The organism is Streptomyces sp. NPDC002577, assembly GCF_053594815.1.
Genome location: NZ_JBSFWK010000060.1, coordinates 1 through 48556 on the forward strand (window position 1 = coordinate 1; position 48556 = coordinate 48556).

The 48556-nt window shown below is 70.4% G+C and carries 36 protein-coding genes, 1 tRNA gene, 1 rRNA gene and 1 pseudogene; 16 read left to right on the forward strand and 23 right to left on the reverse strand.

What is annotated here, in order from left to right:
* The 3 genes and pseudogenes from ACWD4J_RS39805 to ACWD4J_RS39815 form a co-directional block, all read left to right on the forward strand.
* A pseudogene (locus tag ACWD4J_RS39805) lies at window positions 1–498 on the forward strand (hypothetical protein); the annotation flags it as partial.
* 21 nt (window positions 499–519) lie between these two features.
* A complete protein-coding gene (locus tag ACWD4J_RS39810; RefSeq protein WP_451400441.1) occupies window positions 520–1575 on the forward strand; it encodes a maleylacetate reductase in 1056 nt (351 codons plus the stop codon).
* A gap of 162 nt (window positions 1576–1737) precedes the next feature.
* Window positions 1738–2739 (forward strand): TAXI family TRAP transporter solute-binding subunit, encoded by a 1002-nt coding sequence (locus tag ACWD4J_RS39815; RefSeq protein WP_451400442.1) that lies wholly within the window; start codon window positions 1738–1740, stop codon window positions 2737–2739.
* 36 nt (window positions 2740–2775) lie between these two features.
* Here ACWD4J_RS39815 and ACWD4J_RS39820 read toward each other — a convergent pair whose 3' ends face one another.
* Both ACWD4J_RS39820 and ACWD4J_RS39825 read right to left on the reverse strand, forming a co-directional pair.
* Window positions 2776–4185, reverse strand: coding sequence for an ATP-binding protein (locus ACWD4J_RS39820; protein ID WP_451400443.1), 1410 nt, complete (start codon window positions 4183–4185; stop codon window positions 2776–2778).
* A gap of 9 nt (window positions 4186–4194) precedes the next feature.
* Window positions 4195–4884 (reverse strand): response regulator transcription factor, encoded by a 690-nt coding sequence (locus ACWD4J_RS39825; RefSeq protein ID WP_451400444.1) that lies wholly within the window; start codon window positions 4882–4884, stop codon window positions 4195–4197.
* Window positions 4885–5159: 275 nt separating this feature from the next.
* Here ACWD4J_RS39825 and ACWD4J_RS39830 point away from each other — a divergent pair, with 275 nt between their 5' ends.
* The 8 genes from ACWD4J_RS39830 to ACWD4J_RS39865 all read left to right on the forward strand — a co-directional run bounded on the left by ACWD4J_RS39830 (window position 5160) and on the right by ACWD4J_RS39865 (window position 11926).
* Window positions 5160–5936: an amino acid ABC transporter ATP-binding protein gene (locus ACWD4J_RS39830; protein ID WP_451400445.1), complete on the forward strand. Its 777-nt coding sequence runs from the start codon at window positions 5160–5162 to the stop codon at window positions 5934–5936.
* Window positions 5937–6003: 67 nt separating this feature from the next.
* A complete protein-coding gene (locus ACWD4J_RS39835) occupies window positions 6004–6918 on the forward strand; it encodes a glutamate ABC transporter substrate-binding protein (protein WP_451400446.1) in 915 nt (304 codons plus the stop codon).
* Between the two features lie 212 nt (window positions 6919–7130).
* The gene (locus ACWD4J_RS39840) at window positions 7131–7778 is read left to right on the forward strand and encodes an amino acid ABC transporter permease (RefSeq protein ID WP_451400447.1); all 648 of its coding nucleotides are present in this window, start codon (window positions 7131–7133) and stop codon (window positions 7776–7778) included.
* On the forward strand, window positions 7775–8809 hold the full coding sequence (locus tag ACWD4J_RS39845) for an amino acid ABC transporter permease (RefSeq protein WP_451400448.1): 1035 nt from the start codon (window positions 7775–7777) through the stop codon (window positions 8807–8809). Before ACWD4J_RS39840 ends, ACWD4J_RS39845 begins: the two co-directional genes overlap by 4 nt.
* Window positions 8810–9034: 225 nt before the next feature.
* Entirely contained in the window at window positions 9035–10639 is a 1605-nt protein-coding gene (locus tag ACWD4J_RS39850; RefSeq protein ID WP_451400449.1) for an FAD-dependent monooxygenase, read from the forward strand.
* A gap of 88 nt (window positions 10640–10727) precedes the next feature.
* A complete protein-coding gene (locus ACWD4J_RS39855) occupies window positions 10728–10799 on the forward strand; it encodes a putative leader peptide (protein ID WP_309544753.1) in 72 nt (23 codons plus the stop codon).
* A 162-nt stretch (window positions 10800–10961) separates the two neighbouring features.
* Entirely contained in the window at window positions 10962–11519 is a 558-nt protein-coding gene (locus ACWD4J_RS39860) for a cysteine dioxygenase (protein ID WP_451400450.1), read from the forward strand.
* Window positions 11516–11926, forward strand: a complete 411-nt coding sequence (locus ACWD4J_RS39865) for a rhodanese-like domain-containing protein (RefSeq protein ID WP_451400451.1) — start codon at window positions 11516–11518, stop codon at window positions 11924–11926. The genes ACWD4J_RS39860 and ACWD4J_RS39865 overlap by 4 nt, the downstream gene beginning before the upstream one ends.
* Before the next feature lie 86 nt (window positions 11927–12012).
* On the opposite strand, the gene ACWD4J_RS39870 is transcribed toward ACWD4J_RS39865, so the two are convergent.
* The 6 genes from ACWD4J_RS39870 to ACWD4J_RS39895 form a co-directional block, all read right to left on the reverse strand.
* Window positions 12013–14553, reverse strand: coding sequence for an FtsX-like permease family protein (locus ACWD4J_RS39870; protein WP_451400452.1), 2541 nt, complete (start codon window positions 14551–14553; stop codon window positions 12013–12015).
* A complete protein-coding gene (locus ACWD4J_RS39875) occupies window positions 14550–15266 on the reverse strand; it encodes an ArsR/SmtB family transcription factor (RefSeq protein ID WP_451400453.1) in 717 nt (238 codons plus the stop codon). The genes ACWD4J_RS39870 and ACWD4J_RS39875 overlap by 4 nt, the downstream gene beginning before the upstream one ends.
* Window positions 15267–15674: 408 nt before the next feature.
* A complete protein-coding gene (gene recX / locus ACWD4J_RS39880; protein ID WP_451400454.1) occupies window positions 15675–16496 on the reverse strand; it encodes a recombination regulator RecX in 822 nt (273 codons plus the stop codon).
* Between the two features lie 4 nt (window positions 16497–16500).
* Window positions 16501–17625: a recombinase RecA gene (recA, locus tag ACWD4J_RS39885; protein ID WP_451400455.1), complete on the reverse strand. Its 1125-nt coding sequence runs from the start codon at window positions 17623–17625 to the stop codon at window positions 16501–16503.
* Window positions 17626–17983: 358 nt separating this feature from the next.
* Window positions 17984–19306 carry an AI-2E family transporter gene (locus ACWD4J_RS39890; RefSeq protein ID WP_451400456.1) on the reverse strand — a complete coding sequence of 441 codons (1323 nt, stop codon included), beginning with the start codon at window positions 19304–19306 and terminating at the stop codon, window positions 17984–17986.
* 101 nt (window positions 19307–19407) lie between these two features.
* Window positions 19408–19602, reverse strand: coding sequence for a DUF3046 domain-containing protein (locus ACWD4J_RS39895; protein WP_451400457.1), 195 nt, complete (start codon window positions 19600–19602; stop codon window positions 19408–19410).
* A gap of 79 nt (window positions 19603–19681) precedes the next feature.
* On the opposite strand from ACWD4J_RS39895, the gene ACWD4J_RS39900 reads away from it, so the two are divergent.
* On the forward strand, window positions 19682–20644 hold the full coding sequence (locus ACWD4J_RS39900; RefSeq protein WP_451400458.1) for a hypothetical protein: 963 nt from the start codon (window positions 19682–19684) through the stop codon (window positions 20642–20644).
* A gap of 159 nt (window positions 20645–20803) precedes the next feature.
* On the opposite strand, the gene ACWD4J_RS39905 is transcribed toward ACWD4J_RS39900, so the two are convergent.
* From ACWD4J_RS39905 to ACWD4J_RS39915, 3 genes are read right to left on the reverse strand one after another with little or no spacing between them, the layout of a single operon-like run.
* Window positions 20804–21112 (reverse strand): AzlD domain-containing protein, encoded by a 309-nt coding sequence (locus tag ACWD4J_RS39905; RefSeq protein WP_451400459.1) that lies wholly within the window; start codon window positions 21110–21112, stop codon window positions 20804–20806.
* Entirely contained in the window at window positions 21109–21900 is a 792-nt protein-coding gene (locus ACWD4J_RS39910) for an AzlC family ABC transporter permease (protein WP_451400460.1), read from the reverse strand. The genes ACWD4J_RS39905 and ACWD4J_RS39910 overlap by 4 nt, the downstream gene beginning before the upstream one ends.
* Complete coding sequence (locus ACWD4J_RS39915; RefSeq protein WP_451400461.1) at window positions 21897–22796, reverse strand: AraC family transcriptional regulator; 900 nt, start codon at window positions 22794–22796, stop codon at window positions 21897–21899. The genes ACWD4J_RS39910 and ACWD4J_RS39915 overlap by 4 nt, the downstream gene beginning before the upstream one ends.
* Before the next feature lie 145 nt (window positions 22797–22941).
* Between ACWD4J_RS39915 and ACWD4J_RS39920 the strand changes: the two genes are divergently transcribed.
* The 3 genes from ACWD4J_RS39920 (at window position 22942) to ACWD4J_RS39930 (ending at window position 29542) form a co-directional block, all read left to right on the forward strand.
* Window positions 22942–27693: an ATP-dependent helicase gene (locus ACWD4J_RS39920; RefSeq protein ID WP_451400462.1), complete on the forward strand. Its 4752-nt coding sequence runs from the start codon at window positions 22942–22944 to the stop codon at window positions 27691–27693.
* Between the two features lie 180 nt (window positions 27694–27873).
* Window positions 27874–28671 (forward strand): DNA-formamidopyrimidine glycosylase family protein, encoded by a 798-nt coding sequence (locus ACWD4J_RS39925; RefSeq protein ID WP_451400463.1) that lies wholly within the window; start codon window positions 27874–27876, stop codon window positions 28669–28671.
* Window positions 28672–28777: 106 nt separating this feature from the next.
* Window positions 28778–29542: an SDR family NAD(P)-dependent oxidoreductase gene (locus ACWD4J_RS39930; protein ID WP_451400474.1), complete on the forward strand. Its 765-nt coding sequence runs from the start codon at window positions 28778–28780 to the stop codon at window positions 29540–29542.
* Between the two features lie 457 nt (window positions 29543–29999).
* Here the strand turns inward: ACWD4J_RS39930 and ACWD4J_RS39935 are convergent, their stop codons facing one another.
* The 9 genes from ACWD4J_RS39935 to ACWD4J_RS39975 form a co-directional block, all read right to left on the reverse strand.
* Window positions 30000–30488, reverse strand: coding sequence for a Dps family protein (locus ACWD4J_RS39935; protein WP_451400475.1), 489 nt, complete (start codon window positions 30486–30488; stop codon window positions 30000–30002).
* Between the two features lie 195 nt (window positions 30489–30683).
* Window positions 30684–31058, reverse strand: coding sequence for a helix-turn-helix domain-containing protein (locus tag ACWD4J_RS39940; protein WP_451400464.1), 375 nt, complete (start codon window positions 31056–31058; stop codon window positions 30684–30686).
* Between the two features lie 109 nt (window positions 31059–31167).
* The gene (locus ACWD4J_RS39945) at window positions 31168–31692 is read right to left on the reverse strand and encodes a CinA family protein (protein ID WP_451400465.1); all 525 of its coding nucleotides are present in this window, start codon (window positions 31690–31692) and stop codon (window positions 31168–31170) included.
* Window positions 31689–32531, reverse strand: a complete 843-nt coding sequence (gene pgsA / locus ACWD4J_RS39950) for a CDP-diacylglycerol--glycerol-3-phosphate 3-phosphatidyltransferase (protein ID WP_451400466.1) — start codon at window positions 32529–32531, stop codon at window positions 31689–31691. The genes ACWD4J_RS39945 and pgsA overlap by 4 nt, the downstream gene beginning before the upstream one ends.
* A complete protein-coding gene (gene rimO / locus ACWD4J_RS39955; RefSeq protein WP_451400467.1) occupies window positions 32528–34012 on the reverse strand; it encodes a 30S ribosomal protein S12 methylthiotransferase RimO in 1485 nt (494 codons plus the stop codon). The genes pgsA and rimO overlap by 4 nt, the downstream gene beginning before the upstream one ends.
* An 89-nt stretch (window positions 34013–34101) precedes the next feature.
* Window positions 34102–34944, reverse strand: a complete 843-nt coding sequence (locus ACWD4J_RS39960; protein ID WP_451400468.1) for a helix-turn-helix domain-containing protein — start codon at window positions 34942–34944, stop codon at window positions 34102–34104.
* Between the two features lie 212 nt (window positions 34945–35156).
* Window positions 35157–37940: a DNA translocase FtsK gene (locus ACWD4J_RS39965; protein ID WP_451400469.1), complete on the reverse strand. Its 2784-nt coding sequence runs from the start codon at window positions 37938–37940 to the stop codon at window positions 35157–35159.
* Between the two features lie 125 nt (window positions 37941–38065).
* The gene (locus ACWD4J_RS39970; protein ID WP_451400470.1) at window positions 38066–38749 is read right to left on the reverse strand and encodes a response regulator; all 684 of its coding nucleotides are present in this window, start codon (window positions 38747–38749) and stop codon (window positions 38066–38068) included.
* Between the two features lie 244 nt (window positions 38750–38993).
* Window positions 38994–44477 carry a HAMP domain-containing protein gene (locus ACWD4J_RS39975; protein WP_451400471.1) on the reverse strand — a complete coding sequence of 1828 codons (5484 nt, stop codon included), beginning with the start codon at window positions 44475–44477 and terminating at the stop codon, window positions 38994–38996.
* A gap of 272 nt (window positions 44478–44749) precedes the next feature.
* On the opposite strand from ACWD4J_RS39975, the gene ACWD4J_RS39980 reads away from it, so the two are divergent.
* Entirely contained in the window at window positions 44750–47422 is a 2673-nt protein-coding gene (locus ACWD4J_RS39980) for a SpoIIE family protein phosphatase (RefSeq protein WP_451400472.1), read from the forward strand.
* 78 nt (window positions 47423–47500) lie between these two features.
* Here the strand turns inward: ACWD4J_RS39980 and ACWD4J_RS39985 are convergent.
* The 3 genes from ACWD4J_RS39985 to rrf form a co-directional block, all read right to left on the reverse strand.
* Window positions 47501–47576, reverse strand: a tRNA-Thr gene (locus tag ACWD4J_RS39985).
* Window positions 47577–47684: 108 nt separating this feature from the next.
* Window positions 47685–48365, reverse strand: a complete 681-nt coding sequence (locus ACWD4J_RS39990) for a DegT/DnrJ/EryC1/StrS family aminotransferase (protein ID WP_451400473.1) — start codon at window positions 48363–48365, stop codon at window positions 47685–47687.
* Between the two features lie 98 nt (window positions 48366–48463).
* Window positions 48464–48556 (reverse strand): 5S ribosomal RNA (gene rrf / locus ACWD4J_RS39995); the annotation flags it as partial.

Below are 48556 nucleotides of genomic sequence, written 5' to 3' on the forward strand. Positions count from 1 at the left end.
AGTTGCACTCGCGTCACGCAAGAAGATCTACCGGCCCAGGCCCCTCCGCGAGGGCGGATCGCGCAGATTGATCACGACTCGATACGCGCCCTAGTCGCCGTCGGCGTCCCGGTCCGCGGCGCGGACGCCGTCGCGCTGGCGGGCGTGTCGGTGTCCATGCCCGGGGTGCGCTACGACCCGGGCCGCCTGCAGTCGCTGGTCGCGACCCTCAACTCCGCGGCGCGCGCGATGGAGGCCGACCTGGCGGCCCGAGCGCTCCGCTGGGCATCCGGTGCGTCACCTGCGGGTCCGTCGTGGCTGGTCGCACCCGTGAACGCCTTGGACCGCCTCGGCCGGGAATGGGCGTACGAGGCGGTCGGGTTCTCCTACGGTGGTGTCCCGGCCGGCCTGCGCGCCGCCCAACAACTCGAGCAGGTCGTGACCATGCGCCGCATGAGTCCGGTCACCGACGCCATGTCCATCCCGTTCGTCGCAGTCGCCCCGAACCCGGCCAACTGAGAACCACCGGAGGTACCGACCATGTCCGAGCGCGCCACCGGGCACGTGACCGTCCACGAGACACTGCCCTCCCGGGTGCTCGTGGGTCCAGGCGCACGCCACGCCGTGCCGGAGGAGACCGCACGGCTCGACTCCGGCCGGGTGCTGCTCATCGCGACCGGCTCTGCCAAGACGGCCGCCGACGAGCTCGCCCGTGCTCTCGGCCCCCGCCTGGCGGCGCGCTTCGACCGGCCGGTCGTCCACACCCCGGTCGCGGTCACCGAGGAGGCGCTCCAGCTGCTGCGCGAGCACGACGCCGACAGTGTGGTGGCGATCGGCGGCGGCTCCGCCATCGGCCTCGCCAAGGCGCTGTCCGTGCGCACCGGGCTGCCGCAGATCGCCGTCCCGACCACGTACGCAGGCTCCGAGGTGACGCCCGTCCTCGGCGAGACCGAGAACGGCGTGAAGACGACCCGCCGCGACGCGTCCATCGCGCCCGGCACGGTCGTCTACGACCCGGAGCTCACCCTCACCATGCCGCCGGGCCTCACCCTGACGAGCGCCCTCAACGCCCTGGCCCATGCGGTCGAGGCGCTGTGGGCGCCGAACGCGACCGCGGCGAGCGACGCGCTGGCGACCGAGTCGGCCGCCGGCATCCTCACCGCCCTCCCCGACGTCCTCGCCGACCCGTCGGGGCTGCCCGGCCGCGAACGCCTCCAGGCGGCCGCCTGGCTCGCCGGCCTCTGCCTGGCCCAGACCCGGATGGGCCTGCACCATCAGCTGGCGCACGCCCTCGGCGGCACCTTCGACCTGCCGCACGCCGAACTCCACACCCTGCTGCTCCCCCACGTCATGGCCTTCAACCTGCCGGCGGCGCCGAAGGCCGCCGCCCGGCTGGAGCGGATCACGGGCGGCGACCCGGTGGCGGTCGTCGGCGACCTGGCCCGCAGCTACCAGGGCCCCACCACGCTCAGCGCCCTGGGAGTGCCGCGCGACGGTCTGCGGGCCGTCGCCGAGCGCGTCGCGGCCCAGCCCTACCCGAACCCGCGTGCACCGGAGGCGGACGCGGTGACGCGACTGCTGGAGGGTGCCTGGTGACCGTGCCTGTGAGGTCGAACAGCGCGCGGCCGTCCTGCAGCAGCACGCTCGGTGGCGGCGCTCCCGGCCAGGTGCTGGGCGTGTACTCGTCCATCGTCTGTGGAAGTCCGTCACCGAACCCGGCCTGGTCATCACGGCGAGTGACCTGGCAGGATCGCTCGCATGGTCCAGCCACTCCCGCACATCGGCAGGCGCCGCGCACTGTTGGGCGCTGCCGCCGCCGTCGTCTCCTCCGGGCTGCTGTGGTGGCTGCTGCCGCTGGACAAGGATTCGCCGGGCGGCCGTGTGACCTTCAGTACGGGCGCGAAGTCCGGGGTCTACCAGACGTACGGCGAGCTCCTGAAGCAGGCTCTCGCCCGTGATCTTCCGGATCTGCACGTGACGCTGCGCAGCAGTGAGGGTTCGCAGGAGAACCTGGAGCGGGTGGCTGCCGGTGAGGCGGACTTCACCATCGCGGCCGCCGACGCCGTCCGGGCGTACCAGCTGGCGGAGAAGCCTGGCGCCGCGCACCTGCGTGGCTGCGCCCGGCTCTACGACGACTACGTCCAGCTCGTGGTCCCGCGGGGCTCCGACGTGCACTCCGTCACGGACCTGAAGAACAAGCGGGTGGCCGTAGGGCAGAGCGGCTCGGGCGTACAGCTGATCGCCGACCGGGTCCTCGAGGCCGCGGGCCTCGACGCCACGAAGGACATCGAGCGGTACGAAATCGGAATCGACAAGATGCCCACGGCACTCGAGAACCGCGACATCGACGCCTTCTTCTGGTCGGGCGGTCTGCCGACGACGGCCGTGGGGAGCCTGTCACAGCATTTCGCCATCCGTTTCGTGGAGCTCGGAGACCTCGTAGACGAGCTGCACAAGCAGGGAGGAGCGTCCCGCTTCTACCGGGCTTCCGTGATGCCCGCCGACGCATATGACGCATACAGCAAGGCCCAGAACGGCAAGGCGGTGTCGACCCTGGCCGTGGCCAACCTGCTGGTCACCACGGACCGTACGGACCCGGAGCTGACCGAGGCACTGACCCGCACGGTGATAGACAGCCGTGACCGCATCGGCGGGCAGGTACACGCGGCCCAGCTGGTGGACCTGCGGACGGCCCTGTACACGGACCCGCTGACACTGCACAAGGGCGCCATTCGCTACTACCGCTCGGTCAAGCCGTAAGCCCTGCCGGCCCAGCGGACAGGGGCCCGAAAGGCGTCAGACCCCAGGCGGATCCGACCGCGGCACCGTCACCGTCACCCGCAGCCCGTGCGGTTCACGGTGGGCGTACGCGATCGTTCCGCCGCACGCGGCGAGCAAGGCGTGGGAGATCGACAGGCCCAGGCCCGAGCCCTTGACGTTCTGGTGGAGGTTGCTGCGCCAGAAGCGGTCGCCGATGCGGGCGAGTTCCTCCTCGGTGAGGCCGGGGCCGCCGTCCGCTATCGCGATGGTCGAGTGCCGGCCGTTCGAGGAGACCGTGACGGCGACCTCCTCGCCTTCGGGCGTGAACTTCAGGGCGTTGTCGATCACTGCGTCCAGGGCGCTGGACAGGGCGACCGGATCGGTCCATGCCGTGACGGGCGGGCACTCCTCGCGCAGCCGTACGCCCTTGTCGTCGGCGACGGGGCGCCAGGCCTCGACGCGCTCGGCGGCCAGCGCGCCGATGTCGGTGAGCTGCAGATCGGCCGGGGCGTGCTCGGCGAGCGCCAGGTCGAGCAGGTCGTCGAGGACCTGGGCGAGGCGCTTGCCCTCGGTGCGGACCGAGGCGATCTCCTCGTTGTCCTCGGGCAGTTCGAGGGCGAGCAGCTCGATGCGCAGCAGCAGCGCGGCGAGGGGGTTGCGCAGTTGGTGGGAGGCGTCGGCGACGAAGGCGCGCTGCTGTTCGAGTACGTCCTCGACGTTGTCGGCCATCTCGTTGAACGAGCGGGCCAGCCGCCTCAGTTCCGGCGGTCCGCCAGCCACGGCCACGCGGGACTTGAGGCTGCCCGTGGCTATGTCGTGCGTGGTGGCGTCGAGGATGCGTACCGGGCGCAGCACCCAGCCGGTGAGGCGCAGCGCCGCGCCCACGGCCAGGAGCATCGCGGCGGCCTCGCCGAAGACGATCGGCAGCCAGCCGCGCAAGGTCTCCGAACGCATATTGCCGGTGGGCGAGTCGGTGACGACGACGGCGACGACGTCGCCGTCCCGGATGACCGGCGAGGCCACGACCAGGCGGCCGTCCTGCCAGGGCCACACCTGCTTGGGGTCATGGCCGGGCCTGGAGAGCAGCGCCTCCGCGAATGCCGTGCGGTCGTCGCCCGTCTTGGGCAGGTACCAGTCGGCGGGGGCGTGGGCCATGGGGTCGTCGTCGCGGTAGAAGACGCCCGCCTTGATCCTGTACACATCCCAGTAGCGCTGGAGTTCGCTCTGAAGGGTCTCCTGCCGTTCGTCCTTGATCTTCCGCCGTGAGCCGCTGGGGCGTTCCGTGACGAACTGGGCGAGTGCGGCGAAGCGCGCGGTGTCGTCGATCCGGTCGACCACCACTTTCTGCTGCTGCGCGGCCGCCACGCTCACCGCGAGCGGGAACCCGAGCGCCAGCAGTACGCCCGCCATGAGAACGATGAGCAGCGGGAGGAGTCGGGCACGCACCCGGACCCGCTACGACGCCGGGGCGACGAGCCGGTAGCCCACGCCGCGCACGGTCTCGATGAGGGCCGGCATCTGCAGTTTGGAGCGGAGCGAGGCCACATGCACCTCCAGCGTGCGACCCGTCCCCTCCCAACTGGTGCGCCACACCTCGCTGATGATCTGCTCCCGGCGGAAGACGACACCCGGCCGCTGCGCGAGCAGCGCCAGCAGGTCGAACTCCTTGCGGGTCAGCTGTACGACGACACCGCTCACGCTGACCCGGCGGGTCGACAGCTCGATGTGCAGGGACCCGAGCCGCACCTCGGTCTCGGCCGGTGCGGTGCCGTCGCCGGGCAGGCTGCGCCGGGCGACCGCGTGGATACGGGCGAGGAGTTCCCGGGTGTCGTACGGCTTCACGACGTAGTCGTCGGCGCCGAGGTTCAGGCCGTGTATGCGCGACCGGACGTCGGAGCGGGCCGTGACCATGATCACGGGGGTGCTGGTCAGCTTGCGGATCCTGCCGCACACCTCGTAGCCGTCCTGGTCGGGAAGGCCGAGGTCGAGGAGGACGACGCCGAAGGGTTCGGCGTTGTCCGGCAGCAGCGCCCGGAGGGCCTCCTCGCCGCTGCGCGCGTGCACCACCTGGAACCCGTGCCGGGCGAGAACCGCCGACAGGGCCGCAGCGACGTGGTTGTCGTCCTCGACGAGCAGCAGTCTCATACCGGCCCCCTCCGGTTCATCGGTCGTTCGGTCATGGCCTCTACACACGGGCGTGCGTACCCATGCATCCATCCGGATGGCCAAGGATCACGTCAAGCCGGATCGGGCCGCGCACGGGTTCTGTTATCCAGCCGGTACGAGCCCCCCGAACACCTTCACGCAGAGTATCCGGCCGACATCGGATCGTGATGCTCAATTCTCGCTCAGATGTGATGACTCTGCATTTACGACGTCATTACTGTCCTCCCAACCGACGAGGACGGAGCAAGAAGCCGATGACCGAAGTATCGGTGGCCAAGGACGCCGCACCGGCGACCGACGGACTGGTCGTGCTGAAGAGCGTGAACAAGCACTTCGGCGCGCTGCATGTGCTCCAGGACATCGACCTGACCATCGCCCGCGGCGAGGTCGTCGTGGTGATCGGGCCCTCCGGATCCGGAAAGTCGACCCTGTGCCGCACCATCAACCGCCTGGAGACGATCGACTCGGGTGAGATCACGATCGACGGACGGCCGCTGCCCCAGGAGGGCAGAGAGCTGGCGAGGCTGCGGGCCGACGTCGGCATGGTCTTCCAGTCCTTCAATCTCTTCGCGCACAAGACGGTCCTCGAGAACGTGATGCTGGGCCAGGTCAAGGTGCGCAAGGCCGACAAGAAGGCCGCCGAGGAGAAGGCGCGGGCCCTGCTCGACCGGGTCGGCGTGGGCACCCAGGCCGACAAGTACCCCGCACAGCTCTCCGGCGGTCAGCAGCAGCGCGTGGCGATCGCGCGGGCACTGGCGATGGACCCGAAGGTCATGCTCTTCGACGAGCCGACCTCGGCCCTCGACCCGGAGATGATCAACGAGGTGCTCGACGTCATGCAGCAGCTCGCCCGGGAAGGGATGACGATGGTCGTCGTCACCCACGAGATGGGCTTCGCCCGGTCCGCGGCCAACCGCGTGGTCTTCATGGCCGACGGCCGGATCGTCGAAGAGGCCGCCCCGGAGCAGTTCTTCAGCAACCCGCGCAGCGACCGGGCCAAGGACTTCCTGTCGAAGATCCTTCACCACTGACGCACGGCCGACCCCCGCGTCCCATTTCTTTCCTGCCGACTTCCTGCCGACTCAAAGGATGTTCACCATGAAGCTCCGCAAGTCCGCCGCCGCCGCGGCGATCGCCGTACTCGCGCTCACCGCCACCGCATGCGGCGGCGAGTCCGGTACGGCGGGTGACCAGCCCAGCGGGTCCGGCGGCAAGGACCAGCCGAAGCTCCCCACGTACACCGTGGCCAAGGACGTGAAGATCGACTCGCCGACCCTCGAGCGCGCCCAGAAGGCGGGCAAGATCGTCTTCGGTGCCAAGAACGACCAGCCGTACCTCGGCTTCGAGGACACCGACGGCACCCGCTCGGGCTTCGACATCGAGATCGCCAAGATGGTCGCGGCCGACCTCGGCTTCTCGGCCTCCCAGATCGAATTCAAGACGGTCGACTCCGGCGTCCGCGAGACCACCATCTCGAAGGGCGACGTCGACCTGTACGTCGGCACGTACACCATCAACGACGAGCGCAAGAAGCAGGTCGGCTTCGCGGGCCCGTACTTCATGGCCGGCGCCGACCTGCTCGTCCGCAAGGACGAGACGGCGATCACGGGCCCGGACTCCCTCAAGGGCAAGACGGTCTGCTCGATCGTCGGCTCGACGCCGCTGCAGGAGATCAAGAAGCCGAAGTACGGCGCCAAGACCGTCGAGCTCGCCAAGTACTCGGAGTGCGTCCAGCAGCTGCTGAACAACGAGGTCGACGCGGTCACCACGGACGACGCGATCCTCAAGGGCTACGCGGCGCAGCGCCCGACCAAGCTGAAGGTCGTCGGCAAGCCGTTCACCCAGGAGCCGTACGGCGTCGGCATGAACAAAGACGACAAGGCCCTGCGCGACGCGGTCAACGACGCGCTCGAGGCGCACGAGAAGAACGGCGACTACAAGAAGGCGTACGACGCGACGCTCGGCCTGTCCGGCTCCGCGTACACCGAGCCGCCGGCCGTCGAGCGCTACTGAGCCACCGGCTGACGAAGCCCTGGGGCGCCCTGGAGTGGGCTGCGGGCCACAAGCCCGCGGCTCCCCCAGTGCCCTGAGGGCCTGGGAGGCGCCCCCGCCTCGCGCCTGTCCGATCCATCGGCAGTGAACCGCCCGTCCCGTACGCACCACCGCGTGTGCGTACGGGGCGCGGTCCCCTCTGCCCGTCCGCTGCCGCCCACGAGGACTTTCCCGTGAACGTACTGCTCGACCATCTCCCGGATTTCCGGGAGGGGTTCATAGGCACCGTCCTGCTGACCCTGGCCAGCGGGCTCCTGGCGATGGTGCTGGGTGTCGTCATCGCCGGCTTCCGGGTCTCGCCCGTGCCCCCGCTCCGCTTCTTCGGCACCGCCTGGGTCACGCTGTTCCGCAACACTCCCCTGACTCTGCTGTTCCTGGTCGCCTGGTTCGTCGTCCCGGTGATCTTCGCCCCGGGCCTCAACCCGTGGACGAAGGCGCTCCTGGCGCTCAGCTTCTACACCTCGGCCTTCGTCTGCGAGGCCGTGCGCTCCGGCATCAGCACGGTGCCGCTCGGCCAGGCCGAGGCCGCCCGGTCCATCGGCATGACCTTCTTCCAGACGCTGCGGCTGATCGTCCTGCCGCAGGCCACCCGCACCGTGATCCCGCCGCTCAGCTCGATCTTCATCGCGCTCACCAAGAACTCGGCGATCGCGGGCGCGTTCAGTGTCACCGAGCTGTTCGGGGTCCAGAAGCTGCTCAGCGACAAGGGCTTCCCGATCGCCTGGATCTTCCTGTGGGTGGCCCTCGGCTACCTGGTCATCACCTTCACCATCAGCGGTCTCTTCCGGCTGCTCGAGCGGCGCATGGGGGTCGCACGATGAGTTCGAGCGTCCTGTACGACGCCCCGGGCCCGAGGGCCCGCGTCCGCAACATCGTCTACACCGTCGTGGGTTCGGCAGCCGTCCTCGGCCTGATCGTCTTCGCGATCTACCGGCTGAACGTCAAGGGCGTGCTCGAGCCCGAGGTGTGGAACATCTTCAACAACGCCGGTGTGCGGACGAACATCCGCGACGGTGTGCTGAGCACGCTGAAGGTCTTCGCGCTGGCCGGTGTGCTGTCGCTCGTGCTCGGCCTGCTCCTGGCAGTCGCCCGGTTCTCCGACCACAAGCCCGTCAGCTGGCTGGCGACCGGGTTCATCGAGCTCTTCCGCGCCGTCCCGCTGCTGATCACGATCTACGCCCTGTGGGTGCTGTTCCTCAGCTACAAGAACGAACTGGGCCTCGGCGAGAACAGCGCCTTCTGGGCCCTCGTCATCGGCCTCAGCGTCTACAACGGTTGTGTGCAGGCGGAGGTCCTGAGGGCCGGCATCAACGCCGTCCCGCGCGGACAGGTCGAGGCCGCGTACGCCCTGGGTCTGCGCAAGACCCAGGTGATGACCATGCTGCTGGTGCCGCAGGCCGTCCGGTCGATGCTTCCGACGATGATCAGCCAGCTCGTGGTGACCCTCAAGGACACCTCGCTCGGCTACATCATCACGTACGCGGAGCTGCTCTACGCCGCCCGGATGATGGCCAACAACATCATCGTCAACGGGAACAACCCGATCACCGCGGTCGTCATCGTCGTCGGCGCCATCTACATCGCACTCTGCCTGGCCCTGTCCTCGCTGGCGACGTGGATCGAGCGGCGCGGGCGCCGCGCCAAGACGGGTATCGCGGTGGCCGCGGCCGCCGAGCCGGCCGCGGCGCCCGGTGTGCTGGACGCCTCGGAAGGCCCGCTGGCACCCGTGGCCGCCGCGCCGGAGGCGCCCGGTGGCCAGGTGGCACCGGCCGACGAGGTCCCTGGTTCCGCTGGAGCGGAGGGGTCCGGGGGCACCGGAGACGGTGACGGACCGAGCCCCGGCAAGAGCTGAGCCGCCCGGCATCGGAGCGCGTCGGAACCCAGCGGCTCGGAACAGGACCTGACGAGTCGTGGGCAAACGGAGGCAGTGGCATGATCGCCACTGCCTCCGTCGCTTGACGCAAGCACCGGCAATGGGTTGCATACGTTCTGTGACCGCGCACCCCGCTCCAACTGCCAGTTTTCCTACGACGCCCAGGACAACCCACCAGGCTGCAGGGGCAGGGGGCGCCGCGTCGTGGACCCGGTGATCGTCGTCGGAGCGGGGCCCGTCGGGTTGACGCTCGCCCTCGCCCTCGCGCGTCACGAGGTGCCCTCGGTCGTACTCGACGAGGGGCCCGGCAAGGACGAACCGAGGGCCGCGCGGACGGTCGTGCTGCGCGAGGACACCGCCGATCTCGTGGAGCGGCTCGCCGGTGTCCCGTTCGCGGAGACCGGCGTCCGCTGGACCGGCTGGCGGTCGCTGCGGCGCAGGCAGGTGCTGCGGCAGATCACCTTCGGTGCCGAGGATCCCGCGCCGCTCCACCTGCCACAGCATGTGCTGACCTCCGCCCTGCGTACCGCCATCGCCCGCGAGCCGTTCGTCAAGCTGTCGGTGGAAAGCCGGCTCGACTCGATGGAGCAGGAGACCGCGGGAGTGACGGCGCACACCAAGGGGCCCAAGGGCACGTGGTGGCGCGGCAGTTATCTGGTCGGCTGCGACGGGCCGCGGTCGACGGTGCGCAAGCTCGTCGACATCCGCTTCGCCGGGCGTACGGCCGTCGAGCGGCATGCGGTCGCCGCGCTGCGTACGGAACTTCCCTGGCCGGGCGAGGCGGTGCTGCACCGGATGCCGCCGTGGCGCCTGGCGGGCAGCGAGGTGACCGCCCGCCCTCTTGCCGCCGGCGCCTGGCGGCTGGACTGGCTGCTCCCCCAGCGGGACGAACTGGTGACCCCGGAGGCCCTCGTGGCACGCATCCGGGAGACACTCGCCGGCTGGAACGGCGGAAGCACTCCGCCGTACGAACTGCTCGACACCGGCGTCCACACGGTCCACCACCGCCTCGCGCGGCGGTGGCGCAGCGGGCGCGTCTTCCTCGCGGGGGATGCCGCACATCTGCTCGGTGCGCTGGGCACCCAGGGTGTGGACGAGGGACTGCGGGACGCGGACAACCTCGCCTGGAAGCTGGCACTGGCCTGGCACCACGGGCCGCACGAGGCGCTGCTCGACAGCTACCAGACCGAGCGGCGGGCGGTCGTCGCAGCCCGGCTGCGCGCCTCCGACCAGTCGCTGCCGATACTGCGCGGCGGCGGGGGTCTGCGCGCCCACCTGCCGGGGACGGCGCGCGGCCACGACATACTGCTCACGGACGGTCACCTGGGCCGTGGCCCGCTGGGCGCGCAGGGATCGTATGCGGCCTCGCCGCTGGCGCCCGCGCCCTCCGAGTCGGAGGTGATGTCGGACACAGCTCCCGGCACGCCGGTGGCCGATGTACGCGCCACCGCGGAGGACGGCTCCTTCGTACAGCTGCGGGACCGGCTCGGCCGCAACAGGCTCCTCGTCCTGCTCGTCGCACCCGGCACGGGCGTGTGGGAGCGGCGGCACTGGATGACCGCCGGGATCATGCCCCGCCTGGCCGCCGCGGTCACGGCGCTGCCCCATCCGGCTGAACTCCTGGTCGCCGAAAGCTATCCCGGCGCGGCCGCCCACACCGTCCTGTTGATCCGCCCCGACGGACACCTCGTCACAGCGCTGGGCGGGGTGCGGCCCGCCGAACTGTACGCGGCGGCAGAGGCGGTGCTGGGCGGATCCGCGCACACCGAGAGCAGCGCGACGAACGGGGCGGCGGCCGGACCACACTGAGCCCGTCGTCACGAGCGTCCACACGGTTCACGGTGAGTTGACCGCTCCCGACCACCATGGTCTACTCCGGAGCGTGACCGACACCGATGTGCGCCTGTGGCGGAGGGTCCATATGGACCTCGTCCGCTATGCGGGCTGCGTGTGTCGTCCGTCCTGCTGAAGTCGCTCCCCCTTTGCTTTCCGCGCGGGCCCGCTGACGGGCTGCCGCGCTCTCACGCGAACGCTCATCAGGACGGTGCCCGTGTCTGTCTCCCGATCTGTCGCCCAATCTGTCTCTCGATCTTTCTCCCGCGCCTTCTCACGGTCTGAATCCGGATCTGTCGTGCGCTCTGCTTCTGCGGAGTCCGCCCGGACCGAAGCTCACACCCGGGCCGAAGCTCCAGCCCGGGTCCCCACGCAGGCGGACCTCCTGGACTTCGCACGGCGTACGGCCGCCGACTCCGCACTGATCGCCTCGCTCCCGCTCGACCCCGAGGGGCGCACCTGGGTGCGTCTCGAGGGCCCCGGTGGCAGCGAGGCCTGGCTGATCGGCTGGCCGCCGGGCACCGGTACCGGCTGGCACGACCACGCCGACTCGGTAGGCGCCTTCGTGACCGCGTCGGGAGAGCTCAAGGAGAACTCGCTCGCCGCCCGGCTGCCCACCGACGGCTGGAAGACCCTCGAACTCGCCGACGGGGTCGACCGGGAGCGGCGGCTGCCGTCCGGCCAGGGCCGTGCCTTCGGCCGCCACCACGTGCACGAGGTACTCAACGAATCGACGGACCGGCACGCGATCTCGGTCCACGCCTACTATCCGCCCCTGCCGCAGATCCGCCGCTACAGCCGTACGGGACAGCTGCTGCGCCTGGAGCAGGTCGAGCGCCCGGAGGACTGGCAGTGAGCGACGCGATCGAAGGGCTGGAAGGGCCGGTCGGCATCGACGCGTTGCTGGAGCGGGTGCGCGAGGGCTACGTGCGGATCGAGGCCCGGGAGGCGCACGACGCCGCCCGGGCGGGCGAGGCGCTGCTGGTCGACATCCGCTACGCGGCCCTGCGGGAGCGCGACGGGCTGATCCCCGGCGCTCTCGTCGTCGAGCGCAACGAGCTGGAGTGGCGGCTGGACCCGCAGGGCAGCCACCGCGTCCCCGAGGCCACGAGCCACGACCTGCAGATAGTGGTGATCTGCAACGAGGGCTACGCCTCGAGCCTGGCCGCCGCGTCCCTGCACCGACTGGGGCTGCACCGGGCCACCGACCTGGTCGGCGGATTCCAGGCGTGGAAGGCGGCGGGACTCCCCGTGACGTCGTAGATGCCGTGCCGTGCCACCCCGCTGCGGGCAGTCGTGCCGCTGGGGCGGCACGGGTGGGCGCAGCGGCACCCCGACGGCGGGCGCCCTTACTCCTTGGCCGCCGCCACAGTCACGGCGGGCACCCTGAGCGCCGCCCGCCCCGGCAGGGACGTCGCGACGAGGGCCAGCAGTCCGGCCACCGCAACCACCGTGACGTACACCAGCGGCACGATCGCAGGCCCGGCACCACCGGTCATACCGACGCTGAACGCGGTCAGGACAGCGAGTGCGATACCGCTGCCGAGCCCCGTGGCGAGCAGCAGAACCGCCAGCGCCTCGGTACGCAGCATCCGCAGCACCTGGCGGCGGGTCGCCCCCGCGAGGCGCAGCAGTGCGAACTCACGGACCCGCTCGGAGACCGACATGGCGAGCGTGTTGACCACGGCGATGGCCGTGAAGGCCAGGACGAGCCCCATGGCGAGGTAGTTGACCTCGGCGTTCGCCTTCTGCCGCTCGGCCTGGAGGGAGTCGGCGACCGCCGGGGCGAGAACCCGTACGCCCGGGAACTCACGGAGCGTAGTCGCGAGTTGTGTCTGTGTACGGGTGGTCGCGACGAGAACGGAGGCGGCGAGCGGGTTGTCCACGTGCCGGGCGACCAGGTCGTGGGCGAAGGTGAGGTCGCCGAAGCCGAGTCCCTTGGCGTAGACGGCGGCGACGGTCAGGGTGACGGGCGTGCCGTCGCCCAGCGTGAGCTTCAGCCTGCTGCCCGGCTTCAGGTGGAGTCGGTCGGCGGCGAGTTCACTGACGGCGACGGTCCGGTCGGTGAGCCCCTCGAGGGTGCCGGCGGTGACGTCCGGGTCCCAGGTGCGGGTGAGGCCGGCCGGGGTGACGCCCTGGGCCGCGTACTTGTCGAGGCCGACCCTGACCGTCGTACGGACCACTTCGGTGACGGTGTCGTGCTGCGTACGCAACCGCCGTGCGGCCTCGGCCGGGACGCCCGGGCCGTCGGCAGCAAGGACCCAGGCGGCACGGACTCCCTCGCGGGCCTGGGCGCGGGCCGCGTTGCCGAGGGTCGACTGGACGAACAGAACCGTGCAGGTCATGCCGATCAGAAGGGTGAGGGGGGTGACGACAGAGGCCATGCGCACGGCGTTGCCGCGAAGGTTGGCGGTGGCGAGCCTGCCGCCCGGGCCGGTGAGCCGGAGAGGACCGCCGAAGAGGGCCGCGGCCACCTTGACCAGGTACGGCCCGAGCAGGGCGACGGAGGTGGAGAGGACCACAACGGCGAGGAATGTCACGGGAGTCGACGCGGGCTCTGTGCGCAGCCGGCTCAACACGGCGACCAGGAAGATGCCGCCCGCGAGGAGCGCGAGCCCTGCCAGGATGCGTCCCCAGGCGGGTCGGGTGTGCTCGGCGGCGGCTTCGGCGAGTGCCTCGGCGGGGCGGATCCGGGTGATCCGGCGGGAGGCGACGCGGGCGGCTGCCCAGGAGCCGAAGAGGGTCGCGCCGACCGCGGCCATCGGCGGAAAGACGCTGACCGTGTGCTCAAGCGTGGCGGGGATGGCACCCAGCGCGACGAACCTGGCGTGCAGCCAGCTGCCCAGGGGGAGGCCCGCGAGCGCGCCGGCCGTTCCCGCGACGGCGCCGACGAGCAGTGCCTCACGGCCGAGGAGCCTCCGGATCTGTCCGGACGTGGCGGCGATCGCGCGGAGCAGCGCGAGTTCGCGGTGGCGCTGCTGGACGGTGAGCGTGAGGGTCCCGACGACCACGAGGACCGCCACGAGCAGCGACGTGCCGCCCATCGCGCCGCCCATGCTGACCAGCCTGGTGCGGGCCGATGCCGCGTCCAGGAACTCGACGGGGCCACGATCGTCACCCGCACTGACCTGCGCGGTTGTGCCGTGCAGCGTCCTCGTCACGGCCTGCCGTAGCCGTGCCGGGTCCATGCCCTTGACGGGGATCACGCCGAACGCGGTGACCTGCCCCGGGTGTGCCGCGAGGCGGCGGGCCTCGGCCGCGGAGAAGAAGAGCGAGGTCTGGTGGCGTACGGCCGTGGCGGGGGCGGCGATTCCGGTGATCCGGTAGCTGCGCGGGGCCTGTGTCGACTGGACGGTGAGCCGGTCGCCGGGCTTGAGTCGGGCGCGCTCGGCGAGGTCGCGGTCGATGACGAGGTCGGTGGCGGCCTTGGGGGCGGTGCCGGTGGTGAGCGTGTACGGGGTCAGGGCGGCCGAGTCCCAGGCGTGGCCGTAGGTGGCCCTGCCGCTTGCTGTGCCGCTCGGGGTCGACGGGGTCAACGGCTGGGCGAGAAAGGTCCGTTCGGGGATCACGCGGGCGACGCCCGGGGTGTCCGCGAGCTTCCGCTTCAGGTCCTCCGGCAGCCAGGCCCGCTCCGCGATCGGCTTGGCCTTGTGCTTGACCTTGGTCTTGCCCTTCTTGTGCTTGACGGTGGTCTGGTGGACGTTCTGGTCGGCGGACACTACGACGGGAGCTGCGGCATACCGTTCGGTGGGGATGCTGCCGTGCAGACCCGTCTCGAGGAGGGTGCCGCAGGCGGTGATGAGGGCCGCCGCGCACATCAGGGCGAGTAACGCGCCGAGGAAGCCGCCCTTGCGGGCGCGGACGGTCCGGAGGGCGTAGCGCAGCATCATGAGGGATCGGCCTCTTTCGTGTTGTCCGCCGTGTTGTCCGCGTCTGAGCCGGGCGAGTGGTTGCTGCCGTCCAGGTCCGTGGGGCCTGGGAAGGCGAGGAAGCGGGTGAGCACGGTGCGTGCGCCGGGCGGGGTTTCGGTGTCGCCACGCTTGTAGCGGTTGAGGAGGGCGATGTACTCCTCGAAGAACTCGCGGAGTTCGGGCAGGGTCAGCAGGATGGTGCTGCGCGAGTACGGGAAGGCGTCCGCCCAGGGGTCGTCGAGAGCATCGCCCGCATCCCGCTGCAGTCGCTCGAAGAGCTCGAGGTCGGCGGCGTACGCGTGATGGTTGAGCTCGTCCATGACGTGCCGCATTTCGGGCGTCTGGTGGCTGCGCGGCGGGAAGCGGCGGTCGCCCGGGACCGCCCGCCACCAGCGCTCACGGCCGTGGCCGGTCGCGTCGAGCGCTTCTTCCACGAAGCCGTACCGTGCGAGCTCGCGCAGGTGGTAGCTGGTGGCGCCGGTGTTCAGCCCGAGTGCCCGGGCGAGCGTGGCTGACGTGGCGGGGCCGTGGACAGTGAGGTGCTGCAGCATGCGCTGCCGGCGGGGCTGCGCGAGCGCCTTCAGCGCGGCGAGGTCGGAGAGCTCGATGGGCGTGTGCCTGCCCTCCGTGGGCTCCCTCGCAGGGTCCCTTGTGGGCTCCTTCGCGCCGGGTGGACCGGGTCTCTGTGGCATGCGTACACAGTCGTCTGTGCACGGGTCTCTGTGCACTGCGGTGGTCCGGCGTCTTCATTGGGGGGTTGGCCCCACCGTTCCAGTTAAGTGAGCAGGAGTGAGCCCTGGGCCCATACCTGGTCACTGCGGGCATCCCGAACGGTGTTGGATGTCCGACTGGTTCCCCGCTTTCGCGTCCTGCTCGGCGACGGCACTGTGGGTGCGCGGTCCGTGGCAGGTGGGCAGGGTCCCTCATGCCCTGGGGCGCCCGATACGGCCTGGGCGGTCCGATGCCCGCACCCATCGCTCTGGTGGGTGCGGGGCGGTGCCGTCCGTCGCCGGTGTGGGGTTGCCAGCGGTTCCTGCCAGTGCTGGGCACCCCACCGGCTGGTATACGCCGGGTCGACCGCGGGCCTAGGCCGACAGGGCCTAGAACCCCTCGTCCTCGAGGAACTCCGTGTCCTCGCCCTCCTCCTCCAGCGCCTGGCGGACCACTCGCAGGGCCATCCCCTCGGGATACCCCTTGCGGGCGAGCATGCCCGCAAGGCGGCGCAGCCGTTTGTCGCGGTCGAGACCGCGCGTGCTGCGCAGCTTGCGGGCGACGAGCTCGCGTGCCGTCGCCTCCTCCTGCTCGGAGTCGAGCTGGGCGACGGCCTCCTCGATCAGCGTCGAGTCCACGCCCTTGGTCCGCAGCTCCTGCGCGAGTGCCCGCCGAGCCAGTCCCCGGCCGTGGTGCCGGGACTCCACCCAGGCGTCCGCGAACGCGCTGTCGTTGATCAGCCCGACCTCCTCGAACCGCGACAGCACCTCCTCCGCCACGTCGTCCGGGATCTGTCGCTTGCGCAGGGCGTCCGCCAGCTGCTGCCGCGTGCGCGGAGTCCCGGTGAGCAGGCGCAGGCAGATCGCCCGCGCCTGCTCAGCCGGGTCCCCAGGCAGCCCCCCGTTCCCGGCCCTCGACGAGGCTGGGGAGCCGCTGTCCTGGTGGCCACTGCCTTGGTGACCGCTGCCCTGGTGACCGGATCCGCCGCGTCTTCGACGGCGGCCGCCCGCGGGGCGGCCATCACCGCGGCTGCCGTCACCGAAGCCGCCGCTCAGGCCGCCGCCAGGAGCGACGCCCCCGCGGCTCTGGCCCTGGCCCTGGCCCTGGCCCTGGCCCTGGCCCTGGCCCTGGCCCGCCGGATCGTCCTGCCCTGCCGAATCGGTGTACTCCGGTGAGTCGGAGTACTCCGGCCAGTCGGTCCTCCGGGTCACGGGGTCAGCTCTTGGCTGTCGCGGCCTTGGACTTTGCGGCCTTGACCGCCGGGGCCGGCACCGAGTTCGAAGCCTCGTCCGTGGCTGCCGCGACCGCGGCGTCGGCGCCCGGCTCGGCCGTCGGCTCCTCCGGCTTCACGCCGACACCCAGCTTCGCCTTGATCTTCTTCTCGATCTCGTTGGCCAGGTCGGGGTTGTCCTTCAGGAAGTTGCGCGCGTTCTCCTTGCCCTGGCCGAGCTGGTCGCCCTCGTACGTGTACCAGGCGCCGGCCTTGCGGACGAAACCGTGCTCCACGCCCATGTCGATCAGGCCGCCCTCGCGGCTGATGCCCTGGCCGTAGAGGATGTCGAACTCGGCCTGCTTGAAGGGCGGCGCCACCTTGTTCTTGACGACCTTGACGCGGGTGCGGTTGCCGACCGCGTCCGTGCCGTCCTTCAGCGTTTCGATGCGGCGGATGTCGAGTCGCACCGAGGCGTAGAACTTCAGCGCCCTGCCACCCGTCGTGGTCTCCGGGGAGCCGAACATCACGCCGATCTTCTCGCGCAGCTGGTTGATGAAGATCGCGGTGGTCTTCGACTGGTTGAGCGCGCTGGTGATCTTCCGCAGGGCCTGGCTCATCAGACGGGCCTGCAGACCCACGTGCGAGTCGCCCATCTCGCCCTCGATCTCCGCGCGCGGCACCAGGGCGGCGACGGAGTCGATGACAATCAGGTCGAGCGCGCCGGAGCGGACGAGCATGTCCACGATTTCCAGAGCCTGCTCGCCGTTGTCCGGCTGGGACAGGATCAGGTTGTCGATGTCGACGCCGAGCTTCTTCGCGTACTCGGGGTCGAGGGCGTGCTCGGCGTCCACGAAGGCCACCTGGCCGCCGGCCTTCTGCGCGTTCGCCACCGCGTGCAGCGTCAGCGTCGTCTTACCGGAGGACTCCGGGCCGTACACCTCCACCACTCGGCCGCGCGGCAGGCCGCCGACGCCGAGGGCCACGTCGAGTGCGGTCGACCCGGTCGGGATGACCTCGATGGGCTCCCTCGACCGGTCGCCCATGCGCATCACGGCGCCCTTGCCGAATTGCCGTTCAATCTGTGCGAGCGCGGCGTCGAGCGCCTTCTCGCGGTCGGTTCCTGCCATGGGTTCCACCCGGTTTGCTTGAGTCGATCGCTTCACGCCAAAGACGCTAACGCCTGCCACTGACAATGCGCTCCGACGCCTGCCCGGCCTGTGGATAACTCAGGGGAATCCGCGGAAATCCGCCGGGATTTCGCCCCAGCGAGCACCGCCGGGCACTCCATAAGAATGGATGTTCGATTTTCGTGTCAAGCGCAACACATCGCTCACGGCGGCTCGAGCAGCGTGCGAAGTTCCGGGCCACCGCCGTCGTGGCGGGAGCCGGGCCGTGCGGGCTTGGAGCGCCGCTTGCAGCGCGTCCGGCGCCACCGCTCGCGGTGCTGGGCCCGCCCTTGCCCCTCACACGGCGCCCCGCGCGCCGTTACTGCTTCGGCTCCGGCTCGGGACCGCTCGCCGACGCCGTATCCCGCTCCGGCTCCGCCAGGTCCGCCGCGGACGCCCCTTCAGCGAGTCCACTCGATCGCAGCGGCTCTCCCGGTCGCTGCAGAAACCGCCGCACGCGCATGGGGACCAGGTCCGAACCGCGGCGCTGGTGGCCGTGCACGCGCGGGTCGTCCGTGACGGCGTACCGCTTCACATACGCCCCCAGGAAGGCCTGCAGTGTGGCCGCCGCCGGGATGGCGATCAGCGCGCCGACCGCACCGAGCAGCGCCGTGCCGGCGATGACCGAGCCGAAGGCGACGGCAGGATGAATGTCCACGCTCTTCGCGGTCAGCTTGGGCTGCAGCAGGTAGTTCTCGAACTGCTGGTAGACCACCACGAACACCAGCACCCACAGCGCGTACCAGGGATCGACGGTGAAGGCGATCAGCATCGGCAGGGCACCCGCGAGATACGTGCCGATGGTCGGGATGAACTGCGACACCAGCCCCACCCAGACGGCGAGCGCGGGCGCGTAAGGCACTTCCAGTGCCGCGAGCAGGATGTAGTGCGCGATGCAGGAGATCAGCGCCATCAGCCCGCGTGAGTACAGGTAGCCCCCGGTCTTGTCGACGGCGATCTCCCAGGCGCGCAGCACCTCCGCCTGCTTGGCGGGCGGCAGTACGGAGCACAGCGCGCGCCGCAGCCGTGGCCCGTCGGCGGCGAAGTAGAACGAGAACAGCAGGACCGTCAGCAGCTGGAAGAGGCCGCCCAGCACCTGCGCGGACACGTCCAGTACGCCGCTCGCGCCGTTCTGCACGTACTTCTGGAGCCAGTCGGAATGGACCAGGTTGTTCTGTATCTCGACGCGGTTCAGCTGGGTGTGGAAGCTCGAATTGATCCAGTTGATCACCGAGTCGAGATACTTCGGGAACTCCTCGACCATGCTCACTATCTGGCCGGCGAGCATCGAGCCGAGCAGTGTGACGAAGCCGGCACTCGCGATCAGCACAGCGAGGAACACCAGTCCTGTCGCCATCCCCCGGCGCATGCCGCGCGAGGCCATCCAGCTCACCGCGGGCTCCACGGCGAGTGCCAGGAAGAACGCGATCAGGACGTTGATCAACAGCCCCGTCAGCTGGTGGAACGCCCACGTACCCAGCTGGAAACAGGCGACCAGGGTCAGGGCGAGCACCATGGCGCGCGGCAGCCAGCGGGGCATGCTGGCGCTGCGGCCGGCCCCTGGCCCCGCCCCCTCGTGCGGGGGCGTGCCGAGCACAGCCGTGTCCTGATCCACCTGTGCGGTCTCGTCTGTCGATGCCACTGAGCCAGTGTCGCCCACGCCACCGACAGTCGGCTCCGGGCCCGTCTTCTTCTGGATTGTCAGCGCCCCTCCCCGGGGTCTCGTCAACGCTTCGCGGCCGGTCAGCGCCTGTCGGCCGGCACGTCCATCGCGCTGCAGACCGCGCGCCACACGTCCTTGGCCGCCCAGCCGGCGTCCAGAGCCTCGTGCACCGTGCGCCCGCCGAGCTCCGACATCACATGGTCTCGCGCGAAGGAATCGACGTACGCCGGACCGAAGTGCTCCACCATTCGCTGCCAGAAGACCGTCAACCGCATGCTTCCAGTATCCCGCTCCTGAGAGTGCAGCCGTGTCCGGGAGGCTTGCTGGTACCGCTTTCCGTCCTACGGTCGGAACATGGCCGAATCCGGAGCATCCCCACTCCCCCCGTCCACGTCACCGCTCTTTCCCCGCTCCCCGCACTCCGCACTCACCCGCGCCGAGCAGTTCGTCTGGCTCACCGCGCGCGTGCTCGAGCAGCAGCGGTTCGCGTACCACTTCCTGAACGGCAGCGCCGACCGGGTCGAGACCGCCCTGACCGCGTACCTGAATGAGGACGACGGGTACGGCCACGCGCTCGAACCCGATCTGCGCGGCCCCGTCAGCCAGCCCCTGCACACCGGTCACGCGCTGCGTGTGCTGGACTCGATCTGGCGTTGCGGCGGGCAGCGCGTGGAGCGCGTGTGCCGCTATCTGTCGTCGGTCTCAACACCGGAAGGTGCACTTCCGGCCATCCACCCGAGCCAGCGCGGCTATCCGTCGGCGCCCTTCGTGCCCGTCGTGGACGACCCTCCCAGCAGCCTTCTCGCCACCGGCCCCGTGGTCGGCCTGCTGCACCGCAACGAGGTGTGGCACGCGTGGCTGTTCCGGGCCACCGACTTCTGCTGGCAGGCGGTGGAGTCCCTGGAGAAGTCCCATCCGTACGAGGTCGAGGCAGCCATCGTCTTTCTCGACAGTGCACCGGACCGCCCGCGCGCGGAGGCGGCCGCCGACCGGCTCGGCCGGCTGGTACGCGAGCAGGGCCTCGCCGTGCTGGACCCCGGCCGGCTCGACGCACACCCCGTCGCTCCCGGCTACGCGCCGGGCGAACACCATTTCCCGTACGACTTCGCGAGGACTCCGGAGTCTCTGGCGCGCGCGTGGTTCACCGATGAGGAGATGGAGGGCTCGCTGGACTTCCTGGAGCGTGAGCAGCAGGAGGACGGCGGCTGGCCCGTCCGCTGGCGGCAGTGGGCACCGGGAACGGCCCTCGAGTCACGCCCGGTCGTGACGATCGAGGCGCTGCTCACCTTGCGGGCCTATGGGCGCGCCGTCGTCTGACACCGGGCTCCCGCCCCTGGGGGTGTTCTGCTGGGCATGCGCGCACATGTGACGGGCCACGCGTGCATGCCGAGTGCATCCCCCATTCTGCGGTGCCGAGCGCATTGCTCACGCGCGCCTGCCGTCACCGTCCGCACGCGCGCGTACCGGCAGAAGACGTCAGCCGGTCACCGCCCGCACCGCCGCCGTGACCACCACGGCCGCGCCCACGACCACCAGGAACGGCGCGCGCACCAGGAGTGCCAGGGCCGCTGCGGCGAGCCCGGCGGCCTTGGCGTCCAGCACCAGGGCGCGTCCGTCGGCGAACGTCTGCTGGGCGGTGAGCGCGGCGAGGAGCGCGACCGGCAGCAGGGCGGCGAGCCGCTTGACGACGGGACGCTCCAGGGCGCCCACCGGCACCAGAAGGCCGATGAGCTTGACGGCGTAGCAGCCCACCGCGGTGGCGACGATGGCGATCCAGATGTTCAACGGTCTTCCTTCTCTGACTCTGCGCTGTCCCTCTGTCCGTCGCGCTGTTCGTCGCGCCTGGCACCGCCCCGAGTACGGCCTGACCTGTAGCCCTCCATGCAGAGGACGAGCGGCGCCGCCAGCGCCGCCACGAGGACCGGGACGCCGGCGGGCAGAACCGGCAGCAGACCGAGCCCGAGGATCACTGCGATGCCCGCGACGGCACGCTCCGTCGTCGTCCTGAGCATGGGTGCCAGCAGCGCGAGGAAGACCGCGGGCCCGGCGGCGTCGAGACCCCAGGCATCGGTGTCGCCGATGGCATCGGCGCCCATGGCTCCGAGCAGCGTGGTGAGGTTCCACAGCACGTAGAGGGTGAGTCCGGTCACGGCGAACCCGATGCGTACCCCGCGTCGCGTGGGCTGTGCCAGCGAGACAGCCGTGGTCTCGTCGATCACCCACTGGGCTGCGAACGGGCGCACCGCACGCGGGAGCGCGAGCAGCTGTGACAGACGCAGCCCGTAGAAGGCGTTGCGTACGCCCAGGAAGAAGGCCCCTGCGGCGGCGGTGAGCGGGTTGCCCCCGGCCGCGAGCGCGCCGACCAGCGCGAACTGCGACGCTCCGGTGAACACGAGCAGGCTGAGCGCGCAGGTCTGCAGCAGGCTGAGGCCGCTGCCGGCCGAGGTCACTCCGAAGGCGAAGCCGGAGAGCCCGACGGCGATACCGACGCCGAGCGCGTCCCGGACGACGGCCCGGTCGGACTTGACCGGGCCCTCCGGCGCGGACTCACCTCCGCCGGCTGCGCCCGTCATGTCTGCGGGTGGGGATGCTGTCCGTTCTGCCACGCCTCGGACGGTACGAGGAGTGCCCTGCCCGGGTCTTGTACGTTCTTGCGCTCCCGCTGGTAGGCCCCGGGAGGCACCCCGACGATGCGGGTGAAGTGCCGGTTGAGGTGCGGCTGATCGGTGAAACCGACGGCGACGGCCACGTCGGCGGGCGGCTCTCCCGCGTCCAGAAGCCGCCGGGCGGCCCGCACGCGCGCGTCGGTGAGCCAGGTGTGCGGCGGCATGCCGTAGGCGTCCCGGAAGGCGCGCAGGAGAGCGAAGGGGCTGGTGCCGAGGCTGTCGGCGAGCTGTTCCAGCGACGGGGGATCGGCCAGCCGCTCCTCGAGCTCGGTACGCGCGCGTGCGGCGAGGCGGCCCCCGGCACTGCGCACGGTCCGCTGCCGCAGCGGGCCGCCGTTGAGCCGGAGCAGCCTCGTCACCGCCATCCTCAGCAGGGTGTCGGCGGCCAGCGCGTTGCCTTCCTCGGCCGCGCGCAGCACCTGGTGGACCAGACGTACCGCGTACGGATCGTCGAGTACCGGCTCCACGAAGCCGGGGGTGCCGCGGATCTCGGTCGTCTCCGCGGCGATGGCGGCCACGAGGTCGGGGGACGGATAGACCGCGCCGTACCGCCAGCCTTCCGGGACACCGGCGCGCCCGGTGTGCGGGGTGTCCGGATTGACGAGGGCGAGCGTCCCCGGGCCCGCGTACTGCTCGGCGCCGCCGTGGTGGAAAACCTCGACGCCGTCGGAGATGGCGGCGATCACGAAGTTCTCGTGCGTGTGCCGTACGAAGGTCTTGCGGATGTAGCGGGCGCGCAGCAGGTCGACGCCGGGCAGCTCCTCGTACCGCCAGTGCCGTGCCCGCTCCCCTGATCCCGCCATGGGCTCCATTCTGCGCCACACGCCGTGGGCCCGGCGCGGCCGCCGAGGGCTCCGCGCCCCTGCCTTCGGCGTGTTCACGCAGGACCGTGCCGCGCTGTTTGCGCAGGTCCGAGCCGTTGTCAGTGGCGAGGTGCAGGATTGGGGCATGGTCAGGTCTGCGCACCCCGCCCTTGACGGCTTCTCGCCCGCAACCCGCGGCTGGTTCACGGGGGCCTTCTCCGCGCCCACGGCCGCCCAGGCCGGGGCGTGGGGTGCCATCGCGCAGGGTTCGGACGTGCTGGTGGTGGCCCCGACCGGGTCCGGCAAGACGCTGGCCGCGTTCCTCGCCGCCCTGGACCAGCTGGCGTCCACCCCGCCACCGGCCGATCCGAAGAAGCGCTGCCGGGTGCTGTATATCTCCCCGCTCAAGGCGCTCGCGGTCGATGTGGAGCGGAATCTGCGCAGCCCGCTGACCGGTATCCGCCAGGAGGCGGTGCGTCTGGGGCTGCCCGAGCCCGAGGTGAAGGTCGGCATCCGCTCCGGCGACACCCCGCCCGCGGAACGCAGGGCGCTGGCCACGCGCCCGCCGGACATTCTGATCACGACCCCGGAGTCGCTGTTCCTGATGCTCACGTCGGCGACGCGCGATGCGCTGACGAGCGTCGAGACGGTGATCCTGGACGAGGTGCATGCGGTCGCCGGCACCAAACGCGGTGCGCATCTGGCGCTGTCCCTGGAGCGGCTCGACGAGCTGCTGCCGCGGCCGGCGCGGCGTATCGGCCTGTCGGCGACGGTGCGTCCAGTGGACGAGGTTGCCCGTTTTCTCTCGCCGCGGCGCAAGGTGGAGATCGTCCAGCCGGCGTCGGGCAAGGAGTTCGACCTTTCGGTGGTCGTCCCCGTCGAGGATCTGGGCGAGTTGGGCGGCTCCCCTGTCGCCGACTCCGGCCAGGCGGCCGAGCGGCCGTCGATCTGGCCGCATGTAGAGGAGCGCATCGCCGATCTCGTGCAGACCCATCGCTCGACGATCGTGTTCGCCAACTCGCGCCGCCTCGCGGAGCGGTTGTGCAACAGGCTCAACGAGATCGCGTACGAGCGGGCGACGGGCGAGCCCTTGGAGGAGGCGCACGGGCCCGCCGAGCTGATGGGCGGATCGGGCGCCGCCCTGGGCGCCCCGCCGGTCATCGCCCGTGCGCACCACGGCTCGGTCTCCAAGGAGCAGCGCGCGCTCGTCGAGGAGGACCTGAAAGCGGGCCGCCTGCCTGCCGTCGTCGCCACATCCAGTCTGGAGCTGGGCATCGACATGGGCGCGGTGGACCTCGTCGTCCAGGTGGAGTCGCCGCCGTCGGTCGCGTCCGGTCTTCAGCGGGTGGGCCGCGCGGGGCACCAGGTGGGCGCTGTCTCCACGGGCGTGGTCTTCCCGAAATACCGGGGCGACCTCGTGCAGGCGGCCGTGGTCACCGAGCGCATGCGCACCGGCGCCATCGAGTCCCTCCGCGTCCCGGCCAACCCCCTGGACGTGCTGGCGCAACAGCTCGTCGCCATGACGGCGATGGACACCTGGCAGGTCGACGACCTGCTCGCCATGGTCCGCCGGGCAGCGCCCTTCGCGTCGCTGCCGGAGTCGGCCTTCACAGCGGTGCTCGACATGCTGGCCGGCCGCTATCCGTCGGACGCCTTCGCGGAGCTGCGCCCCCGGGTCGTGTGGGACCGGGTCGCGGGCACGATCACCGGCCGCCCCGGCGCACAGCGGCTGGCCGTCACGTCCGGCGGCACGATCCCGGACCGCGGGCTCTTCGGCGTGTTCCTCGCCGGGGCGGACCCGAAGAAGGGCGGCGGCCGGGTCGGCGAGCTCGACGAGGAGATGGTGTACGAGTCCCGGGTGGGCGACGTCTTCACGCTGGGCACCACGTCCTGGCGCATCGAGGACATCACCCGTGACCGTGTGCTCGTGTCCCCCGCACCCGGCGTCCCGGGCAGGCTGCCGTTCTGGAAGGGCGACCAGCTGGGGCGTCCTCTCGAACTGGGCCACGCGGTGGGTGCGTTCCTGCGCGAGATCGGGTCGCTGCCCAAGGACGACGCCCGCCTCAGGCTGGTCGCCGCAGGCCTGGACGCCTGGGCGGCGGACAACGTCCTGGCGTATCTGGACGAGCAGCGCCAGGCCTGCGGCCATGTCCCGGACGACCGCACGATCGTCGTCGAGCGGTTCCGCGACGAGCTGGGCGACTGGCGGGTCGTCGTCCACTCCCCCTTCGGCGCCCAGGTCCATGCCCCGTGGGCGCTGGCTCTGGGCGCGCGGCTCGGCGAGCGGTACGGCATGGACACGCAGGTCATGCATGCCGACGACGGCATCGTGCTGCGACTGCCGGACGCCGATCTGATGGGCCTCGATCTTCTCGACCAGGAGCCCATCAGCGTCGGCACGGAGTACGACTCGGAGCAGGCGCCCGTGGGCGCGGCGGATGTCGCCTTCGACAAGGGCGAGGTCGACCAGATCGTCACCGACCAGGTGGGCGGCTCGGCCCTGTTCGCCTCGCGGTTCCGGGAGTGCGCGGCCCGCGCCCTGTTGCTGCCGCGCCGCAACCCGGGCAAGCGCACCCCGCTGTGGCAGCAACGCCAGCGGGCGGCACAACTGCTTCAGGTCGCAAGCGAGTTCGGCTCGTTCCCGATCGTCCTCGAAGCGGTGCGCGAGTGCCTTCAGGACGTCTTCGACGTCCCCGGCCTCACCGAGCTGATGGGCGACATCGAGTCCCGGAAGGTCCGTCTCGTCGAGGTCACGACGCCCGAGCCGTCCCCGTTCGCCCGCTCGCTGCTGTTCGGATACGTCGCCCAGTTCCTGTACGAGGGCGACTCCCCGCTGGCCGAGCGGCGGGCCGCCGCGCTGTCGCTGGACTCCCGTCTCCTCGCGGAGCTGCTGGGCCAGGCCGAGCTGCGGGAGCTGCTGGACGCCGACGTCCTGACGGAGCTGGAGCGGGAGCTGCAGTGGCTCACGGAGGACCGCCGCGCCAAGGACGTCGAGAGCGTCGCCGACCTGCTGCGTCTTCTCGGCCCGCTCACGGACGCCGAGCTGGCCGAGCGTGGGGCCGAGCCGAGTTGGGCGCAGGAGCTGGCGGGCGCCCGCCGCGCGATTCGCGTCCGTGTCGCCGGGGCGGAGCACTGGGCTGCGATCGAGGATGCGGGGCGGCTGCGCGACGCGCTGGGCACTGCACTCCCCGTGGGTGTCCCCGAGGCGTTCACCGAGCCGGTGAAGGATCCGCTCGGTGATCTGCTCGCCCGGTTCGCGCGCACGCACGGCCCGTTCACCTCGGCGGCCGCAGCGACCCGTTTCGGGCTCGGGACCGCCGTCACCGAGGGCGCCCTGCAGCGCCTGGCCGCGAGCGGCCGTCTCGTACAAGGGGAGTTCCACCCCGCGGGCATCGGCCAGGAGTGGTGCGACGCGGCGGTGCTGCGTCGGCTGCGCCGCCGTTCCCTCGCGGCGCTGCGCCATGAACTGGAGCCGGTGCCGCCCGCCGCGCTCGCCCAGTTCCTGCCGCAGTGGCAGCATTTGAGCGGGCACGGACTGCGCGGTGTGGACGGACTCGTGCGGGCCGTCGAGCAGCTGCAGGGTGCGTCGGTGCCCGCGTCCGCTCTCGAGAAGCTGGTCCTGCCCTCCCGGGTCTCGGACTACACGCCGTCGCTGCTCGACGAGTTGACGGCCGCCGGCGAAGTGGTGTGGGCCGGCGCCGGAGCCCTTCCGGGCAAGGACGGCTGGATCTCCCTCTATCTGGCTGATTCCGCTCCCCTGCTGCTCCCGCCACCCCACCCCCTGGAGCTGACCGCCCTGCACGAGTCCGTCCTGAGCACCCTCTCCGGAGGTTACGGACTCTTCTTCCGTCAGGTCGCCGACCAGATCCGGGCCACCACCCACCCGGACGCCACGGATCCCCAACTGGCCGACGCGATATGGGACCTGGCCTGGTCGGGCCGGCTGACCAACGACACGCTCGCCCCGATGCGCTCGCTTCTCGGCTCGGGTCGCACCGTCGGCTCCACGGCGCACCGCGCCAAGCGCTCCATTCCCCGCGGCCGCTACGGCACGCTGACGGCGGCCGCCCGCCCCGCCTCCCGCTCGGGCCCGCCCACGGTGGCCGGGCGATGGTCGCTGCTCCCGGCGCGCGAGCCGGACCCGACACTGCGCGCTCACGCCGTCGCGCGCGTCCTGCTCGACCGGCACGGAGTGGTGACCCGGGGCGCGGTGGCCGCGGAGGGCGTGGAGGGCGGCTTCTCGGCGACGTACCGGATTCTGTCGGTCTTCGAGGAGAGCGGTCAGGCACGCCGCGGGTATGTCGTCGAGGGGCTCGGTGCCGCACAGTTCGCGATGGACGGCGCGGTGGACCGGTTGCGTGCCGCAGCAACCGCGCAGGAGCGCGGCGAGACCATACCTGCCCCGGATGCGGAGGTGTTCCCGGGCGACCCGGGTGCCTTCCCGGACGGGTACCGCGGCGGGCCCGCAGGCCCGGGATGGGCCCCCAACCGCGCGCGGCCGAATGGTCCTCGGACCGTGGTGCTGGCGGCAGCGGATCCGGCGAACGCCTATGGCGCGGCCCTGTCCTGGCCCGAGCCGCCGGCGGGTGCCGGGCACAAGCCCGGACGCAAGGCCGGCTCCCTGGTCGTCCTGGTCGACGGCGAGCTCGCCCTGTACATGGAGCGGGGCGGCAAGACCCTGCTGGCCTGGCCCACCACCCCGGACGACCACGCCGCCGACGACCCCCGCCTGCGCGCGGCCGCCGATTCCCTGGCGGCCGCGGCCCTGACCGGTTCACTCGGCACGATCACAGTGGAGCGGATCAACGGCGGCTCGGCCCTGACCTCCCCGTTCTCCGTCCTCCTGGAAGGAGCCGGCTTCCACGCGACGCCGCGCGGACTGCGCATACGGGCCTGACGGCGGGCGACCACGGTCGGGGCCGTGCCCGCGGTCAGTCCGGTACTGTCCAGGGCCGCCGCACAAGCCGGCCGTCCGCCCGCCCGCGCTCCCCGGCCGCCGCACCCCGCGGTACCAGCCGCACCTCCCCCTGCTGCTGCCGCACCAGCCCGCGCCACGCGCCCATGCCACCCTTGACCCATGCCCGAAGGAGACACCGTCTGGCAGACCGCCCATCAACTGCACGCCGCACTGGCGGACCATGTGCTGACCCGGTCCGACCTGCGCGTGCCCAGATACGCCACGGCCGACCTCACGGGCCGTACGGTTCTGGGCGTCACCCCCCGCGGGAAGCACCTGCTCACCCGTCTCGAGGGCGGGCTGACCCTGCACTCGCACCTCGGCATGGAGGGCTCGTGGCGGGTCTACGCCCCTGGTGAGCGCTGGCGGGGCGGTCCGGGGCACCAGATCCGGGTGATCCTGGGCACCTCCGTCAGCACGGCCGTCGGCTACCGGCTCCCCGTACTGGAGCTGCTCCGCACCACCGACGAGCACAAGGCCGTCGGCCATCTCGGCCCCGACCTGCTCGGCCCCGACTGGGATCCCGACCTCGCGCTGCGCAACCTGCTCCGCGACCCGGCCCGCGCCCTCGGTGAGGCACTGCTCGACCAGCGCAATCTCGCGGGCATCGGCAACGTGTACAAGAGCGAGCTCTGCTTCCTCCTCCGTGTCACGCCCTGGCTTCCCGTCGGCGAACTCACCGACGACACCGCCGCAAAGCTGCCGGTGCTCGCCCAGAAGCTCCTCGAGGCCAACCGCGACCGCCTGGTCCGCTCCACCACGGGCCGCCGGGACCAGCGACTTTACGTCTACGGCCGTGCGCCGCGTCCCTGCCTGCGCTGCCGAACCTCCATCCGCTCCGCCGACCAGGGCGACGGAAGCCGGGAACGCCCCACCTACTGGTGCCCGGCCTGCCAACGCGGGCCCACACCGCCGTAGGACCCGTGCGGCCAAGGCCCGCAGCCCGCATGCCTCACGACGCAGCGACGCTCACGACTAATTGACGACCCGTCAGAAAACCTCGTACCGTCGCTTCATGTCCGTCATCTCCGTCAACGCGTACGACCTCACCGGACGCACCGCCTTCGTCACCGGCGCCGCAAGCGGCATAGGGCGCGCCAGCGCCGTGCTCCTCGCGGAGGCCCGGGCCGCCGTCCACTGCGCGGACCGCGACATCTCGGGCCTCGACGAGACAGCCGCCCTGATCAAGGACAGGGGCGGCACCGCCCACACGCACCTGCTCGACGTGACCGACCGACCGCAGCTCGCCCAGGCCGTCGCGGCCGTCGGCCGACTCGACGTCATGGCCGCCATAGCCGGGATCATGCATCGCAGCCCCGTACTGGAGACTCGCGACGAAGACCTGGACCGCGTCCTGAGCGTCAACTTCAAGGGCGTGCTGTACGCGTGCCAGGAGGCGGCCCGGTCCATGATCGCGACCGGCACGCGCGGGAGCATCGTCACCATGGCGTCGGGAGCCGTCGACACCGGCGGCCCCGGTCTGCTCTGCTACGGCGCAGCGAAGGCGGCGGTCGTCCAGCTCACCAAGACCCTCGCCACGGAGGTGGGCACGCACGGCATCCGCGTCAACGCCGTGGCTCCCGGGTGGATCCGCACGCCCATGACCGACCGCGACGACGCCGAGGCGCAGGCCCGTACCGAGGGGCTCATGGCCCGCATGTCCCCGCTGGGCCGCGTCGGCGAACCACAGGACATCGCCCACGCCGTCCTCTACCTGGCGTCCGACGCCTCCTCCTTCACCACCGGTCAGATCCTCCGCCCGAACGGCGGCGTCGCCATGCCCTGGTAGCCCGCGCGGGTAGCCCGCATCCAGCCCCTGCCTGCCAGGCACCCGTTCTCTGACAGTGACAGCGTCCCCATCTCCCGGTGATCGCCGACGGCAAGGCCTAGGCAGCACGAGAGCCGGAGTCACCCGGCCCGGCAGGCCCGGCCCCCCGCGCCCGCCGGAGCTTCAGGCTCGCAAACACATGCGCCACTCCCGCGACCCGCGTGGCCCGAGATTTCGGCACACAGTGCACCGGCAGCACGCTGAGCCCCCAGCCACCCACAGACACGGCGGCTTCGAGCGCCCCGGCGTCCGGCGCGAGAGCGAGCCGGAGTACGGCCCACCACCAGAGCGCGCCCAGCCCCAGGGCCGGCGCCCAGCGCACGATCCGCCCTGCCATGGCCGCCACCTCCAGCCGACGCCGACCAGCGCCTCGAATGCCGCAGACCGCCCGGTGCCCGAAGCCGCGGCTCGTGCCCCGTCAGCCGCCCGGCCGCTCTCCGCCGTTCTCCGCCTGGAACATCCAGTGGTGCTTCTCGAGATCCGCCGTGATGCCGATGAAGATGTCCTGGCTCACGGGATCCGCATCTCCGGTGGCCGCAATCCGTTCCCGCATGCGCACAATCACGGCGCCCAGCGCCTTCACGAGCGTGCCCACCGCCTCCGTGTCCTTGATCCAGCCGTCAGGCACCGAGCCGATCCCACTGTTGCCCGCCACCGTCGCCGCACGCCCGTCGGGTGGCACGCCCAGCGTCGAGGCCCGTTCCGCCACGGTGTCGGAGTGCAGGCGGGCCGTGTCCACGACCTCGTCGAGCTGCAGATGTACGGAGCGGAAACGCGGGCCGACCACGTTCCAGTGGACCTGCTTGGCGACGAGGGAAAGATCCACCAGGTCGACGAGCGCGCCCTGCAACGCCTCGGACACGGTCTTCAGATCCGCCTCGGACAAGGGGCTTTTCACGACGTACATCCGGAAAACCTCCGTATCTCGCACATCCAGAGCATCCTGCTTCACCCGGCTGTCATAACCATGGCATAAGCCGACAAATCGGGTCACATCAGAATGAGTCAGAACGAGCCCCGGACATAGCGAAAGCCCCGGCCGAGAGGCGTCCGGGACGACTCCCGAACAGCCCCGGCCGGGGCCCTCACACAAGCGTGAGTGTCACGCGGCGACGACGTCCACTGCCTCCGCCGGCGCCTTGATCGTCACCCGTTCCGGTGGCACACCGGTCACCGAGACGGAGTTGAGCATCGGGCGTACCGGTGTGCGCACCGGCTCGCTGACTGCTGCCGATTCGGCCAGCTCGGCGAGTGCGAGCTCGTCGCTCACCTCGCGCATGAGCTCGGACATCCGTACGTCAAGCGCGTCGCAAATGGCGGAGAGCAGCTCGGAGGAAGCCTCCTTCTGCCCCCGCTCCACCTCGGAGAGATAGCCGAGCGAGACTCGGGCGGACGAGGAGACTTCGCGCAGAGTACGGCCCTGGCGTTGGCGCTGCCGACGCAGCACGTCACCCAGCAGGCGACGGAGCAGAATCATCGGTGGCTCCCTCCTCGGACCGTGTAGCCGCATCCTTCACGCCCCACCGTACCGCCTTGCGCCGCGGCCGTGCGGGGAGCGATGTCGTGTTCACTCAGGGCTGCAAACATCAAGTCCCCCCGTTCTCTTCCGTATCCTGTGCCCGCGCATTCCCGGATTGTTCGCCGGCGAGCTGCTCGAGCAACATCACCAGCACGCTCCGTACACTCTCCATACGGATTTCCGCGCGGTCGCCGTTCAATCGCAGTGCGGCCACTTTGCCGCCGCCGACCGGTCCGCGAACCGCCACATAAACCGTACCGACATCTTTTCCGTCCTGCGGCTCGGGACCGGCAACGCCGGTCGTCGCGATGCCCCAATCCGCGCCGAGCGCCTCGCGCACCCCGGCCGCCATCTGCAGGGCGACCTCGGGATCCACAGCCCCGCACTCGGCCAACCGGGGGCCGTCGACGCCCAGCAGCTTCTGCTTCAGATCCGTGGCGTACGCGGTCACGGACCCCCTCAGCGCCTTGGAGGCCCCCGGAATTCCCGTGACCTCCGCGGCCACCAGGCCGCCGGTGAGCGACTCGGCGATGGCGAGCGTCTCGCCTCTCACCGTCAGTAGCCGCACCACCTCGGCAGCCACGGACGTCACCGCTCGGACTCCTCGGCCGCCGGCCGGTCGCCCGACCGTCCGGCTGCGGCGCGCTCGCCCACCGCGCCGTCGGCGGAACGGTCGCCCGGGGGAAGGTCATCCGGGGAACGGTCACCCGCGGAGGCCTCAGCCGGCCCCCGCTCTGCCGCCTGCCCCTCCTGCCCCTCCGGCTGCTCGCCCTCTGCCGCCTTTCCGCGTCGGCGCAGCACCACGGCCTGTTTCACATAGTCCAGCCCGGTCACCACGGTGAGCGCGACGGCCACGGCCATCACCCAGAAGCGCAGCGTGGCGAGCGGCCCGGTCAGCGCCAGGATGTACATCCCGACGGCGACGCCCTGCGTCAGCGTCTTGAGCTTGCCGCCGCGGCTCGCCGGAATCACTCCGTACCGGATGACCCAGAAGCGCAGCAGCGTGATCCCCAGCTCGCGCCCGAGGATCACGCCGGTGACCCACCAGGGCAGATCTCCGAGGGCCGAGAGGCAGATCAGGGCCGCGCCCATGATCGCCTTGTCGGCGATGGGATCGGCGATCTTCCCGAAGTCGGTCACCAGGTTGTACGTCCTCGCCAGATGACCGTCGAACAGGTCGGTGATCATGGCGATGGCGAAGCTCGCCCAGGCGAGCGACCGCCACGCGGGGTCGTATCCGCCCCCGGCGAGCATGAGCATCACGAAGGCCGGCACCAGCAGCAGCCGGACCATGGTGAGAATGTTGGCGATGTTCCAGATGCTGGCCTCGTTGACGGCCGCGGCGCCCAGCTTTCCACCGCGCACCGGGTTCGTCCCCTGAGCGCCCGGTGCGCCGGAGCCGCCTGCCGCGGACGCCGGCACTCCGGTCATCTGCCCGCCTCCTCGGTACACGCACGCGAGCCCTGCAGCGGCTCCGCGACCAGGTCGACGCCCTCTGTGCCGACCACCTTCGCCTCGACCATAAGTCCGACGCGAAGGCCTTCGCCGCCCGTGAAGACCACCTGACCGTCGGTCTCGGGCGCCTGGTGGGCCGCCCGGCCGACCACGCCGTCCTCGCCGTCGACGGACTCGACGAGCACCTCGAGGGTCTCCCCCATGCGCTCCTCGGCCCGCTGCGAGGTCAGCTCCTCCGCGAGCCGCGAGATGTGCGCGAGCCGCTCGGCGACGACGTCCTCGTCGAGCTTGTTCTCGTACGTCGCTGCTTCCGTGCCCTCCTCGTCGGAGTACCCGAAGACACCGATCGCATCCAGTCGCGCGCCCGTGAGGAATCGCTCCAGCTCCGCCAGATCGGCCTCGGTCTCGCCGGGGAAGCCCACGATGAAGTTGGACCGCACACCGGCCGCCGGGGCCTTGGAGCGGATCTGGTCGAGCAGGTCCAGGAACCGGTCGGTGTCGCCGAAGCGGCGCATGGCGCGCAGCACGCCGGGCGCGGAGTGCTGGAAGGAGAGATCGAAGTAGGGCGCGACCTTCTCCGTGGACGTGAGGACGTCGATCAGCCCCGGCCGCATCTCGGCGGGCTGCAGATAGCTGACGCGGACACGCTCGATGCCGTCCACGGCGGCGAGCTCGGGCAGCAGGGTCTCCAGGAGCCGGATGTCGCCGAGGTCCTTGCCGTACGAGGTGTTGTTCTCGGAGACCAGCATGATCTCCTTGACGCCCTGCTCGGCGAGCCAGCGCGTCTCACCCAGCACGTCGGAGGGCCGCCGCGAGATGAACGAGCCGCGGAAGGACGGGATGGCGCAGAACGAGCAGCGCCGGTCGCAGCCGGAGGCGAGCTTCACCGAGGCGACGGGGCCCGCACCGCCGAGCCGCCGCCGCAGGGGCGCTCGCGGACCGGAGGCCGGGGCCACACCCTCGGGAAGATCGGAGAGATCCGCCGAACCGTGCCCGGGAAGAGCGACGTCCGAGCCGGCCCCCTGCCGCTCCGCCGGGCTGATCGGCAGCAGCTTGCGCCGGTCGCGAGGCGTGTGCGAGGCGTGGATACCGCCACTCAGGATGGTCTGGAGGCGGTCGGAGATGTCCGTGTAGTCGTCGAAGCCGAGCACGCCGTCCGCCTCGGGCAGCGCTTCGGCGAGCTCCTTGCCGTACCGCTCGGCCATGCAGCCGACCGCCACCACCGCCTGGGTGCGGCCGTGACCCTTGAGATCATTCGCCTCGAGGAGGGCGTCCACGGAGTCCTTCTTGGCGGCCTCCACGAAACCACAGGTGTTGACGACGGCGACGTCCGCGTCCTGAGCGTCCTCGACGAGCTCCCAGCCGTCCGCCTCCAAGCGGCCTGCGAGCTCCTCCGAGTCCACCTCGTTACGGGCGCAGCCAAGCGTGACTAGGGCGACGGTGCGGCGTTCGGGCATGGACCCCAGACTACTTCGTCCCGCTGACAGCCTCGGCCGGGAGGGTTACCTCAAGATCACCCGAGGGTCACCCTCCGGCCGCACGGGGCTCATCCCGCCTCGGGGTCGCCCTTCGTGTACGTCAGCCGCTCGACCTGACCGGCCTCGAACTTGTCTTCGATGGGCTTGCCGTTCACGGCCAGCTGGATCGCGCCCGCGTTGCCCAGTACGAGGTCGATCTGCTGCTTGTCCTCGAAGGTCTTCGACTGCCCCTGCTCCAGAAGGCCGTCGAACAGCAGCCGCCCGTTGTGGTCCTTCGCGGAGATCCAGCTGCGGCCGCCCGATGCGCTCACCAGGACCGTGACCTTGTCCGCGGGCGCCGCCGCGATCGCACTGTCCGACGGGTCGGGCTTGGTCTCCTCGGTCTTCGTGGGGCTGGGCTTGGACGTCGGCTTGCTGCTGCCCGATGTCGCCCCCTCGGCGACATGCGTCGACCCGCCGTCGCTGTCCCCACCGCTGAACAGCGTGAATCCCACGAAGCCGATCACGGCGACGATCGCCGCGACCATGGCCGCCGTCCAGTTGGGGCGGCGCGGTTCGGGCCGGATGCGCTCGGCTTCGAACAACGGTGCGGCCGGGGTCGGCGAGGGCTGCCCGCCGCGCTCGGCCGCGAACTGCTCGAGGAGCGGCGCAGGATCGATGCCGACGGCACGCGCCAGGGTCTTGATGTGGCCGCGCGCGTACACATCGCCGCCGCAGCGGCTGAAGTCGTCCTGTTCGATCGCCTGCACGATCGGGATGCGCACCCGTGTGACGGTACTGACCTCTTCGACGGTCAGTCCGGCGTCGATACGAGCCTGCTGGAGGACCCGGCCGATGGAGGGACGCTCGTCTGCGAACAGGAGGTCGTCTTCCGACGGGTGGTCGTCTTGGGGGGAGTTGCCGATGGACACGGGGGCGCCTTTCGAGCGTGTAGCCACCTGCTGGAGGTTCAGTCTAGGGGGGGTACGAAAGGGTGGGGCAACCGGGCGGTCGCACTTTGTACGCCAACAGCATGGACCGACATGCCGATGGTGGGACATGGTGCCTTCCCTTCCTCAACTTGACGTATGCGGAAGGGAAACGGTTGCTTTCCGTCGCCCGGAGATTGACCTTTCCAGTCGCCCTACGGTTGAGCTTCCCCACGGATCACCGCGAGCACTCCGTCCAGCTCATCCGGCTTCACCAGAACGTCACGCGCCTTGGACCCCTCGCTGGGCCCGACGATGTTCCGTGACTCCATCAGATCCATCAGCCGGCCCGCCTTTGCAAAGCCGACGCGCAGCTTGCGCTGGAGCATGGAGGTGGACCCGAACTGCGTCGACACCACGAGTTCGGCGGCCTGGCACAGCAGGTCCAGGTCGTCGCCGATGTCCTCGTCGATCTCCTTCTTCTGCTTGCTGCCGACGGTGACGTCGTCCCGGAAGACCGGCGCCATCTGATCCTTGCAGTGCTGGACGACGGCCGCGACCTCGTCCTCGGTCACGAAGGCGCCCTGCATACGGGTCGGCTTGTTCGCGCCCATCGGCAGGAACAGCCCGTCGCCCTTGCCGATGAGCTTCTCGGCGCCCGGCTGGTCGAGGATGACGCGGCTGTCGGCGAGCGAGGAGGTGGCGAAGGCCAGCCGCGATGGCACGTTCGCCTTGATCAGGCCGGTGACGACATCGACCGACGGCCGCTGCGTCGCGAGCACCAGATGGATTCCGGCCGCGCGGGCGAGCTGAGTGATACGCACGATCGCGTCCTCGACGTCGCGCGGCGCGACCATCATGAGGTCGGCCAGCTCGTCGACGATCACCAGCAGATACGGGTAAGGCTGCAGGTCGCGCTCGCTGCCTTCGGGGAGCTTCACCTTGCCGTTGCGGATCGCCTGGTTGAAATCGTCGATGTGCCGGAACCCGAAGGCGGCGAGGTCGTCGTAGCGCAGGTCCATCTCGCGTACGACCCACTGCAGCGCCTCGGCGGCCCGCTTGGGATTGGTGATGATCGGCGTGATCAGGTGCGGGATGCCCTCGTACGCGGTGAGTTCGACGCGCTTGGGGTCGACCAGCACCATCCGGACGTCCTCGGGGGTCGCCCGCATCATGACCGAGGTGATGAGGCAGTTGATGCAGGACGACTTTCCGGAGCCGGTCGCACCGGCGACGAGGATGTGCGGCATCTTCGCAAGGTTCGCCATGACATAGCCGCCCTCGACGTCCTTGCCGAGTGCGACCAGCATCGGGTGGTCGTCCTCGGCGGCGTCCGCGAGGCGCAGCACGTCGCCCAGGTTGACCATCTCGCGGTCGGTGTTGGGGATCTCGATGCCGACGGCCGACTTGCCCGGGATCGGCGAGATGATCCGCACGTCGGGGCTGGCCACGGCGTACGCGATGTTCTTCGTCAGGGCCGTGATGCGCTCGACCTTCACGGCGGGACCGAGCTCGACCTCGTAGCGGGTGACCGTCGGACCGCGGGTGAACCCGGTGACGGCTGCGTCGACCTTGAACTCGGAGAACACAGTGGTGAGCGATGCGACGACCGCGTCGTTGGCCGCGCTGCGCGCCTTGCCGGGCCCGCCGCGCTCCAGCAGGTCCAGCGAGGGCAGGGAGTACGTGATGTCGCCCGAGAGCTGGAGCTGTTCGGCGCGAGGCGGCAGATCGCGGGGCGCGTCGGGTGCGGCCTTGGTCAGGTCGGGCACAGCGGACGGGCGCTCGACTCCCGTCGCGGCGCCGTTCTGCGCGGCCTCCTTCGCCGGGATCCTGGCGGCATCCCGCTCGGCATCCTTTGTACGCGCGTTCGGTACCGGCACCGAATGCTCGCGCTCTGCCCGGTCCGCCGCGACGCCCTGCGTGAGGTCGGCGACCAGCGGCGAGGGCGGCAGACCGTGCAGGACGGCACCGTCGAGCGCGGCCGCCGCGGCAGCGGCCACATCGACGGCGTCCATGGGCCGGTCCAGCGCGGGCTGCACGGGAGCCCTGCGCGGCCTGCGCCGCCTGGACGACAGGGCCTCCTGTTCCGCCTGGTCCGGGTCGTAGTCGTCCGGGACGGACGGCCCGCGCTGCCGGGAGCGGGCGGGCAGCGCCTGGCGCCACTGATCGTCGTACCGCTCGTCGTCCTGGGTCGCGTACCCGTCGCCCTCGGCAGCCGGGTGGACGACGCCGAGCTTCGTACCGAGCAGACGCAGCCGCTGCGGGATGGCGTTGACGGGCGTGGCCGTGACGACGAGCAGTCCGAAAAGCGTCAGAAGGATCAGCAGCGGGAGGGCCAGAACCTCTCCCATCGTGTAGATCAGCGGGGCGGACGCGGCCCAGCCGATGAGTCCGCCGGCGTCCCTTATGGCGGCGCTTCCGTCGCCGCGCCCCGGCGCGCCGCAGGCCATGTGGACCTGCCCGAGCACACCGATGACGAGTGCGGACAGGCCGATCACGATGCGCCCGTTCGCCTCGGGCTTCTCCGGGTGCCGGATGAGGCGCACGGCGATGCCGGCGAGCAGTATCGGCACCAGCAGGTCGAGGCGGCCGAAGGCCCCGGTCACCAGGAGCTCGACGAGGTCGCCGACCGGACCGCGCAGGTTCGACCAGGTGCCCGCGGCGACGATCAGCGCGATGCCGAGCAGGAGGAGCGCGAGGCCGTCCTTGCGGTGCGCCGGGTCGAGCCCCTTCGCGCCCCGCCCTACGCCCCGGAACATCGCGCCCACGGCGTGCGCGACGCCCAGCCACACGGCGCGCGCGAGTCGGTACACGCCCCCGGTCGGATTGGGAGCCGGCTTCGGCGCAGGCCTCGCTGCCGCCTTCTTGGCAGGCGATCTCTTCGCTGCGGCCTTCTTGGCGGGGGTTTTCTTGGCAGGGGCCTTCTTCGCCGCAGCCTTCGTCGGAGCTGCCGCCTTCTTCGCGGGCGACTTCTTGGCTGCGGGCTGACGTGAGGCCATGGGTGTGAGGTTACCGTCGGAGACGAGACGGGACACGTGTGCCCACCGCTTCACCCTTTTGTGTCGCCCGGGATGCGGCGGTGAGCTGACGGTGCCTCAAGAGATTTCGTACGGGCCCGGAGGGTTCAGTTCTGCGAGGGCAGCGAAGGCGCGCCCGTCCCGGTGCCCGGCTCCAGGGCGTCCAGGGCCCTGCGCAGGCCGGTGAGTTTGCGTTCGAGGTGGGCAGCGGTGGCCACCGCTGCCGCGTCCGCGGAGTCGTCGTCGAGCTGCTTCGACAGCGCCTCGGCCTGCTCCTCGACGGCAGCGAGCCGCGCGGAGAGCTCGGCCAGCAGACCCGCGGGCTCCTTGGCGTCGCCGACCGCGGTCTTGCCGCCACCCTCGAGCTGGAGCCGGAGCAAAGCCGCCTGCTCACGCAGTTGGCAGTTCTTCATGTAGAGCTCGACGAACACCGAGACCTTGGCGCGGAGCACCCAGGGGTCGAACGGCTTGGAGATGTAGTCCACGGCGCCCGCCGCGTAACCCCGGAAGGTGTGGTGCGGGCCGTGGTTGATGGCCGTGAGGAAGATGATCGGGATGTCCCGCGTCCGTTCCCGCCGCTTGATGTGCGCAGCGGTTTCGAAACCGTCCATGCCCGGCATCTGAACGTCCAGCAGAATGACCGCGAAATCGTCCGTGAGCAGTGCTTTGAGCGCTTCCTCCCCGGACGATGCCCGCACCAGCGTCTGATCGAGCGCAGAGAGGATGGCCTCCAGCGCCAGCAGATTCTCCGGCCGGTCATCGACCAGGAGGATCTTGGCCTTCTGCACCATGGCCCGCCCTCCTCGTCCCGGCAGTGCACCGGGCGCCGCCCCAGGGGACGACTCCCTATCGCCGCCCGCCCTTGTGCCGGTCATGGTAGCCGCACCCTGCCGGTCGCCACACCCTGTCACCGCGATGTCACTGTGCACGTAGCAGAAACGCGGTGGGGGACCAGAAGGTTCCCCGGATCCCGCACTTCTACACGGCTTCGGGCACAGTCAGTCAGCAAGTGGACAATGCCCGTCCGCCACGCGGTCACTCTTCACGCATCCACTGCTCCATCACGGAGAGCAGATGGTCCGGATCGACCGGCTTCGTCACATAGTCGGAAGCCCCGGACTCGATGGCCTTCTCCCGGTCGCCCTTCATGGCCTTCGCGGTGAGCGCGATGATCGGCAGCCCGGCGAACTGGGGCATCCTGCGAATCGCCGTCGTCGTCGCATACCCGTCCATCTCGGGCATCATGATGTCCATCAGTACGACCGTCACATCATCGTGCTGTTCCAGGACTTCAATGCCCTCGCGGCCGTTCTCCGCGTACAGCACGGACAGCCCGTTCTGCTCCAGGACGCTGGTCAGGGCGAAGACGTTGCGGATGTCGTCGTCGACGATCAGCACCTTCTCGCCGTCGAACTGCAGGGCGCGGCGCTCCTGGGCCGCCGGCTCCTGTCCGCCTGTCCAGCCGTCCTGCGCCGCCGACTGGCCCGGCAGAGCGGCCCGCTGGTCGGCGGCCGCCACAGCCCTGCGCCGGCGCCGGAACAGCGCGGCAGGCCCTGTCTGCGTGTCACGGTACGACCTGACCTCGGCGGGCGTCTCAGCCGCGGAGGCCGTCAGCGCCCGCACCGACGCCGCCGTGTCGCCCGGCTCGATCACCGGAGCGAGCTGCGGGTAGCCCTGCGGCGGCAGTTCGCTCGGGTACAGCGGCAGATAGAGCGTGAACGTGGAGCCGCGCCCCGGCTCGCTCTGGGCGTGGATCTCACCGCCCAGGAGCCGCGCGATCTCCCGGCTGATGGACAGCCCGAGGCCCGTACCGCCGTACTTGCGGCTCGTCGTGCCGTCGGCCTGCTTGAACGCCTCGAAGATCACGCGCATCTTGCTGGCCGCGATACCGATGCCGGTGTCGGCGACGGAGAACGCGATCAGATCGGCGTCCGCGTCGCGCAGCGAGCCCGCTTCGAGGAGCTGCTCCCTGATCGCCATCGGCACGTCGTTGCCCGCCGGGCGGATCATCAGCTCGACGGCTCCCGAGTCGGTGAACTTCACCGCGTTGGACAGCAGGTTGCGCAGGACCTGCAGCAGCCGCTGCTCGTCCGTGTGCAGCGTCGCGGGCAGCTCCGGCGAGACGCGTACGGAGAAGTCGAGGCCCTTCTCCGCGGTGAGTGGCCGGAACGTGGCTTCGACGTAGTCCACGAGCTGGACGAGCGCGATCCGCGTCGGCGAGACGTCCATCTTGCCGGCCTCGACCTTCGACAGGTCGAGGATGTCGTTGATCAGCTGCAGCAGGTCGGAACCGGCGCCGTGGATGGTCTCCGCGAACTCGACCTGCTTCGGGGAGAGGTTGCCCTCGGCGTTGTCCGCGAGCAACTTGGCGAGGATCAGCAGGGAGTTGAGCGGCGTACGCAGCTCGTGCGACATGTTCGCCAGGAACTCGCTCTTGTAGCGCATCGAGACCGCGAGCTGCTCCGCGCGCTCCTCGAGGACCTGGCGCGCCTCCTCGATCTCGGTGTTCTTCACCTCGATGTCGCGGTTCTGACGGGCCAGCAGCTCGGCCTTCTCCTCGAGTTCCGCGTTCGAGGCCTGAAGGGCCTTCTGCCGCTGCTCCAGTTCCTCCGAGCGCAGCCGCAGCTGTTCGGTGAGCTCCTGCGACTGCTTGAGCAGTACTTCGGTCTTCGTGTTGACGCTGATCGTGTTGACGCTCGTCGCGATCATCTCGGCGATCTGGTTGAGGAAGTCCTTCTGGATCTGCGTGAACGGCTGGAAGGACGCCAGTTCGATCACACCGAGGACCGTGCCCTCGAAGAGCACCGGCAGCACGATGACATGCGCGGGCGGCGCATCCCCGAGCCCGGATGCGATCTTCAGATAACCCGGCGGGACGTTCTCCACGAGAATCGTCCGCTTCTCCTTGGCCGCGGTGCCGATCAGCGTCTCACCGGGCCGGAAGGACGTCGGCATGGACCCCATCGAGTAGCCGTAACTGCCCAGCATGCGCAGCTCGTACGCGTCCTCCTCGGTCGCGGCGCCCAGATCCGTGGCGTCGTCCGTGGGCAACGCCACGAAGAACGCACCGTGCTGTGCCGAGACGACCGGCGTCAGCTCGCTCATGATCAGCGAGGCGACGTCCTCGAGGTCGCGGCGACCCTGCATCAGACCCGAGATACGGGCCAGGTTGCCCTTGAGCCAGTCCTGTTCCTTGTTGGCGAGCGTGGTGTCGCGCAGGTTCGCGATCATCGTGTTGATGTTGTCCTGCAGAACCTGGATCTCGCCTGCCGCGTCGACGTCGATCTTGAGATTCAGGTCGCCGCGGGTCACCGCCGTCGCCACGGCCGCGATGGCACGCACCTGACGGGTCAGGTTGCCGGCCATCTCGTTCACGGACTCCGTGAGGTCGCGCCAGGTTCCGTCGACGTCACGCACGCGCGCCTGGCCGCCCAACTGGCCGTCTGTACCCACCTCGCGGGCCACCAGGGTGACCTGCTCGGCGAAGCTGGACAGCTGATCGACCATCGTGTTGATGGTGGTCTTCAGTTCGAGGATCTCGCCACGAGCGTCGATGTCGATCTTCTTGGTCAGGTCGCCCTTGGCGATGGCGGTGGTCACCATCGCGATGTTGCGGACCTGGCCGGTCAGGTTGGACGCCATCGAGTTCACGGACTCGGTGAGGTCCTTCCACGTACCGGACACGCCCGGCACGCGCGCCTGGCCGCCGAGGATGCCGTCCGTGCCCACCTCGCGAGCCACGCGCGTGACCTCGTCGGCGAAGGAACTCAGCGTCTTCACCATCGTGTTGACGGTGTCCGCGAGCTGGGCGACCTCGCCACTCGCCTCGACCGTGACCTTCTTGGTGAGGTCGCCGTTGGCGACCGCCGTGGTGACCTGGGAGATCTGGCGCACCTGGCTGGTCAGGTTGTTGGCCATCAGGTTGACGTTGTCGCTGAGGTCCTTCCAGATGCCCGTGACGCCGGGCACCCGGGCCTGGCCGCCCAGCTGGCCCTCGGTGCCCACCTCGCGGGCCACCCGGGTCACCTGCTCGGCGAAGTTCGACAGCTGGTCCACCATCGTGTTCACGGTGGTGACGAGCTCGAGGATCTCGCCCTTGGCGTCGACGGTGATCTTCTTCGACAGGTCGCCGCGGGCCACCCCCGTCGTGACCTCGGCGATGTTGCGTACCTGCATGGTGAGGTTGTTCGCCATGCCGTTCACGGACTGCGTGAGGTCCTTCCAGGTGCCGGAGACCCCCTTCACCTCGGCCTGGCCGCCGAGGATGCCCTCCGTACCCACCTCGCGCGCCACACGCGTGACCTGCTCGGCGAAGTTCGACAGCTGGTCCACCATCGTGTTGAGGGTGTTCTTCAGCTCCAGGATCTCGCCGCGCGCGTCCACGTCGATCTTCTGCGACAGGTCACCGCGGGCCACCGCGGTCGCGACCTGCGCGATGTTGCGCACCTGGGCGGTGAGGTTGCCGGCCATGCCGTTCACGGAGTCCGTCAGATCGCGCCACACACCGGCGACGCCCGGCACCTGGGCCTGACCGCCCAGCCTGCCCTCCGTACCCACCTCGCGGGCCACCCGGGTCACCTGGTCGGCGAACGCCGACAGCTGGTCCACCATCGTGTTGATGGTGTTCTTCAGCTCCAGGATCTCGCCGCGCGCGTCCACGTCGATCTTCTGCGACAGGTCACCGCGGGCCACCGCCGTGGTCACCTGGGCGATCTGCCGCACCTGCGAGGTCAGGTTCCCCGCCATGAAGTTGACGGAGTCCGTCAGCTCCTTCCAGGTGCCGCTGACGCCGTCCACGCGCGCCTGGCCGCCCAGCCTGCCCTCGGTGCCCACCTCGCGCGCCATACGCGTGACCTGGTCGGCGAAGCTGGAGAGCTGGTCCACCATCGTGTTCACGGTGTTCTTCAGCTGGAGCATCTCACCGGAGACGTCGACGGTGACCTTCTGCGAGAGGTCACCGTTCGCCACCGCCGTCGTCACCTGGGCGATGTTGCGGACCTGCCCCGTGAGGTTGCGGAACGCCGTGTTGACGGAGTCCGTCAGGTCCTTCCACGTACCGGCCGCGCCCTGCACCGTCGCCTGCCCGCCGAGCTCACCCTCGACACCGATCTCGCGCGCCACACGCGTGACCTCGGAACCGAACCTGGAGAGCTGGTCCACCATCGTGTTGACGGTGTTCTTCAGTTCGAGCATCTCGCCCGCAACATCGACGGTGACCTTCTGCGAGAGGTCACCGTTCGCCACCGCCGTCGTCACCGTGGCGATGTCGCGCACCTGGGTGGTGAGGTTGCGGAAGACCGTGTTCACCGAGTCGGTGAGGTCCTTCCACGTGCCCGCCGCGCCCGGCACGTTCGCCTGGCCGCCGAGCTGCCCCTCCGCGCCGACCTCGTTCGCCACGCGCGTGACCTCGTCGGCGAACGTGCGCAGAGTCTCCGTCATCTGGTTGATGGTCTCGGCCAGTTGTGCGACCTCGCCGCGTGCGCTGACCGTGACCTTCTGCGACAGATCGCCGTTGGCGACGGCCGTGGTGACCTGAGCGATCCCCCGCACCTGCGCGGTGAGATTGCCGGCCATGAGGTTCACCGAATCGGTGAGGTCCTTCCACACACCCGCCACACCCGGCACCTGCGCCTGCCCGCCGAGCTCCCCCTCGGTACCCACCTCGCGCGCGACACGGGTCACCTCGGAGGAGAAGGACGACAGCTGGTCCACCATCGTGTTGACGGTGTTCTTCAGTTCGAGCATCTCGCCGGCGACATGGACCGTCACCTTCCGCGACAGGTCTCCCTTTGCGACTGCAGTCGTCACGAGAGCAATGTCACGCACCTGCGCCGTCAGCCGGTACGCCATGGTGTTGACCGAATCCGTGAGGTCCTTCCACGAACCCGACATACCACGCACCCGGGCCTGCCCGCCCAGCTTGCCCTCCGTGCCCACCTCGCTGGCCACGCGTGTGACCTCGTCGGTGAACGTGGACAGCTGGTCCACGAGGTTGTTGACGGTGCGCCCGACCTTCAGGAACTCACCGCGCAGCGGATGCCCGGCACCCTCAGGACCCTGCGCGCGCAGCTCCATACGCTGCTGGAGGTCGCCCTCCGCCACCGCGGACAGCACCCGGCCGACCTCGGACACCGGCCGTACGAGGTCGTCCACGAGCGCGTTCGACGCATCGATCGCCGCGGCCCAGGACCCCTCACAGGCGCGCACTTCCAGCCGCTCTGTGAGCTTTCCCTCACGGCCGACGACACGCCGGACCCGGGAGAGCTCTCCCGTCAGATGGAGATTCCGGTCGGCGACTTCATTGAAAACCGCCGCAATCTCGGACATCACGCCGTCACCCGAGACCGTCAGCCGTTTGCGGAAGTTACCGTCCCGCATCGACTGGAGGGCCGCGAGCAGCCTGTTGAGGGCCGCGGTATCCACCGCGGTGGCCCCATTGCGTGGTGTGCGCTGCTTGTTCAGGGACTGTCCGCCTTTCGCGCGCGTCTTAGTGCTCCGCGTCGCTGCGCCAGACTCCACTGTGTCCCTCCCGCAGGGGTCGACCGTACTGCTCGGCTTGCTCGGGCTGTCTCTTGAAGCTTGCCCAGTGTTTCACCATGGCTGAACCAGGCCATAACAGTTCGGCAGCTTCGCACACCGTCCGCACACCCTCCGGGCGGAAACACACGCGACCGGCATCCGCATGGACGGCGAAGGTAAGTAACCTTGCATGCGGCTGTCCAACCACCCCGGTCCGCCCGGCCAGGGCTGGTGGCCGGAACGAACGGGCAAAACGGAGGGGCGGCCTCAGTATGACCACAGGAGACCTGGGCGTCGACACTCGAGCGAGGAGTTCTGTGATCACCGCACGCGCGGCTGCCACCTTCGACCCCGTCGGGCGTTCTGTTGCGACTTCCCGCTCCTTCGTCCGCGACACCCTCCAGGGATGGGGATTCACCGACATCGTCGACGACGCGGTGGTCCTCACCAGCGAGCTGGTCACCAATGCCGTGGTACACGCCGGCACCGCCGCGGAGGTCCTGTGCCTTCGCACCGGCGACGGCGCACGCATCGAGGTCGCCGACCGCTATCCGGAGCGCGAGATCCCCCTCCAGCAGTCGCTCGCGACGATGGGCAGCCCCGACCGCGAGGGCGGCAGGGGACTGCAGCTGTGCGCCGCGCTCGCCTCCCGCTGGGGCGTCGAGTACACCTCCACGCACAAACAGGTGTGGTTCCAACTCGACCTTCCCGAACGCCCGGTGGGCACCCGCACCGCAGGCCCCTCGCTCCCCACCGAGCTGCTGCCGCTGGCCGACGGCCGCGTGCGCGTCGCGGTCGTCCAGATCGACCGCACCAGCGCCGTCACCGCCTGGAACGAGGACGCCGAGGAACTCTTCGGGTACGCCGCGGAGCAGGTCACCGGCAAACCCCTCACGGACTTCGCGGCCTGGCCGCACACCCCCGGCATCAGCACGGGAATCGCCGAGGCCCTCCAACTCTCCCGCTGGGAGGGCAGTTACGGCATCCGCGGCGCCGACGGCCGCGTGACGCCCGTCTACGCCTCGCATCTGCGCGTCCGCGACGCCGACGGCGATCCGTCCACCGTCTGCCTTCTCGTACGCGACCACGAGCGCGCGGTCCTGCAGACCCCGCTGCGCGGCCCCTCCTCCCACCCGGACCCCGCAAACCTGACCGACGGCCATGCCGCGGACCCCTTCGAGGTGTTCATCGGCTCCCCGGCACCGGACGACCTGGACGGGCTCCTGCAGCGCACAGTGGAGCGCGCCCGGGACATGCTCGACGGCGACGCCGCATTCCTCCTGCTGGCCACCGACGACGAGACGGAACTGGAGGTCCGCGCCTCCACGGGCCTGCCGTCGGCCCGCCAGCGCTTCGCCCGCGTCCCCGTCGAGGCCGGGCCCGGCCGTTACGGTTCGGCGCGCATGCCGTCCGTCCACGAGGACCTCGCGGATGTACCCGGCGCCGTGCCGCTCCTCAACGGCACAGGCCTGCGCTCGGTCGTCACGGTCCCGCTGAAGGTCGAGGGGCGCCTCACGGGCTCCCTCGGCGTCGCGGCGGAGGCTCCCGACCGGTACTCCAACGAGGAGGCCCTGCGCCTCCAATTCGCCGCCGACCGCATCGCCCTGGCCGTGGAATCCGCACGCCTGGGCGAACTGGAGCGACTCCGCCGCGGCTCACTGTCGTTCCTCGTGGAGGCCTCCGACCTCCTCGCGGGCACCCTGGACCGCGACCAGACCCTGGCCCTCATGGCCCAGATGACGGTCCCGACCCTCGCCACCTGGTGCGCGGTCTACACGATCGCCGACCAGTCCTCCGAGCCGTACCTCTCGTACGTCCTGCACGAGGACGAGGAGCGTATCGACGGCCTCAAGGCGCTGCTGTCGCGGATCGCCCCGCCCGACCCGGTCCCGACGCCCGGCGCCCGTGTGTGGAGCACCCCGTCCGAGGCCGCCCACGAGGCGGCGCTGCGCACCTCGATGCGCAGCCTGGGCCTGGGCGAGCCGGCCAGCGTGAGCTCCGGCATCGGTACGACGCTGGCGACCGCGTCGGCCGTCGGCGGAGAGACCGTCGTGCTCCCTCTGGTGGCCCGCAACCGCGTCATCGGCATGCTGACGCTGGGCAAGCCCTCCGACGAACACTTCCGCCAGGAGATCCTCGAACTCGCAGAGGATCTCTCCCGCAGGGCCGCCCTCGCCCTCGACAACGCCCGCCTGTACTCGGAGCGTACGGCGATCAGCCAGTCCCTCCAGCGCAGCCTGCTCCCCCCGGAGCTCCCGCACGTGCCGGGCGTCGAGGTCGAGGTCATCTACCGCGCCGCGGGCGAGGGCAACGAGGTCGGCGGCGACTTCTACGACCTCTTCCCCATCCGCGACGGCGCCTACGGCTTCGCGATCGGCGACGTCTGCGGTACGGGCCCGGAGGCGGCAGCCGTCACAGGCCTGGCCCGGCACGCCCTGCGCCTGCTGGCGCGCGAGGGCTTCGGCGGACCGGCCGTCCTGGAGCGCCTCAACGCCGCGATCCTCGACGAGGGCGCCCGCAGCCGCTTCCTGACGCTGCTCTACGGCGAGTTGTGGCCCCAGGAGGACGGCTCCGCCGTCCTGAAGGTCGTCTGTGCCGGCCACCCGCTGCCGCTCCGCCTGCGCCAGGACGGCACGGTGGAACCGGCTGCAGAACCGCAGCCGCTCCTTGGCGTCATGGAGGACCTGGAGTTGTACGAGCAGACGGTCGTCCTCGACCCGGGTGACGTCCTGTTGTGCGTCACCGACGGCGTCACGGAGCGCCGCGAGGGCACACGTATGCTCGGCGACGACGGCCTCACGGATGTCCTGACCACCTGCACGGGCCTCACGGCCGGCGCCGTCGCCGCGCGCATCATGCGCGCGGTGGAGCGCTTCGCGTCAGACGCGCCCTCGGACGACATGGCGATTCTGGCGATGCGGGTGCCGGGTCTTCAGAAGGACTGAGGTCCCGGGCCCGGTGGCCCGGGTGGCCGTATAGGAAACAAAAAAGCCTCCGCCCGACAGGGCGGAGGCTTTCTACTGTGGAGCCCCCAAACGGAATCGAACCGTTGACCTTCTCCTTACCATGGAGACGCTCTGCCGACTGAGCTATAGGGGCCGGCCGCCTTGCGCGGTTTCCCGCGCGGCAACGAAATAAATCATACCTCGAACTCACGTGTGCGCCGAACCACCGGCCGCGGTTTGCAAGCAGTCGCCGTCCGGCGCTTCAGAAGGCGGGTTGCAGCAGTCCGCCGAGCGCATTGCACGCCGAGACGATCCGGTGCATCTCCCGCCGCGAGAGTGAGGCATCGACGGGCAGCGCCAGGGTCTGGTCGGCGGCCCGCTCGGTCTCCGGAAGACACACGTCGCGCCGGAATCCGGGAATGCGGTGCAGAGGCGTCTTGACCGGCACTCGCCCGTCAACTCCCCTGGCGCGTATGGCTCGCGCGAAGGCGTCCCGGTCAGGCCGTCCGTTTCCGGGCACCCGCACGACGTACTGCTCATAGGTATGCCGCGCGCTGCCGACGGGCGTTATGACTCCGCTCAGCCGCTGGTCGAGGTAGGCGGCACGCTCTCGTCGCTGCGCCACCCCGTCGCTCGGCGGTGCGTCCAACTCGCCCTGCTCCAGTACGAGAAGCCCGTGCCGCTGTCCGATACTCCGCAGCGCGTCGACGTCAGCCGGCCTGCCGAAGCGGTGCACGACAACGACTGCCGCCGTACGCGGAGTTACGGCGGCCGCGACGGCGGCGGGATCAAGGCAGTACGTCGCCGGGTCTATGTCGGCGAAGACAGGTACGGCTCCGGCAAGGACCACGGCCTCGGCAACTTCGACGTTCCCGAACGCCGGCACCACGACATCGTCGCCGGGCCCGATGCCGGCGGCCCTCAGCAATCCAACTGTCCCCATGGGGCGATGCTGACCGCGCAACGTGAACGCAAGATGACGCAAAACAAAAAGGAGCTGGTCCCCCGACCGAAGTCGGGGGACCAGCTCCTTGAAAGATTGTTCGGCGGCGTCCTACTCTCCCACAGGGTCCCCCCTGCAGTACCATCGGCGCTGTGAGGCTTAGCTTCCGGGTTCGGAATGTAACCGGGCGT

Bases quoted from the DNA above. Each gene is read 5' to 3' on its own strand.
- ACWD4J_RS39980 (WP_451400472.1), top strand. From the start codon at position 44,750: ATGACCACAGGAGACCTGGGCGTCGACACTCGAGCGAGGAGTTCTGTG.
- ACWD4J_RS39845 (WP_451400448.1), top strand. From the start codon at position 7,775: ATGAGTTCGAGCGTCCTGTACGACGCCCCGGGCCCGAGGGCCCGCGTC.
- ACWD4J_RS39970 (WP_451400470.1), bottom strand. From the start codon at position 38,749: ATGGTGCAGAAGGCCAAGATCCTCCTGGTCGATGACCGGCCGGAGAAT.
- pgsA (WP_451400466.1), bottom strand. From the start codon at position 32,531: ATGACCGGAGTGCCGGCGTCCGCGGCAGGCGGCTCCGGCGCACCGGGC.
- ACWD4J_RS39910 (WP_451400460.1), bottom strand. From the start codon at position 21,900: ATGACGGGCGCAGCCGGCGGAGGTGAGTCCGCGCCGGAGGGCCCGGTC.
- ACWD4J_RS39815 (WP_451400442.1), top strand. From the start codon at position 1,738: ATGGTCCAGCCACTCCCGCACATCGGCAGGCGCCGCGCACTGTTGGGC.
- recA (WP_451400455.1), bottom strand. From the start codon at position 17,625: ATGGCAGGAACCGACCGCGAGAAGGCGCTCGACGCCGCGCTCGCACAG.
- ACWD4J_RS39870 (WP_451400452.1), bottom strand. From the start codon at position 14,553: ATGATGCTGCGCTACGCCCTCCGGACCGTCCGCGCCCGCAAGGGCGGC.
- ACWD4J_RS39810 (WP_451400441.1), top strand. From the start codon at position 520: ATGTCCGAGCGCGCCACCGGGCACGTGACCGTCCACGAGACACTGCCC.
- ACWD4J_RS39925 (WP_451400463.1), top strand. From the start codon at position 27,874: ATGCCCGAAGGAGACACCGTCTGGCAGACCGCCCATCAACTGCACGCC.
- ACWD4J_RS39900 (WP_451400458.1), top strand. From the start codon at position 19,682: ATGGCCGAATCCGGAGCATCCCCACTCCCCCCGTCCACGTCACCGCTC.
- ACWD4J_RS39965 (WP_451400469.1), bottom strand. From the start codon at position 37,940: ATGGCCTCACGTCAGCCCGCAGCCAAGAAGTCGCCCGCGAAGAAGGCG.
- ACWD4J_RS39915 (WP_451400461.1), bottom strand. From the start codon at position 22,796: ATGGCGGGATCAGGGGAGCGGGCACGGCACTGGCGGTACGAGGAGCTG.
- ACWD4J_RS39920 (WP_451400462.1), top strand. From the start codon at position 22,942: ATGGTCAGGTCTGCGCACCCCGCCCTTGACGGCTTCTCGCCCGCAACC.
- rimO (WP_451400467.1), bottom strand. From the start codon at position 34,012: ATGCCCGAACGCCGCACCGTCGCCCTAGTCACGCTTGGCTGCGCCCGT.
- ACWD4J_RS39990 (WP_451400473.1), bottom strand. From the start codon at position 48,365: ATGGGGACAGTTGGATTGCTGAGGGCCGCCGGCATCGGGCCCGGCGAC.
- ACWD4J_RS39875 (WP_451400453.1), bottom strand. From the start codon at position 15,266: ATGCCACAGAGACCCGGTCCACCCGGCGCGAAGGAGCCCACAAGGGAC.
- ACWD4J_RS39830 (WP_451400445.1), top strand. From the start codon at position 5,160: ATGACCGAAGTATCGGTGGCCAAGGACGCCGCACCGGCGACCGACGGA.
- ACWD4J_RS39825 (WP_451400444.1), bottom strand. From the start codon at position 4,884: ATGAGACTGCTGCTCGTCGAGGACGACAACCACGTCGCTGCGGCCCTG.
- ACWD4J_RS39895 (WP_451400457.1), bottom strand. From the start codon at position 19,602: ATGCGGTTGACGGTCTTCTGGCAGCGAATGGTGGAGCACTTCGGTCCG.
- ACWD4J_RS39835 (WP_451400446.1), top strand. From the start codon at position 6,004: ATGAAGCTCCGCAAGTCCGCCGCCGCCGCGGCGATCGCCGTACTCGCG.
- ACWD4J_RS39935 (WP_451400475.1), bottom strand. From the start codon at position 30,488: ATGTACGTCGTGAAAAGCCCCTTGTCCGAGGCGGATCTGAAGACCGTG.
- ACWD4J_RS39940 (WP_451400464.1), bottom strand. From the start codon at position 31,058: ATGATTCTGCTCCGTCGCCTGCTGGGTGACGTGCTGCGTCGGCAGCGC.